Raw genomic sequence first — 56,480 nt, 5'->3', positions numbered from 1 at the left:
TTTCACGTCATCGCCAGATTCATCGTCGTCGTGTTTGTGCGGATGCTTATCGTGTTCGAGCGGCCCTTCCAGGACGTAACGCCGGAGCAGATAGAACCAGACGACCGCGAGCGCGCCGTACACCAGCGTGAAGGTGATGAGCGAGGCAAGCACCAACCCGGCGGAGTGGTTCGACACCGCGTCAGCCGTCATGAGACGGACCTGGTCGACACCTGTCAGGTTGGGCACCACAACCCAGGGCTGTCGTCCCATTTCCGTGAAGATCCAGCCGAAGCTGTTCGCGAGGAACGGTGTCGGGATCGCGAAGATCGCCAGCTTGCCGAACCACTCCTGGTCCGGGACGCGTCCACGGCGCGTCACCCACAGGCCTGCGAGAGCGAGTGCCGCCGAACCAAACGCGAGACCGATCATCAGCCGGAATGACCAGTAGGTGATGAACAGGTTGGGCTGATAATTGGCCTCCCCGTAACGCTCCGAGTACATCTCCTGCAGCTCGACCACACCCATGAGTTCTGCGTTGAAGTCATTTGTCGCCAAGAAGGAGGTCAACCCAGGCACGGCGAGGATATGCCGCACGTTTTCGCAGTCATTGTTGTGGTCGCCGATAGTGAGGAGCGAGAACTCCGCGCCACGTTCGGTGTGGCACAGTGCCTCAGCTGAGGCCATCTTCATCGGCTGCTGCTCGAACATGAGCTTGGCCTGGATGTCCCCCGTGACAGCGAGCGCGAAGCCCGAGGCGATCATCACCCCAAGAGCGAGACGAGTAACCGGCCGCCACATCGTGCGGGCTTCTTCTTCGTACTCCGCCGCTTCCTCGGGTGCCGCAGTCTTCGCCTGGCGCATCCTGCGTACCATCCACCAGCCACCGACACCGGCGACAAACGTCGCGGCGGTGAGGAAGCTGCCGGCGATGGTGTGCGGGAAGGCCGCGAGTGCCGTGGGATTCGTCAGAAGCTCCCAGATGCTGGTGAGTTCTGCGCGTCCCGTTTCCTCGTTGAACACGGCACCGACGGGGTGCTGCATGAACGAGTTGGCAACGATGATGAAGTACGCCGACGCGTTGACCCCGATCGCTACCATCCAGATCGTCGCGAGGTGCACGAGTCGTGGCAATCTCCCCCAGCCGAAGATCCACAACCCGAGAAACGTCGATTCGATGAAGAAGGCAGCGAGTCCTTCGAGCGCGAGCGGCGCACCGAATACATCACCGATGAACCGTGAGTACTCGCTCCAGTTCATGCCGAACTGGAACTCCTGGACGATGCCGGTCACGATACCGAGTGCGAAGTTGATCAGGAAAAGCTTGCCGAAGAACTTCGTTAGCCGGTACCAGTGGTCTTTGCCGGTGACCATCCACATCGTCTGCATCACGGCGACGAGTGGCGCCAGGCCAATCGTCAGCGGGACGAAGATGAAGTGGTAGACGGTTGTGATCCCGAATTGCCACCGAGCGACATCCAGCGCTTCCAGGCTGTTCACGGCGTACTCCAAACTAGGGCGGACCAGCCCTGGCGGTTGGAAGGTGCGACCGAGAACTACCGGCACTACTCGGCCATGCAAAAGACGGTACTACTACTAGAGGTAGTAGTCACTACACGCTGTAGTAGACGTTGGTCACACCCACGCCGCGCCTTCCCGGAACGGGACGACGCCAATTCTTCCCTCGGCTCGGCGCCGCCAGGCAGAGCCGTTCGGCACGTAATGCAAGGGACTGAAGTCCTCATCCTGGGCGCTGGCTCGGACAATTTTCCATTGGCCCCCTCCCCTGTGTCGGGGACAATGGGGCAGTGAGCGAAACAACCCCGCTACAGGGCGTCCGCATCCTCGAAATGGGCCAGCTCATCGCAGGCCCGTTCACTGGTAGCCGTCTCGCCGACTTCGGCGCCGAAGTGATCAAGATCGAACCGCCCGGCCGTGGGGACCCCATGCGCGACTGGGGCAAGAAAGTAGACGGCACCAGCTTGTGGTGGGCCGTGATAGCCCGCAACAAGAAGTCGGTTACCGTCGACCTGAGCACCAGCGAAGGCCGCGACGTGCTTCGTGAACTCGTCAAGGATGCTGACGCGATCGTGGAGAACTTCCGGCCAGGGACCCTCGAACGCTGGGGCATCGGACCTGAGGAACTACACAAGATCAACCCTGGGCTGATCATCGTGCGTATCTCCGGCTTCGGCCAGACCGGACCCTACGCATCGCGGCCAGGCTTCGCGAGCGTCGGCGAAGCGATGGGCGGCCTGCGCTACATCAACGGTTTCCCGGGTGGAGTCCCGCCGCGCTGCGGAATCTCACTCGGGGACACCTTGGCGGCACTGTTCGCCTTCGAGGGACTTCTGATGGCGCTGTACTGGCGTGACGCGCGCGGTGGCACAGGGCAGGTCGTGGACGCGTCAATCCTCGAAAGCTGCTTCGCGATGCTCGAATCCACACTTCCGGACTACGACAAGCTCGGCATTGTCCGTGAGCCGACGGGCACGAGCCTGAAGAGCCTCGCGCCGAGCAACGTCTATCCGACGAAGGAGGGACGCCACATCGTGATCGCGGCGAATGCCGATCCGATGTTCACGCGGCTAACTCGCGCGATGAACATGCCCGAACTTGCTGCCGACCCTCGGTTCGCCACACACATACCGCGTGGAGAGAACGGCGAGGAGATCGACCGGATCATCGCGGAATGGTCGTCGCAACTGACGTACGACGAGCTCACCAGCGCGCTCGATGCGCAGGCTGTCGTTTGGGGCCCCATCAACTCGATCGCCGACATCGTCGAAGACCCGCACGTTCAAGAACGGGGCATGATTGTGCGGCAACCCGACGATCGGTTCGGTGACCTTGCCATCCCCGGCGTCGTCCCGAGGCTTTCAGTGACACCCGGCAAGGTCAACTGGCTCGGACGCGCAACACCCGGCACGGACAACGAGGCAATCCTGGGAAGCGATCATGCCTGACGTGCGCATAGCCGAGGTGGGCCCCCGCGACGGTCTGCAAAACCTGGCACACGAATTCTCCGTCGCCGAGCGCATCGATCTGATCAACCGGCTGCTCGGCGCCAACCCGGCGCTGGTGGAGGCAGTCAGTTTCGTCAACGAGCGTCGGGTACCCCGAATGGCCGGGGCGGAGCAGATCCTGCGCGAGATCGAACGTCCAGGTGACGTCGCGATCGCTGGCCTCGTCCTCAACGGCCGGGGTGTGCATCGCGCGCTCGAATGTGAACTCGACGAGATCCGTTTCGCGGTGTCCGCGACCGACGCGTTTAACATCCGCAACGTCAATGCAACCGTCGAAGCCACCGTCGCCGAGTTTGCAGCTGCGGTTGACCCGTTGCACGCCAGCGGCAAGAAGCTCACGGCCGTTGTGGCCGTGGCCTTCGGATGCCCTTTCGCAGGGCCTGTTCCGGCTGCGGCGGTCCAGGCGGTGGCTGCCCAGCTCGTGAACGCCGGGGCAGACGAACTGATCCTCGCTGACACGATCGGATGCGCGGTGCCGACCCAGATCCGGTCGCTGATCAGCGCGCTGCGCGAGAATTGGCCCGAACTTCCCCTCGGACTGCACCTTCACAACACTCGTAACACGGGGTACCTCAACGCGATCGTGGGCGTTGAGTCCGGAGCCACCACTCTCGATGCGTCAGTGGGCGGCCTTGGTGGCTGCCCATTCGCGCCCAACGCCACGGGCAACATCGCTACCGAAGATCTCGCGTACATATTGCGCAACATGGGTGTCAGCACGGGCGTCGATCTCGAATCCCTGATCGGTACGTCGAAGTGGCTCGGCAGCGTCATCCCTCAGGAAATCAGCGGCCAGGTCGCACGAGCGGGCCTTTTCCCCGAAATTGCTAGCCACGCCCCCGAGCAGCGAGCGTGACAGCAACGAGGAGCGTCGCCGCAGCGGTGATCGCAGCACCAACGCCCGCGTAAACCTGCATTCCGGCCGTGAAAGCTTCACGTACCGCATCGACGAGGCCGTGGCCGCGCGCCCCTAGCCGTTCCGCGGCAGCCACACCCTCATGGATACCGGACCGAGCGGCGGCCGCCGCGGTCTCTGGCGTGCCCGGTGGGATCGCGTCAATCAGCGTAATTCGGTATGCGAGCACACCGATCGCGCCCCCGGCTGCGATGCCGGCGGCCGTGCCAAGCTCGCCACTGACCTCTTGGGCTGCGGCCGCCGAGCCAGCCCGCTCAGCTGGGGCACCCGAGATGATGAGGTCACTGACCAGCGCCATCGCGACACCGTGCCCGAACCCGGTTACGGCGATCGCAGCAACAACAACGCCGAGTGGGCTGCTCCCGGCAATCGCGACGAACACTAGGCCGAGTGCGGTGATCGACAGTCCCGCCGTGACCACGAGAGCCTGGCGAAAGCGCGCGACCAGACCGGGCGCGAGCATCGCACCAGCGATATTGACCACGATGTACGGCAGCGTCCACAGCCCCGCGTGAAGTGGCGAAAGCCCAGCAACCCACTGGAGGTACTGGGTGAAGAGATAGAAGACGCCAACCACACCGATGCCCGTTAGCAGCAGGGCGGCCAGCGGGATTGCCGTGCGTCGCCGCGTTAGCAGGACAAGGTCGAAAAGCGGCTCGCGCAGGCTGCGCTGGCGGCGGATGAAGAGACCGAAAAGACCTGCACCTCCACCCGCGATCAGCAAGTTCAGCCAGGCGGGATGACTTGAAGCCACGTCATAGCCGGCGGCGAGATCCTGCAATCCGTAGACGATGGCGAGCATCGCAACAACCGATAGCGCGACGCTGACTAAATCGAGCGGGGCGGGGTTCTCCTCACGCTGTTCCGGTAGCAGCCGTGGGCCCAGGACAACGAGGAGAAAAAGCGCAGGAACGTTGATCAGGAAGACAGACCCCCACCAGAAGAACTCCAGCAAAGCTCCCCCCATAAGAGGGCCAATCGCTCCGCCTCCCGCGAACGCACTGAAAATCACGGCGATCGCGAACCGGCGCTGATCGTCGTTCGGGAACATCGTTCGCAGCAGCGAGAACAGAGACGGCATCAGTGTCGCACCCGCAATCCCTAGCAGCGCACGGGCTGCGATGAGCATCTCAGGACTAGTGGAATACGCGGCAACGACAGAAAGTACGGCGAACGCTGCACCACCGGTCAGCAAGAGTTTGCGACGCCCGATCCGGTCACCGAGACGTCCCATCGTGATAAGGAACCCGGCAATGAGGAATCCGTACACATGCACGATCCACAGGCCCTGCGCAGCGGACGGACTTAGGTCTGCGGTGATGGTGGGGAGCGCGAAGAACAAGACGGTTATGTCGGTAGCCAACGCAAGCATGGGGAGCAGGAGCAGCGCGAGGCCCGCCCACTCCTTCATGGTCGCGCGGTCTCCGGACTGCGCGGTTTCCGATGCGGTACGCGGATTCGTCATCACGCGGCCTCCCACCGTGCAGAACGCAGGGCGCGGGCCCACCACAGCAGCTGATCAAAAAACGCTGTCGCCGCCGCTCGAGCGGAATCAGCGTTGACCGGCTGACCCCCGTTGTCGAAGCGTTCCCAGAAGTTCGCGAAGCTCAGCACGTTGCGGATCGTCATAGTTCGTAGTTCGGCGAACACGCCCCGAAGTTGCTCGACAGCTTCGATTCCACCGCTCATGCCCCCGTACGACACGAATCCCACTGGAGTCGCGGCCCACTCGTCGTGGAACCAGTCGATCGCGTTCTTCAGCGACGCTGGATAACCCCGGTTGTACACGGGCGTGACGATGACGACCGCGTCCGCGGCCTGGATGCGCTTCCCGAGCATGGCGACTTCGTTTGCCACCGGTGCATGCTCGTCGTCACCAGGAAGAACAACCGGCAGCCTGATGTCAGCGAGGTCAGCGACATCAAGAGCAATGTCGTTGCGTTCACGCGCGCGCTCCGCTGCCCATGCTGCGGGAACGTGCCCGAAGCGGCCTGCCCGGATGCTGCCCACCAGTAGCAGGACCCGCAGTGGAACTGCAGTGCTGGCCCTAGCCGACATTTCTCCACTTCCTTTCGCACAGTTTCATTACGATACGACTCGTAACGTTACGATACCCTTTAAAACATGTCCACCCCGCGCCACCATTCCGGCGAGACCGCCGTCGGCCGCCCCCGCGATCCGCAACTAGATGACGCGATACTCAGGGCCGCGCTCGCGGTCCTCGACGAAACGGGATACGCCAAGCTCTCACTGGAAGAGGTGGCTCGGCGGGCGGGCACGACCAGGCCCGCGATTTACCGCCGCTGGCCCGGCCGGGTGCCTCTGGTACTGGCAGCAATCGCCATGCGGCTAGCCGTCCCGACGCCGCCGGACACGGGTTGCACTCTGTGTGACTTAGGTGAAGGGCTCAACGTTTTCCTTGCCGCCTACCGCACCATCAGGCCCGACGTACTCATCGCGCTCTACGCCGACTGCGCGACGGACCCAGAACTTCGTGGCCGCTACATGGCGACCGTCGTCGAGCCGCCCCGCGGGGCGGTCGGGTGCACCATCGACCGCGCAATCGGGCGCGGGGACCTCCGCCCTGACGTGGACCGCGAGATGCTGCTCGACATGATCAGCTCACTTGTCCACTACAGGGCCCTATTTGGCCGCCTCCACCTCACTGATTCAGAAGCCGAAGAAGCGATCGAAACGCTACTCCGCGGAGCTGCCGTCGATTACGACGCACTTGTCGAACACAGCGAAGCTTTGGAGCTTGAACACACCTCACCGGGCGGTAGCCATGCCCCCACCAGCTAATCCGCTTTCTCGACAGCCCGGTCGACCAGACGCGCCACCTCGACCGCCGCAGCAGGCTCGGGCATACGAATCCCATTGAGGGAGGTGATCCGCGCTCCCAGCGCGACACTCGACACCAGCCACGCACCGTCGGCGTTGAGCAGGTCAACGACCGTGAGCGCGGCGTAAGCAGCCGTAAAGCCGTACTCCTCAGCCATGGCGAACACGGCTTGCTGGGTCGTGCCCGGAAGAACGCCATAATCGAGCGGTGGCGTCAGAAGTTCGCGTCCACGCAGAATCATGACGGTGGATCGCGGGCCTTCGAGAACGTAGCCGTCGGAGCTGACGAACACAGCGTCGTCGGCACCGTTGCGGAGGGCGTACCGGATCGCGGCCATGTTCACCGCGTAGGACAATGTTTTCGCGCCCAGGAGCAGCCAGGGTGCGAACTCTTTGAGATCACTCGCGTACCCACGCTCCAATGTGATCACGGTTACGCCACTAGATCGTGCCTGATGCACCCGCTGGTTCAGCGGGCTCACCAGCACATAGGCCGTGATCGCACTACCTGCGTTCTCACGGCCCCGGCTGTACACAAGACGAAGGGCACCTTCGCGCCGGTCACCCCAGCGCTGGACAGCCATCGCCACCGCGTCACGCCAGTCGCTAGGTGCAGTTTCAGGAAGATCGAGCAACTCCGCGGAGTGCGCGAGCCGCGTCAGGTGAGCCTCCAGGTTGAGCGCTTTCCCCCGCCGGACAAGAAGAGTTTCGAAAACCCCATCTCCGCGCAGCGCAGCCATATCGTCCGCGTGCAACAGAGGCTCATCCGCGTCACGAAGCTCGCAATCGAGCGTCACCAGAACCTGCTCAGCCATGAACAAAAGCGTATTCGGCGGCGCGCCCGTAGGATCGTTGACGTGGCCGATCCCGATGCACGCGAACGAGGCAACGCTCCCGACGACACCAGCACATCTACCGCAGCGACATATTCGAGTCCGCTCCTTGCCGTACCAGGTGCTGTACCAGCACCGGAAGAATGGCCTGATCAGGGGGTTGCCTGGCATTGTGGTGATCCACTGGTCGAGCAGCGCGAAGCAACAGCCGGCCTAGTTGTGATCGATCGATCACACCGAAGTGTGATCTCCGTGACAGGTGCCGACCGCCTCACCTGGCTGCACTCCCTGACGAGCCAGAGCTTCACTGACTTACCCGACGGGGCGACGGCCGAGAGTTTGATCCTCGACATAAACGGGCGCATCGAACACCATTTCGTCGCTACGCACTTCGATGGCACCGTCTGGCTGGACACTGAGCGCGAGTACGCGGCGGCACTCCTGAGTTATTTGCAGAAGATGGTCTTCTGGTCGAAGGTCGAGGTCCGCGAAGCGGACATGGCGGTTCTCACCCTGATCGGCCCAGCACTAGCGAAAGCCATACCCGACACAACAAAGGCCGTCGCTCTCCCCGACGGCGGGTTCACCCGACCCCTGGGATGGCCGGCAGAGGGCCGTGCGGACGCGGTGGTCCCCCGGCCGCAACTAACTCGCTGGTGGGCGGAATACACGCAAGCGGGAGCGCGCCCAGCAGGCACGTGGGCACTCGAAGCGCTCCGCGTCACGTCGCTGCGCCCCAGAGTTGGCGTTGACACGGACGAGCGCACCATCCCCCACGAGGCTCGCTGGATCGGGACAGCTGAGCAGCACGGCGCCGTCCATCTTGAGAAAGGCTGCTATCGCGGGCAGGAGACGGTGGCCCGCGTGCACAACCTCGGCAAACCGCCTCGGCACCTGGTCTTGTTACATCTTGACGGCTCGGATGAACATCGCCCGATGACCGGCGACCCGGTAACGGCCGGGGGCCGGACTGTTGGCCGTGTGGGCACCGTCATCGATCACTTCGAGTTCGGACCCGTTGCGCTGGCCTTGATGAAGAGAACTATCAAACCTGAAACCGAACTCACGGCGGGGGCGCCTGGCCGTGAGGTTGCTGCTTCCATCGACCCCGATTCTCTGCCCCAATACGAGGAAGTGCAGCCTGGGCGGGCGGCAGTCGATAGGCTCCGCGGACGCTGAAGGGCCTCACCACTCATGCACTACGTACCGCTCGTTGAAGTCGTCCGGTCCGGGTTCGTGGAGGGCGTCCACCACGGGGCGCTCGTCATCCTGACGCCCGCAGGCCAAGTACTCCATTTGCGCGGGAGTATCGATGCGCCGATCTATCCGCGGTCGACCAACAAGCCTTTACAGGCTGTGGGCCTGCTCCGTGCCGGTTACAAGCCCGCCGACGATGAACACATGGCACTCGCCACCGCGTCCCACGAAGGTGAACCCGACCATGTGGCCATTGTCACAGGCATGCTCGACGGGATTGGCGCGGCTGAGGAGATGCTGCAGTGCCCACCCGATCTCCCCCTTAACGAAGCGGCGCGAGCCCGGGTGATCCACCGGGGCGAAGGGCCCCGGAAGATTTACATGAACTGCTCGGGTAAGCACGCGGCGATGCTTGCCGCGTGCATCGAGCGGGACTGGCCGACGGAAAGTTATATGGATCCTGCCCATCCCCTGCAAGTTCAGTTGGCCGCTACCGTGCGCGAAATCGCCGAGGAGCCGGAACACCCATTCGGTGTCGATGGGTGCGGACTGCCGATCATCCCTGTCACGCTGACGGGACTCGCCCGGGCGTTCCAAAAGCTTGCAACAGCGACTGGTGGCACTTTTGAGCACCAGGTCACGAGCGCAATTTCCACTCATCCGTACTTGATGTCCGGCACTGGGAAGCCAGATGTCATCTTGATGCGTACGGTACCTGGCCTCATCTGTAAATCAGGCGCCGACGGTGTGTTCGCAGGGGGACTGCCGGATGGCACAGCTTTCGCATTTAAGTTCGCCGACGGCCATGAGCGGCCCCGTTTACCCCTGGCCGCTGCTGTCCTCCGCGCCCTTGACGCCCCGGGTGCCGACAAGTTGCCCGCGACGCCAGTACTGGGCGGCGGGCAGCAAGTCGGCGAAGTACGTGCTGCGACAGACGCCGTCTCCATCTGAGAATTCTGAGCCAGCAAGCATAGCCGTACGGCAAATGCGGTAGGGTTCACATCGCTTGCGTACGCAATCGGAGACGTCATTGCGGCGCAAGTCCGCGTCTCGCGGTAGAGTGTTTGCCAGGAAGAACATCAGACACGAACGGGGTCGCCAAATCCCCAGGCCACCCCGACATCGCGCGAGGGGGTCAGCCATGGGCCGCGGCCGGGCTAAGGCGAAGCAGACCAAGGTTGCACGGGCACTGAAATACAGCTCACCGAATACGGACTTCGACCGGCTTCAGCGAGAGCTGTCGGGAACGCCATCGAGCCCCTCGCGGGACGATACGTTCTCCGACGACGCGTACGAGAAGGAATACTCGCGCTGGGTCGATGACGATGACGCGAGCTGGAGCCGCGGAGCTTCCTAGCTTCCCTAACGTCGCAACGGGCGGGGTGCCTCGTAAGGCACCCCGCCCGTTGTGCAGCACTGCGCATTTAGAAGCGTGGATGCTCCCCCACGAGGATTGCACGCACGTCATCTCCAGCGTGGACTTCATTTGCTTTGCGGACCGTGCCGATCGTCCAGCAACTCATATGGCGAGCAGTCAGCACCGCTAGAGTACGGTCAACGTCGTCAGGCGCCACCACAGCGACCATTCCGACACCCATATTGAAGGTGCGTTCCATTTCGGCGGTTTCTACCCTGCCACGCTGCGAAATCATCCGGAAAATTGGTGCCGGGCTCCACGTGCCACGGTCGAGTTCAGCGACAAGCCCCCTCGGCATCACCCGTGAAAGATTTTCTCCAAGCCCGCCGCCGGTGACATGAGCGAACGTCCGGACGTCCGTCTCCGCGATCACAGCGAGACAGTCACGGGCGTAGATGCGCGTCGGTTCGAGCAGCTCCTCGCCGAGGGTGCGCCCGAATTCCTCCACGTGCCCCGTCAGCGACATCCGGTTGATTTCGAGCAGTACCCGCCGTGCGAGCGAGTACCCGTTCGAGTGGAGTCCAGAGGATGCCATCGCGATCACCACGTCACCCGGGCGTACACGATCCGGCCCGAGCACAGAATCCGCCTCGACAACCCCTACACCTGTTGCGGACAAGTCGTAGTCCGAGTCCCCCATCAGCCCGGGATGTTCGGCTGTCTCGCCCCCAAGGAGCGCACAGCCTGCCTGCACACAGCCTTCAGCGATACCAGATACGATCTGCGCGACTTTCTCGGGGACTACCTTGCCCACGGCGATGTAATCCTGCAGGAACAACGGTTCAGCGCCGCAGACGACGAGGTCGTCGACCACCATGGCCACCAGGTCAAGACCAACGGTGTCATGTTTGTCCATCGCCTGCGCGACGGCGATCTTCGTGCCAACACCATCGGTCGACGCCGCGAGCAGGGGCTCACGGTACTTGTCCTTGAGTGCGAACAGACCGGCGAACCCACCGAGACCACCGACGACTTCCGGCCGCGTCGCCTTCTTCGCAAGTGGCTTGAACAGTTCCACCGCACGCTCTCCGGCGTCGATATCGACACCGGAGGCCGCGTAGGAGGCTCCAGCTGTTGTGGTGTTGTCGTCGGTCATGAGGTTCGTGTGCTCCGCCCCTGGTATGTCACAGTTACGGTGTAACGCTACCGGACGACGTGACAGGGCGGAGCGGCCCTCTATCGCTCGAGTTCGGAGTAGTCGACTCCAGTCAGCGCGATCGACTTATCCCACAGCGCGAGAGCTAATTGATGATCGTCGGCATCTTTACTTCTCGGACATCTACTTACCGGCCCCTTCACCCCGCCGAACTCGGAGGGACCGAGGAAGTCGTTGTTTCGCACGTCGGGCATGGCCGCAGCGTAGAGCGTGCTGTAAGCACCTTCTTCCGCGGATTTCGCGCTCATCGCGACGATCTGTCGCACCATTCTGCGCAGTCCCAGCGTCGGGACGACCGGATCGAAAAGATCTGTCGCCGCGGCGCCTGGATGCGCACCGACGGAAATGAGCGACAGGTTCGCTGATTCCGTACGCCTGGCCATTTCGGCTGTGAACAGCAGATTGGCAAGCTTCGACTGCACGTACGCGTTGATGCGGAAGTACTTGCGCCGCTTGTAGTTGAGATCCTCAACATCGAGTTTGCCTTGGTTGTGCATGATCGACGTCACCGTGACGACCCGGCCCGCGTCGGCCGCAAGCAACTCAGGCAGGAGTCGTCCTGTCAGCGCGAAGTGACCGAGATGATTGATGCCGATTTGCGATTCGAAGCCGTCTTTCGTCTCCCTGTACGGCACCGCCATGAGGCCAGCGTTGTTCACCAGCACATCAATAGTGCTCGTGTGATCTCTGATTTCAGCTGCGCAGTCGCGCACCGAAGCGAGATCACCGAGGTCGAGGTGAACAAGTATCGGCTGATCAGCGGCTGCGACCGAACTGATCTCATCGAGGGCGGCTTTAGCACGTTCGAGGTTGCGGCAAGCGATGATCACCTTGGCACTTGCGGCCGCGAGGGCTTTCGCCGACTGTTTACCAAGACCGCCATCACCGCCGGTAATAACAATGGTCTTCCCCGCTTGCGAGGGGACGTCGGCCGGGGTGAAGTCGGGTGTGGCTAGAGGATCATGATCAGTGCCAGATTTTGATGCCGTCTGGTTTGCAGACATTGTTCTCACTCCCTGTGATCTGCCCCACACTACTGATCTTAGTCAGTTAAAGCGGACACGGCAGGGCCAGATCTGAAGGATCTTGGCGGCGGGAGGAAAACTGCCGCTACGGAGTGGTGAGCGCTGTGTAAGTGCCCGAGGTACCAGCATGCCGCGCCGCGCCGTCAGTGAGTGCTGCTGCTTTTTTCTCGGTAGCCTCTGTCGAGTCGAACATCGCTTCCAGAACGTTCTTGCCGATCCTGCTGTCCTGTGACAGTTCGATTGGATAGACACCGTCGAAACACGCCCGGCACATTCGCGATGCGTCCTGCGCGGTCGCCTCAGTCATACCTTCGATCGAAATGTACCCGAGCGAGTCTGCGCCGATGGATGAGCGCACCGCTTCGAGCATTTCTTCAGTTGAATCCGCCCCATTAGCAATGAGCTCGGCGGGTGAAGCGAAGTCGATCCCGTAGAAGCACGGCCATTTGACCGGCGGGGACGCGATTCGGACGTGGATTTCCGTGGCGCCCGCCTCGCGCAGCATCCGCACAAGCGCTCGCTGAGTATTTCCGCGCACAATTGAATCGTCAACGACGACTAGTCGCTTTCCCTTGATCATCTCGCGCAGCGGATTCAGCTTGAGCCTGATACCGAGCTGACGAATGGTCTGGGAAGGCTGAATGAAGGTGCGGCCTACGTACGCGTTCTTCATCAGGCCCTGACCGTAGGGGATCCCCGATCCCTGTGCGTATCCTGTTGCCGCAGGCGTCCCCGATTCCGGAACCGGAATCACTAGGTCGGCTTCCGCCGGGCACTCGCCTGCGAGACGACGGCCAATCTCTACGCGAACACCGTGCACGGAGCGACCCGAGATATAGCTATCAGGCCGGGCAAGGTAGACGTACTCGAAAACGCAGCCTTTCGGTTCCGGCGTCGCGAATTTCATCGAGCGCACGCCGTCCGCATCGATAGCGAGCAGCTCACCTGGTTCGATCTCACGGACGAAGGAGGCGCCGACGATGTCCAGGGCGGACGTCTCACTGGCCACAACCCAGCCGCGATCAAGCCGACCTAGGCACAGCGGGCGCACACCATGCGGGTCCCGTGCCGCGTACAGCGTGTTCTCATCCATAAAGGTCAGGCAAAAAGCGCCCTTGAGCTGAGGGAAAAGCTCCATTGCCGCTTGCTCGACACTAGTGTCTGCGGCAGCGTGTGCGAGGAGAGCACCGACAATATCTGAGTCCGATGTCGCGGCCTTGCGCCTGCGACCCGTGAGGAGGCCCGCTTCGCGCGCTTTCGCCGCTAGCTCGGCGGTGTTCACAAGGTTGCCGTTGTGTCCCAGCGCAATCCCGGTACCCGCACTAGTCGTCCTGAAAATCGGTTGGGCGTTTTCCCACGTCGTCGCGCCAGTTGTGGAATAGCGGCAGTGTCCCACTGCGACGTGGCCGCGCATCGCGACCAGAGTCTGTTCGTCGAAAACCTGACTGACGAGCCCGAGATCCTTGAATACGAGAACCTGCCTGCCATCCCCGACAGCGATACCAGCGGCTTCCTGGCCACGGTGCTGCAGTGCATACAGGCCGTAGTAGGTCAGCTTCGCGACGTCTTCACCGGGTGCCCATACGCCGAACACGCCACATTCTTCGCGGGGCTCGTTCTCGGTGGCTTCCTCGTACTGGTCGATAGTTGTATCGGTCACAGAGTTCTCACGGATCGAGTCACTGCTCACTACGAGACGCTCCCTTAATGCCGGGATCGGGGGTCAGCCCAGTCTACGGTGCCGACGTGATCGCGGGCGAACCCGCGTCATAACCGGACCAGTGGGAGCCACCTCTCGATCTCTCGCGCGCGCGTCCCCGAAACGCTGACATGTCCCGCTTTGACCGCTTCGTCGAGGGTGGTGAGTCCCGCTGCGATCAGTAGCCACGTACGTGCGTCCGTTTCCATCACATTCGGCGGAGTTCCCCTCGTATGGCGAGGACCCTCGATGCACTGCACAGCAACGAAAAGCGGTATCCGAACCTCAACGCTCGAACCGGGCGCAACCTGCGCCAGTGCTTGAGCCGTCAGCCGGACCGCAGCGGCAAGCTGCGCTTTTGGCGGTTCTTGTGCAGGTTCCGGGTCCTTCAGCCACGCCTCAACACCATGGATGGCGGAGCGGACGGCTGCCGGATCAGCTGACTTGCGCCGCGAGGATGAACTCGTCACGGGAGACCACCGTTGGGTGGCGCGCCGCGTAAAGGCGCTCTCCGCGTCGCAACAAGAGCTCCGCCCATATTTACCGCCGCATGCAAGATCATCGGAGCAGCAACGCTTCCGCTGCGTTGGGCGAGTCTGTCGAAAACCAGGCCTGCCGCTGTGGTGAACAACACTGTGGCGACGACCGGATCACCGGCCGCACGCGCTGGCGCGATGTGCCAAAGACCGAAGGTGATCGCGCCCGCTAGTTGCGCGGGTGAAGTCGCGCGGCGATCGCGGTCACCGAGCGCTCGCGCCCACAGAGCGGAAAGCGCCGACCGAAAGGCAAGTTCCTCGCACAGCACGGTTCCCATAGGAATGTGAAAGACAACCCACCCCATGATCTCGCGACGTGATTTCACGTCGCGGGTCACTTTCTTACGCAACCAAGGAGTTGCGCCGATTACGACATACGCGACAGTGGGCGCAGCCGAAGCCACCAGGCCCATACGCACGCCTGCTGGCAGGCTGCGGGCCTCAAGCCGCAATTCTGCGCGCTCCACACCCATCAGTCGGCACGCACCCACCGCGGCGACGCCCACCACGACATTTGCGGCCGCCCGCTGGTGTGGTGACCATCGCCGCGCCGGAAGTACGCCATTGCTCCACAGGAGCAGCAGCCCGCTCAGCGCGTATGCAGGCAAGCCGCGTCTCATTGTCCCGCCTCGCCCGTGACTATGGGGCTCTGCCGCGGCGTGCGGTATTGCCAGATAGATCCGAGTATGTCGCGTGCCTGCTCGGTGTCGGCGTCAGTCCATCCGTCCGGCGTCCCGATAGCAAGCCAGCCGTCGAGAATCGATGAGCTGTACAGGTGGCCGTGACCGTGCGGAATGCGGGCGGCGTTCGCCAGGTCGGCCGACACCTGCCAGAACGTCACGATTGGCCGCCACTGCATAGAGGGAGACACGTCATATCCCGGTGGTTCACGAAGCCAGTCCGGACGCTGGAACAGCAGCTCAGGAGACCACCACACGACAGGATCCGTGGGGTGCTGCAGATAGAGCACACGGGGCTCGAGCCACGGTGCGCCTTCATCGATGGCCTCGAGGTCTTCGACCCGATTCGCGAAGCGCACCACAAGTCCGCCCGCGTAGGTGGGCTGGATCGCGGGGGAACCGGGGTCTCGACGCTCGGTGAGCGATCGCCAGAGTGAGTTCGAATTCACCGGCCCGACCCACAGCGCGCCAGACACCTTTTCACGCAAGTCCGCGAGCCCGTCGAAGGCAGCTTCTGACCCGAATGATCCGAGACTTTCACCGAAAACGTAGAGGCGTGGCCGCGCCTCGGGGTCGTGCCGCAGCCATTCTTCGTGCACGGCGTCGAAGAGTTCCTTGCCAGTGTCAGCGGCGACGTCCCGGTCAACGAGAAATGAGAGCGCGCTCGGCAGGAAAGAGTACTGAACGCCCACGATCGCCGTGTCACCACCGTAGATCAGTTCGAGAGACTGCATGGCGCTCGGGTTGATCCACCCAGTGCCCGTGGTTGACGCGACAACGAGGACTTCACGTTCGAAAGCCCCGGTCCGGACCAATTCACGCACGGCCAGATCGGCCTGGGCTGCGCGGGAGTCCGCGGAGTCGAGGCCCACGTACGCGCGGATCGGCTCGATCGCGGGACGGCCCGTCGCAGTTTCGAGTTCCGCAGCGCGCAGTCCACCGGAGACCATACTCCGGCCCTGCCTGCCAAGTGTGTCCCACGGCACCAGTGAATCCGGACTTCCTGATCGCTCAGGCTCAGTCGGCTGGATGACCCGCGCGTCCATCGTTTCGTTCTGGACAGAGAAAGCCGAGTTCGCGAAGGTGACCATCCCACGGACAAGAACACCGTCGACAAGTGTGATAACAACAGCTGCCACCACAACGATTCCTACCGCGTTGACCAGCGGCTCTGGCAAATGGAGCAGTCGCCGTATCCCGCCGCCGACCACTCGGACGCACACTCGCAGGGCCCGCGCAGTCAGTATGATCGCCGCGGCAATGGCCAGTGAGAGCGCGCCCGTTCGCAGGTAACCCGTTGTTGTCGTGCCTTCCATACCGAGCAGGCTGGTGATCTCGTTCTGCCAGCCAGCGGCCGCGATCAGCGCGCTCACCATCAGGATCAGGGTTGCGCCGCCGACAAGTCCGCGCAGCCACCACACGACCTTGCGTGAGGGGGCTGGCCACTCGAGCAGCGGAAAGATCACTGACCGCGAAAACCAGCTCAGAAGTACTCCCGCCGCATACCCTGCGGCGAGGCTGATACCGGAGACGAGCCCCTGGTACTGCCACTCGCGTGGCAGTAGTGACGGAGTCAGCGACCATGCAAAGAACAATCCGGCCATGGCGAGACCGGTGAGGTCGAGGCGCAGCGAGTACCAGAAGCCGTGCGCTGCGCGCCGGAGGCTGGACGAGGGAGGCGACGCCACGTTTCACTCACCTCCCCCGTGCTCACTCCCCTGGCTGCTTCGCTGACTTCAGGCTGTAGTGTGCCCGAAAAGCTCCGGCAGTGCGCCTTCAAAACGCTCGCGCAGGGTATCCAGTGTGAAGGTGAACTGTCCCTGGACTTCGACGGTGTCTGACCCGTCGACAACAACGCCGACCCGCGCCCAGGGCATCCCGCGCATCGTGCACATTGACGTGAATCGAGGTTCCTCGGTTCGCGGAACAGCAACCAGCACACGCCCCGCTGACTCCGAGAAGAGCTGGACGAACGGGTCTGTGCCCTCGGGCAGGACGATGCGGCAGCCTGTCTCTGATGCGAGAGCCATCTCCACAACCGTTTGCGCGAGACCGCCCTCAGAGAGGTCATGCGCGCCGTTGATGAGGCCGTCACGGCTTGCGGCAACCAGAATCTCGCCGAGCAGACGCTCGTGCTCGAGATCGACGCGTGGCGGCACTCCTCCTATATGGCCATGCTCAACCTGAGCCCACACCGATCCGTCGAACTCGTCCCGGGTTTCGCCGAGCAGAATCAGGCTTTCCCCTTCATCAAGCCCAAATGTTTGCGGTGTACGGCGCTGCACATCGTCGAGCACGCCAAGGACGCCCACGACCGGCGTAGGCAGGATCGGCGTTGTACCTGTCTGATTGTAGAAACTGACGTTTCCGCCGGTCACCGGAATGCCCAGGACCGCGCACGCATCGGCAAGCCCGCGCACGGCCTGCTGGAATTGCCACATCACAGCGGGATCTTCGGGAGAGCCGAAATTCAGGCAGTTCGTCACCGCTTTCGGCACGGCGCCAGTTGTTGTGACGTTGCGGTACGCCTCGGCGAGAGCGAGCTGCGCACCTGCGTACGGATCGAGCAGGGTGTAATGCCCGTTGCAGTCAGTCGCGAGCGCGATCCCCCGGCCCGACTCCTCATCGATCCGGATCACACCGGCGTCCGCGTCTTCCGCTAGAACTGTGTTGCCGCGTACGTAGCGGTCGTACTGCTCCGTGATCCACGCCCGGCTACACAGCTGCGGCGACGAGATCATCCTCAGCAGGGTCTCACCCATTTCCTCAGGTGAGGACGGCCGACTCAGCCCGGCGGACGTGTTCGCGATGAGCTCGTCCTGCGTCTCCGAACGCTGCACAGGGCGCTCGTAGACCGGTCCGTCATGGGCGAGACTGCGCGGCGGGACATCCACCACGGTTTCGCCATGCCAGGTGATTTCCAGCCGGTCGCCGTCAGTAACCTCGCCGATGACGGTGGCGATGACGTCCCACTTGCGACACACCTCCATGAATGCATCAACGTTCTCGGGTGTCACCACAGCGCACATGCGTTCCTGTGACTCCGACGAGAGAATTTCCGCCGGAGTCATATTCTCGGCCCGGAGCGGCACTTGAGCGAGGTCGATGTGCATGCCACCGTCACCCGCAGCCGCGAGTTCGGATGTGGCACAGGACAGCCCTGCGCCGCCGAGGTCCTGGATACCGACGACAAGCCCCCGGTGGTAGAGCTCAAGCGAACACTCAATCAGGACTTTCTCGGTGAAAGGGTCCCCCACCTGAACTGACGGCAGCTTTTTGCGCCCCGACCCGGTTTCGTCCCCGTCAAACGTCTCCGAGGCGAGGACGGAGACGCCTCCGATGCCATCGAGCCCGGTGCGCGCGCCATAGAGAATGATCTTGTTGCCAGTGCCGGATGCATGCGCGAGATGCAGATCTTCAACCCGCATAACCCCAGCGCAAAGCGCATTGACCAGCGGGTTGCCCTGATAGGACGCGTCGAAAACCGTTTCGCCACCGATGTTCGGCAAACCGAGTGAGTTGCCATAACCGCCGACACCACGGACGACGCCATCGATGACACGGCGAGTGTCAGGGTGGTCCGCCGCACCAAAGCGCAGCTGATCCATCACCGCGATCGGGCGCGCGCCCATAGCCAGGATGTCACGGACAATGCCGCCGACTCCCGTCGCGGCGCCCTGATACGGCTCGACATACGACGGGTGGTTGTGGCTTTCGACCTTGAACGTCACCGCCCAGCCGTCACCGATGTCCACGACGCCCGCGTTCTCCCCGATTCCGGCGAGCATCGACGCACGCATCGCTTCGGTAGTCGTCTCACCGAAGTAACGCAGGTGAACCTTCGACGACTTGTAGGAGCAGTGTTCGCTCCACATCACCGAATACATCGCGAGTTCCGCGTCTGTGGGACGCCGGCCAAGTATTTCTCTGATCTGGGCGTACTCGTCGTCCTTGAGGCCGAGTTCGCGGTACGGCTGGGGAACATCGGGTGTGGACACGGCGTGAGAAACCGAATCAACCCGGGCAATAGTGGGGCCAGTTGCGGACTGAGCTGGTGACGACACGGAAACCTTGGTCCTTTCGACGTGGCAGATCGCCGAGCAGCAGTCTACCGCCACTCACCGACACTCCAATCCGCACGAACTTCTGCCGGACCAATTCTGGGCGTTCACCAGCGATCTTGCAGGCGGGATTCCGATTCATCCCGGTGTTCCGGGCATTCGTGCAACGATGACGAAATGCCGGGACAGCGCGGCCACCGCGCTCAGACTCGCACAGCCCAGCACCGCCCGAACCTGCCTGGTCCGGTGCTGCTGACTGCTGCCCTGCTGTGGGGCCTCGCAGTATCGCTTGGCAGTGAACCACCTGCCGGTGACCCATTGTTACCCGGTCAATGGGGGCATATCGCTGTTATCGCGGTTGTGATACTCGCGATCCTCCTCACCGCGACGGCCGTGTACGTGGTGTGGCGGTATCCGCGTTCCCGGGTCCTCCGGCCTCTGACACCGCTGCCGCGGCGGAGCAGAGGTGGCCAGGCACGTGATCGTGACTGGCGCGCCATCGTCCTGTTCCTGCTGTACTTTGCGGCTATCACCGTGCTCTTCGTGTGGATCAACCGATTCTTCGGCCCACGTGAGATGGCCATCGAAAACGGCGACGACAAACTCGACGAGGGCGAGCCGCTGGAGACCCTGCCTCCGGCTCCTGACGGACCGGACATAAGCCCCTTCCTCCTGACGAGCCTGCTCATCCTGGTCGTGCTTCTCACAGTCGGCGCGATCTTGTCGATGCGAGGCAGGCGATCCAGGCAAACAACGACATTCACGCTCGAGAGACCGGCCCAGCACCGCCATGCTGCTGACCTCGCCGATGCTGCGGAACGGGCTCTCGATGCGATCAGTAAACCCGCGCACGATCCACGCGCAGCGATCATTGCGTGCTACGCCGAGATGGAAGAGGCGCTAACCGAAGCAGACGAACCCGCACCACTTGAATCCGACACTCCCTCAGAAGTTCTGGCACGCGCCGTCGCACTGGGGTACGTCACCCGAGGTCCCGCCGAGGAACTTGTTGGGTTATTCGCGGAAGCTCGGTACAGCTCCCACACAATGACGGCCGGCCAGCAGCGCACGGCGGCCGAATTGCTGCGAAGCCTGCTGGACGACGTGAGGAGGGCACCATCCGCACCGTTGCTGTAGCAGGAATATGCGTCATCATCGCGCTAGAAGTGCTGCTCCTCGCCCTGGGCGAATACGCGCTGCTCGCCACCGTCACGGGCTTCGCGGTAGCTGTCGTCCTGGCACTTTTGATGTATCGCACTCGCCGGTCCATCGAGGCGCCCACTGACACCGAAGACCCGCGCGGGGTCCGTGCGGAACAATCGCAGCAGGAACTGCTCGATCGCTGGCGGTCGCGCGCCGAGTTCACGATCAGCTGGGCCGATGGGAGCCGAGGTGACTGGGACCTGCACCTCCGGCCCGTCCTTGCCCGAGAGTTCGAGCAGGTCACCAAAGTCCGTGCGCGCGGCAACCGCGCCCAATACCAGGCGGCGGGTGAACTGTTATTCGGCCCCGTCCTGTGGAAATGGGTCGATGCCTCACAAACCTCCCGGGCGCACCGCGATGATCCCGGGCCTGGCCGCACTGTCCTCGCCGACATCCTCGCCCGATTGGAGCACGCCTAATGGGTTCCGAGCCGCCACACAATCCCAGCGCTACCGAGACAACGCGGCGCGCCAACGCCGTTCTGGCGGAGATTGAACACGCCGTTGTCGGTAAGCGCGAGGCGCTGACGAACATCCTGCTTGCCGTGCTCGCGGGCGGCCACGTGCTGATTGAAGACTTGCCCGGCCTCGGCAAAACACTTATCGCGCGGTCCTTCGCCGCGGCGTTCGGCCTCAAGTTCAGCCGCATTCAGTTCACGCCTGATTTGCTGCCATCTGATTTGCTCGGCGCCACCGTCTACGACATGCGTTCGGGTGCTTTCGAGTTCCGGGAAGGCCCGGCATTCACCAACCTCCTTCTCGCCGACGAGATCAATCGCACTCCGCCCAAAACGCAGTCCGCGCTGCTCGAAGCAATGGCCGAAGGCCAGATCACCATCGACGGTCTGACCCACACCCTGCCCAGCCCATTCATCGTCTTAGCGACCGACAACCCGATCGAATACGAAGGAACGTACCCGCTGCCCGAGGCCCAGCTGGACCGCTTCTCGATGCGGCTGAGCCTGGGATACCTCGATCCCGAAAATGAGCAAGCGATGCTGCAGCGGCGCCTCGATCGGGGCTCAAAACCTGCCGTGGTGAGCCAGGTCCTCAGCGCCAGCGACCTGTTGGACATGCGTGAATCGCTTGAACAGGTCGTGGTGCATCCGGACGTCCTGAAATATGTCATCTCGATCGCGAATGCCACGCGCCACCATTCTCAGATCGAGGTTGGGGCGAGTCCCCGCGCCGAACTCGATCTCGTTCAACTCGCCCGCGGACATGCTCTCCTGCATGGCCGCGATTTCGTCACCCCGGAGGACGTGAAGGAACTCGCGGTAGCGACGATCGCGCACCGCATCACTCTGCGCCCAGAAATGTGGGTGCGGCGCGTAAGCGGAGCGCAGATCGTGAGCGAACTGCTCAATCGGCTGCCAGCGCCCCGGATCGACGCCGGAACCAAGTCAGGGAATACGGCGTGACCACCGAATTGCAATGGCGGCCGTCACGCCTGGCCATCCTCCTGGCGCTGTGCGCAGGCAGCGCCCTTATCGCCGCTCTTATCGCGCACGATCCGCAGCTTGTTCTCTTCGCCTCGCCCTTCTTAGGGGCGCTGAGCGCCGGCGCGTGGGCAGCTCAGCGCACCCGCTGGCAACCTCCGGCCTCGGCCACCATCGCGGCTGAACCAGCCCTCAGCCGCACGTTTGAAAATGAATCGACCACCTTGTCGTGCTATGGAACCCTGGCCGGCGGGGCCGCGATCTACACGCTAAAACCAGTCGCTGCGCCGGGGCTCGATCTCGGGCAGCTGCGCAAAGACGGCACGTTCGATGCGTCTGCCACTCGCTGGGGAAACTACCCCGTACAGGTCGAGGTTGATGCGACGGCGCTTGGCGGCCTTCTCTCCGCGAAAGCGGCAGTGACTGCCGCTCGGATCCACGCTTATCCTCTCGCGCCGCCGTATCAGACCCCAATCCCGCGCACCCGGCTCCCAGACCGGATCGGCACCCATCTCACGCGCCGGCACGGTTCGGGCGTGGAATACGCCGACACGCGCACCTACCTTGCGGGCGATCCGCTCCACACCATCAATTGGAAGGTCAGCGCCAGGACGGGCCGCCTCCATATCACCGAGCGTTTCACCGACCGTGCGGCAGATGTTGTCGCGATCATTGACACCTATCCACATGCCCCGGGGCCGGCCAGCGACAGCCTTGATCGCGCCGTTCGTGGTGCCGCGCAGGTCACGCAGGCTGCGTTGCAGCGCGGTGACCGGGCGGGCGTCATCGCACTGGGCTCGCGAGCACGTTGGCTCGGCGCCGAATTGGGTCGCAGGCAGTTCTACCGGATACTCGATGCTGTCCTCGCTGCGGGCGACGACCACCACTTGATTCGCGGCACACTCGCCCCCGTCGATGCCGTGCCGCGAGGAGCAATCGTCATCGGCTTCTCACCGTTGCTGGAAACGCAATTTTCACTCGCGATGATCGACCTGCGCAGGCATGGGCACGCCGTGGTGCTCGTCGATGTCCTCGGGGAGGTTCCGCCCTTCTCCGAGACACTCGACGACATCAGCGAGCGCATGTGGCGAGTTGAACGGCGCAACCAGGCCCGCGACTTGAGGACGATCGGGATCGACGTGCTCGAGTGGCGGCACGCAGAGCAGGCGGACATGGGACTCGAACACGCGTTCCGGCTGCTCGCGAGGCGTCCGATGCGGCCGCGGCGGCGGGTATGAGCGGACTGCTCCTGCGCGCCGCGCTGGTACTACTTTCAGGCTGGGCTGCGGCAGTTGCGCTGTTGCTCGGTATCACCGCGAATGGCAACGAAGCACTCCTCGCCGCACCATCCGTCACCGCGGTCGCGGCCGCGCTGGCCTTTGTCATTACTCCGGTCGGGCTGCACCGGCGATCTGGTGGTGTCGCATCCGTCATCACCATCCACTGTCTGATCGTGATGATTCTCAGCGTCGAGGTGCCGACCGTGTCCGTCCTGGTTGCTGCGGCCGCCGCTCTCGTTCACGTCACCTCGGTGTGGGTCGTTCGCGAACCGAAGCTCGGCCCGTCCGTCCTCGGCGCCATCTTTCCCTGGGCGCTGGGCATAACCCTGGTCGCTGGAACAGCACTTGCCGCGCCATGGGACCTGCCTTGGCTCACCCTCGCAGCCCCAGTTCTCGCGATTCTCGTGTTCACCCTCGCGCTCACCGGCACAGTACGGCCTCGTGTCAGCGAGCGCCCACCGCAGCGGGTGTCGCCGGTCGCGCGCTCTCAGCGGGAATGAATTGCATGGACGCGGGCAGGCTGAACAGCCATTTCAGTCCGCCACCGACCAGGAGACGGTGCACTAGCAGCGCGCCGACGATTCCGGTAGCGGCGATGGCCGCCGGCCCGAACCCGCGAACGACCTCGGGTGTGGGGAGAACGCCCTGTGAGATGAGCCCATACGCCAACGTGCCCATCACGATTTCGTGCATCAGGTACACAGGCAGCGTCAATGCGCCGAGCCGGGACAAGGCGCGGACACCGGGCCCCCATCTCAGCCGCGCTGCAGCGAGCACGCCTACCGCCAATCCAAGCAGGGTGATTACGATCGCGGTGATTGCATACTCGCCAAGTCCTGTCTCGCGCGCGAAATGCACGGCACCGGCATAGGCGGCGCCAGCGATGAGAACCGTTGGCAGCGATGTCCGTGCGGCCAGCGCAAACAAGAGTTCCTTAGCGTGCAGTCCGAGCACGAAGAACATGAAATAGCCGGCCATGTTTTCCCACGTCCACGAAAACTCCACGACGTCAGCGAGTGAGCGCACGATAATCGCGAGGACAACTGCCGCAGCCACCTGGTAACGGGGATCAAAGCGCTGAATGAGTTTCGCGCCAGCGAAATACAGCCCCAGGGCGTACACGAACCACAGGCCGTTGTGCGGCACGACCAGACCTACCAGGATATTCAACGGGGACGATTCTTCCCCCGTGAGACTCGCACCCGGAACCAGGGTGAAATATCCGTACCTCAGCAGGAGCCACAGGAGATACAAGTAGAACATCAGCGCGACGCGGTTGCGGAGGACGAAATTCCAGCTTCGTTGAAGGGCTTTGCCCGCGAAAAGCCCTGCCGCAAGAAAAAATAGCGGCATACGAACTGGCTCAAGAAATTGATTGAATTCGACCCACGCTTGCGAGCCGTAACCTCGGGTGATCCAGAAGTTCGTCGCATGAAAAAGGACAACCAGGGCAATACAGGCGCCTTTTGCCACGTCAACCCACTCAACACGAGAATCTCGTGCTGCTGCTGGCGCCGTCACTGCCCACTCCTCCCGCTGTTGAACTTCGATCAACGGTACGCATACGACAGCGCTATGTGGACCCCTGTGTGATTACGGACACATGACAATGTTTCAGCCGATTGGTATCGTGAGCACTTAAGTCAAGGCGGCATTTCTGTCAGTAAAGCATTTCGGCAGCGAGGACGATTACTTTAATGCAGCTCCGTGACACCGAAGCCACGCCTGGATTAAGCGCGCGCACTGTCCGTTTTGTGTCCATAGTGGGCCTTGTTATCACAGTTGGCGCAATCGCCTACCTGTTTAAGCGAACCCTGGAGACAAGCCCCATTGACCTCGCGGTCTTTCAGGCAGCGGGCCAGGCCTTCGTCGACGGAACGCCGCTCTACAATAATGAGTTCGAACGCCCGCACGGTTTGCGATTTATTTACGCTCCCTTTGCCGCCATGTTGTTCGCGCCCATGGCCGCACTCCCTCTCAGCGCCCTCGAATTACTGTGGACTGCCGCGAATATCGGACTCGTATGGTGGATTCTCACGGCACTGCTGCGCAGGGCGGGTGTTGCCCGCAACGTGCGGTTCATCGCAACAGCAATACTGGGTCTGGCGTTGTTGCTAGAGCCGATCCGGACGTCCTTCTTCTTCGGGCAAATCAACGTCACTTTGATGGCTCTTGTTGTCGCCGACTGTGCAGGTGTCATCCCGCGCCGCTATCGGGGCATCGCAACGGGCATCGCCGCCGCTATCAAAGTCACCCCCGCGGCATTCGGGCTCGTTTTCCTTCTCCGCCGCGACTACCGATCGCTCTTCCAAGCTATCGCTACGGGAATCGGCACCATCATCGTCGGGTTCCTCGTCGCCCCGCAGGCATCGGTCTTCTACTGGACTGAAGAGTTCTTCCGTACCGACCGGGCGGGCGGACACGACTACCGCCCCAACCAGGCCTTAACTGGGGTGCTCGCGCGACTCGGGCTTGATGACGGCCTCGAAGATATTCTCTGGGTTTTCGGTGCGCTGGCGATCATCGCCGCTGCGACCTGGGCGGCATATCGTTTCACCCGTGCCGGTGACCACTACGTCGCATTCGGCCTGGTAGCGCTCGCATCCCTCGGTGCCGCGCCCTTCGCCGTTTCGCACCACTGGGTGTACGTCCTCATGCTCGTACCCATGCTCGTCGCGCCCCGCTACGCGAAGTGGCGGCTGTTAACTGGGGCGGCCACTCTCGTCTACCTTGTGGGACCGTACAAACTTGTCGCAGCCGACACCGGACCGAACCTGGCGACGTTCACGGTGCAGAACGGTCACTTCTGGGCAGCTATGGCGCTCCTTGTCGGCGCAGTTGTCGCCGCACGGCGCCTGCCCAGGCAGGCTGCCGCCACGGAGACTGGCCGAAATCCCGCAGAACCCGCGATGGTTCACTGACCGCTTTATCCGGCCGTGAGCACACCGTCTAGCACCGATAGGAACAACCCGAGACCGTCATCGCTAGGCCCCGTCAGCGGTTCCGTTGCGTGCTCCGGGTGCGGCATGAGGCCGACGACCCGTCCGTTCGGCGATGAAATTCCGGCGATGCCGCGTTGCGATCCGTTCGGGTTTCCCCCGGCGTACCGGAAGACCACGCGTCCTTCACCCTCGAGTTCGTCGAGCACCTCATCGGAAGCTTGGAACCGGCCTTCACCGGACTTGAGCGGAATCAGGATCTCAGCGCCCTGCTCGTACCGGGTTGTCCAGGCTGTCGCGTTGTTCTCGACACGCAACCATTCGTCACGGCAGATGAAATGCAGCCCCTCGTTACGCGTCAAGGCACCGGGCAGGAGACCCGACTCGCACAAGATCTGGAAGCCGTTGCAAATGCCCAGCACAGGCATGCCCTGCTCAGCAGCTCGAATCACCTCACCCATCACCGGGGCAAACCGCGCGATGGCCCCCGCACGCAGGTAGTCACCATAGGAGAAGCCACCGGGAACAACGATCGCGTCGACATTCTTCAGGTCGGCATCGGCATGCCAGAGGGCCACGTCCTCAGCACCCGCAATGCGGACCGCGCGCGCCGCGTCAATATCGTCAAGCGTTCCCGGGAAAGTGATGACGCCGATCCGTGCGCTCACTCGCCACCGTCCACACGCGTGACGGTCCACTCCTCGATGACCGTGTTGGCCAGGAAGGACTCCGCGATCTTGGCGAGGGTCGCGTCGTCGATCGCGTCGTCGACCTCTAGCTCGAAACGCTTACCCTGACGTACTTCGGTTACCCCGTCGAATCCAAGGCGGGGAAGCGCCCGCACGATCGCCTGGCCCTGGGGGTCCAGAATTTCCGCCTTAGGCATCACACTGACAACAACCCGGGCCACCCGGCACTCCTAAAAGTAATGGTGCAGAAACTCGCTTGGACAGCTTACAAGGCAACCAGCGTCGGACGCATACTGTCCCTATGCGCCTCACCCACTTCGGACACTCTTGCCTACTTGCCGAGATGGACGGAACCCGCATTCTGTTCGACCCCGGCAACTTTTCGCATGGCTTCGAAGGCATCACCGGCCTCGACGCCATCCTTGTGACACACCAGCACCCCGATCATGCTGACGTCACCCGCCTGCCGTCACTCGTCGAAGCGAACCCGCAGGCCGCGCTGTACGCAGATCCCCAGACCGCAGGTCAGCTCGGCGGCGCGTGGCAAGCGGTCCGTCCGGGAGAACATTTCACTGTGGGGTCTGTCGATGCAGCCGTGGGCGGCGGCAGACACGCGGTGATTCACCCTGACATTCCGGTGATCGACAATGTCGCGTACATCCTCGGCACCGCTGGGGCACCTGGACAGCTGTTGCATCCGGGCGATTCTTTGTTTGTCCCGTGGCAACCAGTGGAGGTGCTCGCCATTCCCGCTGCGGCGCCGTGGATGAAGATTTCCGAGGCTGTCGACTTTCTGCGCTCCGTGCAACCGCGTGTCGCGGTACCCATCCACCAGGGCATTCTCTCGGACAATGGGCTCGGCATCTACTACGGGCGGCTGAAGGAGATGTCGCACGACGACACCGAATTCCGGACTCTGCCCGCGGAAGACGCGGTGGAAATCTAGGCCTTGGGGATCGTGAAGGAAATTCCCTCCTGAGAAGGGTAAATCCTTCACGATCTGGCCCACTTCATTCACATGTCCGCGATCGCCTCCAGCGGCTTTGTCCGGGCTGCCCGGCCGGCCGGCCATAGCGCCGCGAGCACGCCGACGATCGCCGAACCGACCAGCATCGCCACCACCTGCACCCATGGCACCGCAACGATCGTGAGGCCTTCATCCCGGAGGGTCCGCACGAATCCCCAGCCGAACAATAAGCCCATCGAGAGACCAAGCACCGCACCGAACACCGCGATGAGCGCCGACTCGATGTAGATGGTGCGCCGGACCTGCTGCCGGAACATGCCGACCGCGCGGAGCATGCCGATCTCCCGCTTTCGTTCCACCACCGACAGCGCCAGCGTGTTGACGATGCCGAGAATCGCGATGACCACCGCGAGGGCGAGCAGCGCGTAGAGCAACGCGAGAATCATGTCGACCTGCGCGGACTGTGCGCTCTTGTACTCCTCCAGATCCTGGACCTGCACGACCACGAATTGCTCGGTCGCATCCTCGAGCGCGGTCCGGACCGTCCCGGGATCAGCCGCCGAGTCCGCGCGGACCATCACCGCAGCCGTCACCTGGACGAATCGTGGTATCAGCGAGTTCAGCGCGCCATCGGACAGCACCATCGAGCCCACGAGCTGATTGACCGTGTAGATGCCCTCGACGGTCACATTGACCGTCCCGTCGCGTGATGGCCTCGTCAACTCGACTTCGTCGCCTGGGCTCCAGCCAAATTTTTCAGCTGTCGCCTCATCGACGAGCATCGATGAGTCGCCGAGCGTGGCCGAGCCCTCGACCATGTCGAAGGAGAGAATTCCGCCAACACCGCCCAGCACACCGGCACCAACGATTCGTTCTTCGTCCTCGCCCACCAGCGCGGTAGCGAAGTTGACCGCGGCGGCCCGCTCGACACCTTCGGCCCGCTCCGCCGACTGGGTGACACCGGCAGGCACACCCGTCTGCATGGGGCCGCTCAGGATGAAGTCCGCCTCGATACCCTGGTCAATCAGCGCATCAATGCTGACCTTGGCTGAGGTACCGAGAACGCTGATCATCGTCACCAGCATTAGCCCCAGCGTGAGAGCGAAGGCGGTCGCTGCTGTTCTGCGTGGGTTCCGCACCGCGTTTGTCCGGGCGAGCTTGCCGATCGAGCCAAACGGCTTGGCTGTGAAACCCAGCAGCCGGATCGCCGGTTGCGCCAGGCCTGGGGTCGCGAACAGCACGGCGAGAATCAACAATCCAACACCGAGTCCCACGATTATGGCGCCTTGCTGTCCGGTGTACTGCATGCCCCAGAACAGCGCGACAAGACCGGGCACACCCAGCAGGGCACCAATTATCGTGCGCGTGCGAACCGATTCGGCTGATCCGCTGAACTCCTCGCGCATCGCCGCAACGGGAGGTACTCGGGACGCGCGCCGGGCGGGTGCATATGCACTGAGGACCGTGACAAGGATGCCCACGGTGAACGCCGCGATCACGGTGCGAGGCTCCAGCGCCAGTGTGCCACTGGGCAGCCCCAGATCGAATGCGTCCATCACGACGCGCAGCGTGTATGCCAGCGCGACACCACATCCCAGGCCAATTGCGCTGCCAATCACACCAACGATCAGCGCTTCGAAAATCACTGAACGGCTGATCTGCCTTCGACTTGCGCCAATAGCTCTCAGCAGCGCCATCTCCCGCAGCCGCTGCGCGACGATCATCGCGAACGTGTTGTAGATGATGAAGGTGCCCACCACCAAGGCGATGGCACCGAATGCAAGGAGGAAGTAGTTGATGAAGGAGAGGTTTTCCTCGAGCTCGCTCTGCTGCTGCGCACGGGCCTCCTCGCCGGTCTCGACCGTGTAGCCGTCGGGGACTGCAGCGGCAACTTCGTCACGCAACTGTTCCTGGCTCACACCGTCCACGGCTGCCAAGTCCAGCCTTGACACATGCTCGCCGTCGGTGAACAGTTCACGAGCCTGCTCGGCCGTGAACTGCACGCCGACGAAGCCGCCAACGTCCACCGGCAGCGAATAGGTGCCCGTAACGGTCACGTCGAACGACCCCACATTGGGGACGAGAACCTCTAGTGCATCGCCCACGGCGATATCGCCGCGCTCCGCGCCTGACTGGTTGACGATAATGTCACCAGCCTGCTCCGGAACGGTGCCCTCCACGATCTCGATCGGCTGGCCGATGCCGCTGTTCGGAGGCAGGTAGGTTTGCCCAATGCTCGGTGCGCCACCCGTCTGAACCGCGGAGCCGTCCTTGATGAGGATGACCTGCCCACTCGCGGCCTGCACCGAAGCACGGACATTAGGCAGATCGGCGAGCCGGTCCGCTTCCTCGATCGGTATGCCTAGCGACCCCTCCTGCGCTGGTGTCACTCGCACATCAACACCGATGGTGTCGCCAGAGAAGATTTCATCGAAAGTCTTCTTCAGCGTGTCCGTGAACACGAACGAGCCCGTCACAAACGCTGTTCCGAGAACCACGGCGAGAACGGTCAGGAACAAGCGGAGCTTGTGCGCCATGAGATTGCGTGTGGACACTTTGCGCATGGGCGCGCCTGACGGCTTCAGCGACACCGCCATCAGATCTTCTCCAGGGTCTTCATCTTATCCATGATGGAATCTGCGTCGGGGTTGCGAAGTTCGTCGACGATCTTGCCGTCGGACAGGAAGACCACGCGATCCGCGAAACTCGCGGCTTTGGGATCGTGCGTAACGATGACGACGGTCTGCCCGAACTCGTCGACGGCAGCGCGCAGGATATTGAGAACTTCATTCCCCGACCGGGAGTCAAGGTTACCGGTGGGCTCGTCACCGAAAACGATCTCGGGCTGCCCGACGAGAGCCCGCGCACACGCGACCCGCTGCTGCTGCCCGCCCGACAGTTCGCTCGGCCGGTGGTCGAGCCTGTCCTCGAGACCGAGCCGGTCCACAACCGTGTTCAGCCACTCCTCGTTCGGCGCACGTCCGGCAATGTCGAGCGGCAGGGTGATGTTTTCGAGTGCTGTGAGGGTGGGAACGAGGTTGAAGGCCTGGAACACGAAGCCGATGCGGTCCCGCCGCAGCTGCGTCATCTGCTTGTCGCTCAACGCTGTCAACTCCGTGCCACCGATATCGACCGACCCTGACGACGCCGAATCCAGGCCAGCAAGGCAGTGCATCAGTGTTGACTTCCCAGAACCTGAGGGGCCCATGATGGCAGTGAACTCAGCGCGACGGAACTCAACGTCGACCTCGTCGAGCGCCCTCACCTGGGTATTCCCGGTGCCGTATATCTTCGAGAGGTTCGCGGCGCGCGCGGCGATCCCGTCATTTGCAGGGGTTGTCGATTCGACCATAGGGCCCATCATTCCAATGCGGCCGTGACCGCGCTATCGGGGCACACCCTGATCTTGATTTTCGGGGTGCCACTGTCAGCCGACGAGATCAAATCACAGCCGCCGCTGCGGCACGGCCCGCCGCCCGGCCGGAGAAGATGCAGCCGCCGAGAAAACTGCCCTCGAGCGCGCGATAGCCGTGCACTCCTCCCCCGCCGAATCCAGCGACCTCACCTGCGGCGAACAGTCCGGGGAATGGGTCTCCACCAGGTGTTATTACCTGTGAATCCAGGTTGGTTTCGAGACCACCCAAGGTCTTCCGTGTCAGCAAGTGCAACCGGACGGCAATAAGCGGGCCGGCGTCCGGGTCAAGCAGCGCATGCGGAGCAACGACCCGTGACAGCTTGTCCGGTTTGTAACCGCGCGCGGAACGAATCGCCATGATCTGCATATCTTTTCCAAACGGATTCCGCACGTCACGATCGCGCGCCTCGATGACCCGGCGTATCTCCACTGGATCGAGCAGTGCGTCGCCGGTCAGGTCGTTCATCGCGTCAACAAGATCCTCGACGTTGTGCCGGACGATGAAATCGACGCCTTGCTGCTTGAACGCCTCGACAGGGCTTGGCGCTCCGGGACGCACCCGCTCCATCACCTTTCGCACGCTGCGCCCGGTGAGGTCCGGATTCTGCTCCGAACCGGACAGCCCGAATTCCTTCTCGATGATGCGCTGGTTGAGAACAAACCAGGTATAGCTATGTCCGGTCTTCGTGATGTGCGCAAGTGTTCCTAGCGTGTCGAATCCGGGAAAAAGCGGTGGTGGGAGGCGCTGTCCCGTCGCATCGAGCCACAGCGACGACGGTCCCGGCAAGATCCGGATTCCATGGTGAGGCCAGATGGGGTCGAAGTTCGTGATGCCTTCGGTGTAATGCCACATTCGGTCGCGATTGACCAGGCTCGCGCCAGCCGTTTCCGCAATCTGCAGCATGCGGCCATCGACATGCGCAGGCACGCCGGAGAGCATCTGCGCTGGCGGCTCGCCAAGCCGCTGCGGCCAGTTCTTCCGGATCAATTCGGCATTCCCGCCGATCCCGCCGCTCGTGACAATGACGGCCTGTGCCGAGAATTCAAACTCCCCCACAGCCGTCCGGGACGACTGGACGCCGCGCGGCTCATCCGACGGTTCCAGAACAGTCCCGCGCACCCCGGTAACCGCACCTGCTGTCGTCACCAGTTTGTCCACGCGATGCCGATGGGCGAACGACACGAACCCGCGAGTCGCCGCGGCCCGCACGCGCGAGGCAAACATGTCGACTAGTGCAGGGCCAGTCCCCCATGTGATGTGGAAGCGAGGCACCGAGTTCCCCGGTCCGTCTGCGTAGTAGCCTCCGCGTTCAGCCCAGCCGACAACGGGGAAGATCTTGAGGCCACGGTCTGCCAGCCAGTGGTATTTCTCGCCGGCGGCGAAACCGACGTACGCCTCGGCCCATTTGCGTGGCCAGTAGTCTTCGCGTTCACGATCGAACCCGGCCGTCGCCATCCAGTCGCTGAGCGCGAGGTCGTACGAATCGTGAATGCCTACGCGACGCTGATGCGGTGAATCGACGAGGAAAAGCCCGCCGAACGACCAGAATGCTTGCCCACCAAGGTTCTGTGGCCCTTCCTGATCAAGCAGCAGGACCTTCCGGCCCCGCTCCACCAGTTCGGCCGTCGCCACGAGACCAGCGAGTCCAGCACCAACAACGATCACATCCGCGCGCTCACCCATAGCACCTGACGCTAGTTCATGCGATTACGCTGCGGTGGATTGTTGCCGATCGTAGGGCCACCGGTATGTCGCAGGGCGTGCGCCGTGGTGCTGGCTGAGATCGATCGCATCGAGGAAGGCCTGGCGTGGCCCGGTCCGTTCAAGGTGGTTCGCCTTGATGGCAAGCCGGACGGTGCCATTGCGCCGCGCGACACGCTCAGCACTCATGACCAGCGCCCGGCACCACCAGGGTTCAGCCAGGAAACCTTCGCCCACACCGAGGACGCGGGCGCGAACGGACGTCCCTCGTTCCAGGTCCCGGATGGACGTCAGGTCCGCGCAGAGCCGGAAACCCACGCGGGGCAGCATCAGCAGTGCCCCTTCGGAGGCAATCCAGCGTGGCGGCGCGAAAAGCCGCGTTCGCAGACCGGCCTCTTCCATTACCCGATCGGCTGCGATCAGGCGGAGCATCGCCTCGTGCGCTGGCAGCGCGGCGAACTCAGCGCGGCGCTTCTTCGTGGCCGCCTGGTCATAACCGTGCAGCAGGATGGCGTCACCACGCGCATGCCGGGCACGAAGCCACTCCTGCGTGGCCTCGTCCCGCACAAGCCGATACTTGCCCTTCAGCCGCGGTGCCACGAGGAGGGATACGGGGATCCCCCGCTTGTCGAGTTCCGCCGCGAATCCGTCTGCCAGTTCGACGGTCGTATCACGGATCCCGGATATCGAAACCAGCAGTTCAGCGTTCATACTCCACACCGTCACATACGCGGGTGTACAGGTCCTTTACTGAGGGTTTCGCGGACGAGAACGTTGTAAACGTTCAGTTCGGCAAAATCCCCTCGATCGCCTCGATTACTTCCGGCGCGTCAGGTGAGGTGCGCGGACGGAACCGGCGCACCGTCGTGCCGTCAGGAGCCACGAGGAACTTCTCGAAATTCCACTGAACGTCACCGGCTTCTCCAGCATCATCAGGTGTTTGGGTGAGCTCGGCGTACAAGGGATGCCTTCCGCTGCCGTTAACCTCGACCTTCTCCATCATGGGGAAGGTCACGCCATAGGTCGTCGAACAGAACGTGGCGATCTCGTCCGCCGTGCCAGGCTCCTGCCCGCCGAACTGGTTGCACGGTAGGCCAATCACGGTCAGGCCACGGTCCGCGTACTCGGTCGCAAGCTTCTCGAGTTCCCGGTACTGGGGGGTCAGCCCGCAGCGTGAGGCAACGTTGACGATGAGGAGTGCCCGGCCACCAAAGTCAGCAAGACTGGCCGGGGCACCGTTAAGAGTCGTGAGCGGAATGTTCTGCAGCGTCGTAGTTGGCATGCCCACCAACTTAGCGCGGATCAGAGCAGCCCTGCCCGATCAGCCCTGCCCGGTCGAGTACCCAGGCGTACTCGAACGCGACTTCCTTCCACTTTTCGTAGCGTCCACTGACTCCGCCGTGACCAGCACTCATTTCGGTTTTCAGCAGTACGTCGTGGGCGCCCGCGTCCCGCAGCCTTGCCACCCACTTCGCCGGTTCGACATACAGGACGCGCGTGTCGTTGATGCTGGTGATCGCAAGGATCGGCGGGTAGTTCCGGGCCTCGACGTTTTCATAGGGCGAGTACGACTTCATATAGTCGTAGACCGACTTGTCTTCCAGAGGGTTGCCCCACTCGTCCCACTCGATCACAGTCAGCGGCAAGGACGGGTCGAGAATCGACGTAAGCGGATCCACGAACGGCACATTCGCGAGGATCGCGTCGAACTGCTCCGGCGCCATGTTGGCCACCGCTCCCATCAGCAAGCCGCCCGCGCTGCCACCATCAGCGATGACGATCGATGCCAGGCCCGACTCGCGAAGATGACGCGCACACGCAATGAAGTCGGTGAACGTGTTCTTCTTGGCGAGCGTTTTACCGTCCTCGTACCATCGGCGCCCCATCTCACCGCCACCGCGAATGTGCGCTACGACGAACACCATGCCGCGATCGAGCAGCGAAAGACGCGATACCGAAAATGTCGGGTCGACACTGGATTCGTAGGAGCCATAGCCGTAAAGCAAACTTGGTGCGGGGGTGCTGACGTCCTTGCGCCGAATCACCGAGATCGGGATACGCGTCCCGTCTTCGGCCACCGCCCAGTCACGGTGCTGCTCGTACTCGTCAGCCGAATAGCCACCCAGAACGGGCTGTTCCTTGCGCAGGTGCAGGGCACCGCTCGCGAAGTCGTAATCGAACACCCGGCCCGGTGTGATGAAGGAGGTAAAGACCAGCCGCAAGTACGGTGACGACCATTCCGGGTTGGCAGCCGTGCCCGCCGTATACAGCTCCTCACCGAAATCGATCTCGCTGAGTTCACCGTATCCGTCGGCCCCGATCGGCCAGATAGCAAGCCGGGAGATCGCATCGCGCCGGTATGCGACGACGAGATGGTCACGAAAGACCTCAACACCTTCGAGGCGAACCTGGTCACGGTGTTCGATGAGAACGCGCTGGCGTTCAGGGCTGGCAACGGGCGCTTCGCAGAGTTCGAAGTTCTCGGCGCCGTCGTTATGCAGGATCAGGAAGCGATCCTCACCGCCGACCACGACATGGTCGATCCCATATTCGACGCCTTCGCGTCGTGGCAAGACGACCGAGAATTCACCTGTCGGGTCGGAAGCGTCGAGCACGCGGGCTTCACTCGTGATCTTCGAGCCCACCTCGATTACGAGGTATTTCCGGCTGCGTGTCAGCCCCATGCCCACCCAGTAGCGTTCATCCTCCTCACGGAAGATCACCACATCATCGCTCGCAGAGGTGCCGAGCGTATGGCGCCACACAGTGTCTGGACGCCACGCTTCGTCGACCGTCTGATAGTAGAGAAACTCTCCGCTCGGATCCCACAAGGCGCCCGGGAAGGTGTTGGGGATTTCGTCACCGAGCATCTCGCCCGTGCGCAAGTCCTTGATACGCAGCAGGTACCGCTCGTCTCCTGTGGTGTCAACGGCGTAGGCGAGCAGGTTGCCGTCCTCCGTGACGGCGAAGCTGCCCAGCGAGAAGAAGTCGTGGCCCTCAGCTGCGACATTCGCGTCGAGGAGGATCTGCTCTCCAGGGACGTCGGTGCCGGGCTCGAGTACTGGCGGTTCCCAGTCGTCCAGCGACTGCACCGCACACCGGCAGTTCAGGCCGTACTGCTGGCCCTCGATGGTGCGGCCGTAGTACCACCACTCCCCCCGCCGCACCGGCACAGACAAGTCTGTCTCCAGTGTGCGGCTCTTGATCTCTGAGAAGATCGTCTGCCGCATCTCCGCGAGGTGAGCGGTGCGCGCCTCCGTGTAGGCATTTTCAGCCTCGAGGTGCGCAATGACCTCCGGGTCTGTTTTGTCGCGCAGCCACTCGAAATTGTCGACGACGAGATCACCATGGTGGACGCGTTCGTGCGGAACCTTCTTCGCTACGGGCGGGGCTGCCTCGGCCGTAACGGTGAGTCGGTCAGTGCTCATGCGTTATGCCACGCGGACTCGCCCAGCCACTCATCGAACTGCAGGCCAGAGATTCGCTCGTACGCCTCGATATACCGCTTGCGGGTGGCGTCGACGACGTCCTCCGGCAACGGCGGCGGCGGACTGTCGGAGGCACGATCCCAGCCCGATTCGCTACTTGTCAGCCAATCGCGGACGAATTGCTTGTCGAAGCTCGGCTGCGGTTTGCCCGGTTCATAGTCTCCCACCGTCCAGAAACGGGAGGAGTCCGGGGTAAGCACCTCGTCGGCGAGGATCAGGTTGCCAGCAGCGTCTAGACCGAACTCGAATTTCGTATCGGCGAGGAGCAGCCCACGCGCTTCCGTCAGCGATGAAGCACGCAGATAGATGTCGAGTGTCTCCTCACGGACCTTGTGGGCAAACTCCTCACCAAGGCGGTCCACCACGGCGCTGAATGGAATGTTCTCGTCGTGATCACCGATATCGGCCTTGGTCGCCGGAGTGAATACCGCTTCTTCGAGCTTGCTTGCCTCAGTCAGGCCTTCGGGAAGTCTGATGCCGCATACCGTGCCGGTTTCGCGATAGTCCTTGAGCGCTGAGCCAGTGAGGTAACCGCGGGCAACGCATTCGAACGGGATCATGTCCAGTTTGCGGACAATAAGTGCTCGCCCGAGGACTTCCTCGGGGATACGCTCATCATCCGGTGAAGCAGCTAGGTGATGTGGAATACCGAGTTCACTGAAGAAATACACGCTCATCGCTGTGAGCACGCGTCCCTTATCTGGAATCGGGGTTTCCAGAACATGGTCGTACGCTGAGATCCGGTCGCTAGCGACCATGAGCAGGTTGTGCTCATCGATGTCGTAGAGGTCTCGGACCTTGCCGGACATGAGGTGTGTGTAATCAGCCAAAGTAGGACGCACGGCGTACACCCTAGTTGGTGAAGCGGCCGAATAGGGTGCCGATGGCGCTGCATTGCGCATTTTGGGACATCGATTGGTACGGAAGAGTGCATCCGGGAATTACGAGGTCAACGGTGTTGCGCGAGCGCCGCGGAGTTTCCTCAAGCGGAAGGCGCAACCCCTCCCTCGGCGTGAAAAACCTCACGTCACAAGCGCGGCTCGAATCTGTACGGCCTGCGCATCCAGCGCCATGCGGTGCGGCCAGCTGAACGAGCCGCGCAAACCGAAGCCATCCCCCACTAGCCGCGGGAGCACATGCAGGTGCACATGGAAAACTTCCTGGCCTGCGGCGGCCCCATCCGCGAGAAACAGATTGACTCCCTCAGGCTGCAAAGGTGAGCGCCGCACCGCGGCGGCGAGCCGCTGGGCAGTCGCGAAAATCGGCCCAGCGAGCTCGGGATCCAGTTCAGCGAGGTTCGTGGCATGCGTTTTCGGGATGACGAGCAGGTGACCGCGTGTCATCGGCCGAATATCCATGAAAGCGAGCACCTTGTCGTCCTCATAGACGCGACTCGCCTCCGCGCGTCCTGCCACGATGTCACAAAAGATGCACGCCCTCATGACGTCTTAGAGTATGGGAGCCGGAGCGTACGCGGCTGAATACTGAACTCCCTAGCCTCCTGACGAAACGAGGAATCCCAGCAGGTCGATTGAGCCGAGAGATCCCGAACCGAAGTCCAAACCTAAGTCAGAACCAAAGTCGGCTATTGAGCCATTGTTACCGTCGGGTTCGTCAGGCACATCGCACCCCTGGACGTAGATGGTATTCCAGCCCACGCGATGGTCCGCTTCAGGCCCAAGGAACAGGCGGTAGTCGACCTTGTACGTCTCAGTGGGAGGCTTCGCTTCGAACCCGCGGTCTTCGAGGTTCTCTGTTCGGCTCGACTCAGCTGGTTCATTGTTAGTGGTAAATGGGACTCCACCATTCTGTGTCCACTGCGTTTGCCCCACAGGAATGGCCGTTGCCACGCTCGTGTTCCAGTAGCCCTGACTATTGGCAGGTTCATCATCTACTCGAAAATCTACGACGTAACGCCCATTCGTCCTGTTCACCGTCGAGAAGGTCACCTCGCAGGGAGCGTCTGAAACTGCATACACCTCTAGCTGCCCGGTGGGCCCGACGTTGCTAGCAAATGCTGGCGGAGCACACAGAACAAAAACTGCGACTCCAACGAAGGAACCGCTTGTCACAACCGAACGGCGCGTGGGCATTGTGCCTCCTCAAAGGATGTACAGGTACTCGAACCCTAGTTGGCAACCGCAACCTCCGCGTCAGTTTGCCGCAATGACTGCGAGTTGGCGTCGACTTCTCCTCGGGTTCAGGCCCTAATGAACTCCCGCCGTGGCATTACAAGATGGGAGCCGGAGCGTACGCGGCTGCTTCCGGGTGCTGCTTTGCGAGCGCCTCGACGGCCTCGACGACGCGGGCGACCTGCGCCTGCGCACTTCCGGCGAACGCTGCTTTGTCCGCAAGCGCATTGTCGAGCGCACCCCGATCCAGGGGCAGTCGCTCGTCAGCCGCGAGCCGGTCAAGCAGGTCCTGTCCAGCGCCTTGCTCCCGCATTGCCAGTGCTACGGCCACCGCATGCTCTTTGATCACTTCATGCGCCGTCTCGCGGCCCACACCCGCACGGACTGCCGCCATCAGCACCTTGGTCGTTGCCAGGAACGGCAGGTAGCGCTCAAGTTCCCGCTCAATGACCGCCGGATATGCACCGAACTCGCCAAGCACCGTCAGGAATGTCTCAAACAGGCCATCGATCGCGAAGAACGCGTCGGGCAGCGCGACCCGGCGCACCACGGAGCAGAAGACGTCACCTTCGTTCCACTGTGCGCCAGCAAGCTCCGCGGCCATCGACGCATAGCCCCGCAGCACTACCTGCAGGCCGTTGACGCGCTCGCATGACCGGGTATTCATCTTGTGCGGCATCGCAGACGACCCCACCTGCCCCGGCTGAAAACCCTCCGTGACGAGCTCATGACCCGCCATGAGGCGGATCGTGTGCGCGAAGGACGACGGCCCCGCAGCAAGCTGCACGAGTGCGGACACCACGTCGTGATCCAGCGAGCGCGGATACACCTGTCCAACGCTGGTGAACACGTTGGCGAAGCCGAGGTGCCCGGCGATTTGCACCTCGAGCTGAGCGAGCTTCTCCTCGTCGCCGCCGAGGAGATCCAGCATGTCCTGCGCGGTCCCCATGGGGCCTTTGATTCCGCGCAGCGGATACCGGTCGATCAACTCCCGGATTCTGGTGAGCGCAACAAGCACTTCTTCGGCTGCTGACGCGAACCGCTTTCCCAGCGTGGTCGCCTGAGCTGCGACGTTATGACTGCGACCGGCCATGACCAGGCCCGAATACTGGGTTGCACGTTCCGTGAGCCGCACCGCCACGGCCACTCCACGTTCGTGGACGAGTTCGAGCGCGCGCCGAATCTGGAGTTGTTCCACATTCTCGGTCAGGTCACGGCTGGTCATGCCCTTGTGAATGTGTTCATGCCCAGCGAGGGCGCTGAACTCCTCGATGCGAGCTTTCACATCGTGGCGAGTGACGCGCTCACGCGCGGCGATCGAGTTCAGATCAACGGTGCTGATGACTCGCTCATAGTCTTCGATGACCCCTTCGGGAACTTCAATGCCGAGGTCACGCTGGGCACGCAGGACCGCCAGCCACAACTCCCGCTCAAGAACGATCTTGTTTTGTGGGGACCAGAGGTGCGCCATTTCGCGGCTGGAATATCGGGTTGCAAGAACGTTCGGCACGCGCGGGGCAGCCTGAGCGGTGTTGTCAGCGGTCACGCTTGTGCAGTCTAGTTCGGGCGAAAGATGGCAGACTCGGGAGGCATGAGCGACGGGGCCCCGAACCAAGCGACCACAGCCGACGCGAGTCCCGAGAATGGCCGGAACAGCGAAGCGCTTGCCGAACTCGCGGAGATCCGGTCGCAATTCACCCGATTCATGATGACGTACCAGTTCGGTCTCGCGGAAATCGTAACCAAGATCAACATACTCAAGGATGAGTTCACGCACATCCATCAGTACAGTCCGATCGAACACGTGTCGTCCCGGCTCAAAACGCCCGCCAGCATCCTTCAGAAGGCGGCACGCCGCGGCATCCCGCTGAAGATCGACGCGATCCGCGAGAACATCCTGGACATCGCTGGGGTCCGCATCAGCTGCAGCTTCATATCGGATACCTACCGCATCGCCGAAATGCTGGGTGGGCAGGCCGACGTCACCGTCCTGGAGACCAAGGACTACATCGCCAATCCCAAACCGAACGGCTACAAAAGCCTGCACTTGCTGGTGGAAATTCCGGTGTTCCTCAGCGACCGCGTCCAGCCTGCCTGCGTCGAGCTGCAAATACGCACCATCGCAATGGACTTCTGGGCGGCGCTCGAACACAAGATCTACTACAAGTATGAACGCGAGATACCAGAAGCATTGCTACGAGAGTTGACCGAGGCGGCCGAAGCCGCGAGTCGGCTCGACATCAAGATGGAGCGGCTGCATGACGAGATAGACCGGATAAAATCTGCGCCCACAACCGCGGAGGAAGTGCCCGGCTTCCCACTGCCCAGAGATCTTCTCGAGATGCTGCGCCATTTTCGAACCAGCTAGCCAGGCTCCAAATCCAAGACAAACAAGACATCCAGCCGACAACGTCAGCCCGGCGGCGCCAGCTGATCGATCACGTCGCACAGCAGCGACCGTACCGTGCCAGCGAGGTCGGGCGGCTCATCGAGAACCGCGCTCAGGACGGCACCCGCCACCATCGCTTCCAGGGCTCGCGCGCGAGATTCGCGCACAGGCCGTCCGCTTCTGGCGAGAATCTCGCTGATCGCCGCGATCGTGTGGGCGCGCATCCGGACCTGAATCTCGCGAAGCTCAGGATGCCGCGCAATCGCAAGGTTCTGCTCGTACCGCGATGCCAGCGCGTCTGAGCCAACTCCGCGGCCAACCAAAACGTCAACGAGCAAATCTACCAATGTGTGTATCGATCGGGCCCGCTTCGGCACACCGGCGACCAGCTCGTCGACGCGATTCATCGCGTCAGCCGCCTCAAACTCGGCCGCGCTCACAACCAGGTCATCGAGGGAGGAGAAATAATAGGTCGTCGATGCCAGCGGCAGACCGGCACGCTGCGCAACACCCCGGTGCCGCACCGCCTCCAACCCACCCTCGCGCATGAGTTCCGCTGCCGCTGCTATTAGCGCTTGCCGGCGGCGCTCTCCTTTACGCGTGGATGTCACTGCGTAATCTTGTCAGCCCCACCGATGATTTTCTGGTACTTCAGTATCAATTCGCTAAAAGTCCCGGAGCATTGGCGCCAACCTTTCGAGCGCCTCATGCATTGTTGCCGTCGCCCCCGCAAAACAAAGTCGAATTGTCCGGTTCCCATTCGAGGTATCGAAATCAATGCCTGGCGCCATTGCAACGCCAGTTTCCGCGAGCACCCGCGCGCACCAAGCGGTCGAGTCTGAGGTCAAATGCGAAACGTCCGCGTAGAGATAGAAGGCTCCATCAGCAGGCGCGAACTTCGAAATTGCCTGCTCTCCGAGCCCCTCGAGCAGAATGTCACGGTTGCGCCGGTATCGCTGCACGTGCCCGTCCAGTTCGGTGAGCGACTCGTCGCAAAAAGCAGCCATCGCCGCGTACTGCGAAACTGCGGGCGGACACACCGTCAGGTTGGACGCGAGCCGATTTACCGCATCGCGATAGCGCGAGGGGACGAGCATCCACCCCAGTCGCCAGCCCGTCATCGAAAAGTATTTGGAGACCGAGCCGACAACGGCGGCTTCCCGCGACGCTTGCCAGGCGCACAATTGCGAGAGGTCACCGAAACTGATGCCGTGGTAAATCTCGTCCGAAATCAGCAGAACTCCGTGCTCGGCGCACCACCGGGCGATCGCCGCGAATTCCGCTGGATCAATAATCGTCCCAGTTGGGTTCGCTGGGCTGGCGATAATTAGTCCTGCTGGAGGTACAGGCAGTTCCTCGAGCATCGCGAGGGTTGGCTGGAAACGCTCGTCGGGACCGCAAGCAAGCTCGTGAACTCGGCAGCCAAGCGCTTGAAGAACATTCCGGTACGCCGGGTAACCCGGCCGCGCCATGACGACCGTGTCCCCTACATCGAATGCAGCAAGGAACAAGATCGTGAAGGCTCCGGACGACCCGGTCGTGATGACGACTTCGGACGGGTCGACGTCGACGCCTTCACGGCGTCCGTAATAGTCAGCGATCGTTTCCTTCAGTGGAAGAATCCCCGTCGACTCGGTGTAGCCGAGTACCTGCTCAACTATCGCTTTCTGCGCAGCCGCAACGACAGGTTGTGGCGCCGGAGTCGACGGCTGTCCCGCAGCAAGAGCCAGGACATCACCGTGGATGCGCTGTCGATCAGCCGCGGCCTTCCACACGTCCATGACGTAGAAGGGCGCGATCGCGGAGCGGTCTGAGATACGCACCCTTCGACCGTAACGCGTTTCGGGGGCGTCAGGACGGGATCGAGATACGGCCCTCGGCCGCACCCAGGCCGATGTCGGTGCGGTGGTGGCTCCCCGGTAGATGAATCTGGTTCACCTTCGAGTAGGCGTCTTCGCGGGCAGTCGCAAGATCAGCTCCGTAACCGACGACACTGAGCACCCGCCCCCCGGCCGACACGAGCTCCCCATCGTCGCGCCGGGCCGTTCCGGCGTGCAGAACGCCCGGAGCGTCAGACCCAGCGATGACATCACCCGTCCGGGGTGGTCCAGGGTAGTTCTCGGCAGCGATCACAACCGTGACGGCACTGCCGTCCTTCCACGTCAGCGGACCCGCCTCGGCGAGCGTCCCGGTGGCGGTGGCGAGCAGATGGCCCGCGAGCGGAGTCTCGAGCATTTCGAGGACACACTGAGTTTCCGGGTCCCCGAAGCGACAATTGAACTCGACCACCGCGGGCCCTTCCTTGCCGATCGCGAGACCGGCATAGAGCAACCCGCTGAACGGACAGCCTCGCTCGACCATTTCCCGCGCGACCGGCTTGACGACCTCGTCGACGATCTGGCTTACCATTCCGTCGGGCAGCCACGGCAGCGGCGTGTACGCGCCCATTCCGCCTGTGTTGGGCCCTGTGTCGTCGTCACCGACGCGTTTGTGATCCTGCGCAGGCAGCAAGGGAACGACATCCTCGCCGTCCACCAAGCAGAAGAGCGACACCTCTGGGCCGTCAAGGAAGGATTCCAGTAGTACTGGATGACCTTTCTCCAGCAGCTCAGCTGCGTGATCCCGTGCCACTAGCCGGTCCGCGCTGACGACGACACCCTTGCCGCCAGCAAGGCGATCGTCCTTGACGACCCACGTCGGGCCGAACCGATCCAGTGCCGCATCGAGATTCGCCGGAGTGTCCACGATCTCGGCATGCGCGGTGCGCACACCCGCCGCAGCCATGACGTCTTTCGCGAATGCTTTAGAACCCTCGATCTGCGCGGCAGCGGCAGACGGCCCGAAACACGGCACGCCGACTTTCCGGACAGCATCGGCGACCCCGAGCACGAGGGGAACCTCGGGACCAATCACGACCAGGTCGGGTTCGAGTTCCCGGACCAGGGCGACAACCGCTTCAGTCGAGGCGGCGTCGACGTCATGCTGCTCGGCTACGGCAGCGGTACCCGCGTTACCGGGCGCGCACATCAGCGCGGTCACTGCCGGGTCGCGGCTCAAAGCAAGCAACAGGGCATGTTCACGGGCACCAGATCCGATAACGAGAACTCGCACGGTACGACAGCCTACGGCGTCCTTCCGGCAGAAGAGACTCCCGGGTTCCTCATTGGGTGAATCCAGTGGCGAAATTGGTGTGTATACGCTGGCGGATCACTCCATTTTCAAGGATGCTCGGTGCCATGGCTTCCATCTTCAGCAAGATCATCGCCGGGGAGATCCCCGGTCGTTTCGTCTGGGAGGACGAGGACGTCGTCGCTTTCCTCACGATTGCTCCGGTTGCGCCCGGGCACACACTCGTGGTGCCCCGCAAGGAGGTGGACCAGTGGCAGGAGGTCGACCCGGCCCTTTTCACCAAGTGCACCGACGTCGCCCAAAAGATCGGCCAGGCGGTTCGACAGGGCTGGGACGCACCGCGTGCTGGTCTGCTGATTGCGGGCATCGAGGTACCCCATCTGCACCTGCACGTGTTTCCGGCATGGTCGATCGAGGGTTTCGATCTGTCGATGGCGAAACCAGGGGATGCTGACGAACTTGACGCCGCCGCGGACAGACTACGGGCCACGCTTCGCGAACTCGGCTTTGGCGAACGGGTGCCAGACTAGAAACGCGGCTGGCGACGCCCCGGCACTTAGCGATCTGGGCCGGAATGGCGCAAGCGTGCTTGCGGCGTCTGAGGTATGCCCAGACGTCGCTAAAACAAGCTCCTTCCCTTGATTCCGGCATGATGCGCCGACTCTTGGGCATATCACCGACCTTTCGGCATATCACTTGCACGGAGCACGCCCATGACTTTGCCCACACCGAGACCTCTACTACAGAAGTTGTCGTACCGGGCAAATAGGCTTTCCCTATGAATCTGCTCGCTGTTGTGGCCCTCCCCGCGCGCGCTGGCGCCGCCGCGACCGGGGCTGCTCTTGAGCTGGCTGCGGATACCGCTTCCGGGGTGCTCAACGAAGCAGGCAACGTCGTGAGATTATTCGATCCCCGCGGACCTCTCGATCTCTTGCAGCGGGTCTCAGACAGCGCCGGAGCGGACCGGGCGCTGGGCCGCGCTCTCGACCCCGAAGGCCCCATTGACCGACTGATGGCACGGGATGGCGTGCTCGACCGGCTCACTGAGAGAGGCGGGCTTCTTGAGCGCCTTCTGGAACGAGACGGGCTTGTTGATCGCCTCCTTGAGAAGGAGGGGCCGATTGAGCGGTTGCTGGAGAAAGAGGGGCTCGTCGAGAGACTTATCGAGAAGGACGGGTTACTCGACCGCCTGCTTGAAAAGGACGGCGCACTCGATCGCCTGACCGCGTCCGACGGCCCCCTCGACAATCTTCTCCGGAAAAATGGCCTGCTCGAAAGCCTACTGTCAGATAACAGCTCGGTGGAGCGAATGATCAAGCGCGGCGGCACGCTTGATCAGTTGATCTCACTCTCTGACAGTCTGGACCGTTTGGCACCCAGCCTCGATCTGCTCGCTAGCAGCGTAGGCGCTTTGCAGGACGCACTCGGCGCGGTGAACGGCGCGGTGGGTCCGGTCGGCGATCTCGTCTCGATGCTCCCCCGCAGGCGCCGCAAACCGCGCGCAATCACAGTCGAACCCCATCATGCTGCGGCTGCCGCCGAACTCTCCTAAGTCTCTGTCCGACGGATGTGCGGAGATCTAAGATCAAGAAGTATCCGCTCCAGGTCGGAAGACTGTTCTAGGGAGACCCACAATGAAAACGATCATGCCCAGGGCCGCAGCCCGGGCAGCAATCGCGGCGGCGGCGATCGCACCGATGATGCTCGCTGCCCCCACCCTCGCGTCAGCAGCACCTTCTGCGGACGCCCGCAGCGCGGGTGAGACAACGGCAGAAGTGACTTTCCACAATGACCGCGCGACCACAGCCACATGCGGGTCAATTTTGCACTTCTTCGGCTCACCGCTCTCCTGGTTCGGGCTGCCGCCCGCCGTGGCGGTGCCACCAGGCGGTTCCGCTTCGCAACAGATCCCCTTCATCACACCGGGCATCCACACGCTGTCGTGGTGGTGCGACGTCCCAGGAGACCAGGTCTACACCGGCAACGAAGGGCCCGTCCCGGTTGGGGGCATCTCCGTGGCAATCGTTGAGGGCATCAATCAGCTGACCGGGAACTAACGCACACCGTCACACCTTCAGGTGCTCGCCGAAGAAGGCGAACACGCGGTGCCACGCATCTTCGGTCGCAGCGTCGTTGTAGGCGAACCCCGTCACCCTGAGCAGCGGCGTTGCGGGACCAAGATCAATCTTATTGGCGAAGCTATGCCCCACTTTCGGGTACGTCTTAACGTCATGCTCGACACCGTTCTTTTCCAGCGCGCGCACAAGCTTCTTTTCACCACCGATAAGGAGCGGATCACGGCCGCCGAAGCTGGCAACCATGGGACACGAACCTTCGAGCGCTTCGGTGAGGTGCCGCGGCAACACGCCATAGAAGGGTGCGCTTGCATCAAAGCCCTTGGGTGCCATAAGGATCGCGAACCCACCACCCATACAGAACCCGATGATACCCACAGCCCCCGTACAGTCGGCGCGCTCCACGAGGTGCTCCCGCGCGGCGAGCAGATCGTCGACAGTGCGGCCCCGGTGCAGCAGAAGGTCCTTCATCACAAGAGGCACACACCTGGCCTTCCCGCCCCGTGAATACAGGTCAGGCGCGAGGACTACATATCCTTTGTCCGCTATCCGCTGGCAACTCTCTAGCGTGTCATCAGTCATCCCAATTGCGTCGTGTACCACAACGACGCCGGGATACGGGGTGGCACCGTCCGCCTGCGAAGGAAGGAAAAGATGCCCTTGCATCGGGCCTGCCGGCGCGGCGAACTGAATGTCGGTCATGTGTGCTCCTTCGCGTCGACCCCATCCTGCCCGAAGAGGAGATCGGCGGACAGCAGGGGGCCGGCGCGTCAGAGCGTGTTGAGCTAGTCCGTCCGGGCCGCGTCACGCAGGAATGCGCGGTGCGCTGCGGTCTGGCTAGCGTCGCGCGCATTCGCTTGCGCTCCATAGCAGGGAAACAGCCAGCGCCGCGCGATCTCCGCACGGGATAGACGCCGCACTGGACGGTCAGGATCAGTCCAAAGATCAGCGGCTTCAGCGACAGACGGCGAACCTCCCCTTATTTTGAAGGGACGCTGGGACAGCCTGGCGGCTCGTGGCGCTGTGGCCTCGTCGGTCAGGCGGATAGCAATAGAGGTTCCGCGCACTACGGCGGTCGCGGGAGTACTAAGGACGGCAGCTAGAGATGAACGCATGTTTGACTCGCTTTCGTGGCGTGAGCACTGCTTCGATGCGAGTCCAGCCTCATCATTGAGCACCAGACGAGAAGCCACCAGCATAGCCTCGCAACGGTTGTGTGTCGACGCCAAATCTCAGCGCCCGAACCTGCCGTTCCAGGATCCGAACAAAGTCTCTATTCTTTGTCTTTGTCCTGTTCGCATCAACCTGCGAGTTGCGCTGTTCGCGAAGGAGACGCGATATGAGCGTCGAGCCGTCCGGCCCGGCTGGAAACACCGAGAACGCCGCACCTGACCGGGCCGCTCCAGAAGTCACGCCGCAAGCGGCGTCGCAAGACCCTGTGACGCAACGCCGTGAAGCACGCGAGCGCGGCGACCGAAATGCGATAGTCGTAGCATCACGAGCACTGTGGCAACGGCTGATGCGCAGCAGTGACAGCGGTGACGATGGCGCCACCAGCGTTCTGATCGCTGACCTACGCGCCGAGCGCACCGTTGGCGGCGCCGAAGGTGACGTAAGCTACCAGGCCCTGTGCGATTCCACCCTCGGACTCGTCCACACGAGGCGCGGAAATTTTGAAGCGGGCGAAGACGCCTACCGAAGTGCGGTGCGCGGCTACCGCTCGCTGGAGAACGACGCCGAGATCGCCGGCGTGCGCTACCACCTCGGTTGCCTGTACGCGCAGTCTGGACGGACCGCAGATGCGCGCCGGCAGTTCCAGGCGGCGCTGTCCACCTTCCGCGAGAAGAAGATGGGCGCCTGGTTCGCCCAGGCAAACCTCCGCCTCGCAGAGACATTGGCACCCGGCGATGCACAGCACATCCGCCATCTCAAGGACGCTCTTGGTGTTTTCGTCGGCGCTAAGCGCGATCGCGAAGCGGCAGACTGCGCAACGAAGCTTGCGGACTCATACGCTCACGCGGGCAACAAGAAGGTCGCTGAACAGCTTTACCACGAAGCAAGCAACCTCTACGAGAAAGTAGCCGCCCCCGCAGCGCATGCCGATGTTCTGGTCCGAACCGCGTTCTTCCTGTCGCACCACCAGCGTGATAGGGAAGCAGAGTTCTACTTTTCGCTCGCTCTCGACGCCGGTCTCAGCGCCGGTGCGATACCACTCGTGGCGCTATGCGACGCTGGCACAGCTCTCGCTTGGGACCGGATATCGCTGATGAGCTACTCTCGCGACAGCATCCTCACTCACAGCGTCGCGCTGATGCTCCCGTCACTGCTCTACTTCGACGCCGTGTCGCCCGCACTTGATACTCCCGGTGAGAATCCCGAAGCAAGCTGGCACGGCATTCTTTCCGACTTGCTGTCGTGGTGTGCGGCTGCCTTACCGCGAAATGAACATACGGAACCGCTGCACAATGAGATCGCTAAGTTCGCAGCGGACCGCGGGTATATGACAAGCCCGGCCGAGCCGCCGCGGCGCAGGCTCAGGAGGTATCGCATCGCGACTCCCGATGTCATGCCCCGTTTGGCCGAACTGCACCGCCTCCTACGCACGTCGACAGTTCCAGCTGCGCAGAACTGGCCGGCCGAGTCCGCGAGTGAAGACCTGCGGCAATACGCCCGTGTCGCGCGGTGTCGCTACTCCCCCGCTGTCTCCGACGGCAACCGCGGCGGCGACTCGCTATAGTGCGCTCCGAATTTCTTCCACGGCCACGTCATCAGTGCCCAGGTTGCGAATACGAGCGCAGTCGCGGCGATTAAATACCACGGCCACGGGCCCATGTAGTCGAGCAGCGAAGCGGTTTGCGGTTTAGCGTTCAGGAAACCGTAATTCGTGTCGGCGATGCGGTTGAACGTAAAGGTGAATGCCGCCCACGCGAGAGTCACTGCCACCGTGATCCGATAGCTCCTCCACGTCGGTCGAGTCCGCAGCCCCCACGTAAGGTAAATCGCTGCCCAGACAACCAAAAGGTGCATTGCCCAGAAAGCGATGAACTCATGGTGCGGGAAATCTGGCGACTGCAACGCCGGTGACACCAAAGCTTGCGTGCTGAGAACAAGGCACCAGTAGTAGGTCAGGGCAAAGGCCCACGGCTTCCGTGACCACAGTGCGTACGCCGCGGTGACAGCCGCGAGGTCAGATAATTGCAACGGCACCGAGCGTCCCACGCTGGGTGGAATCATCGAGTAGATGAAAATCCCCGCGTACAGAACAATTGCAATGATCCCCAACACCCTGCTGAACCGCACTGCTGCGGCAGTGTCTTTATGGGAACGGCCGATTTTGACGAAAGCAAACGCACCTACCGCGAATACAGCGACGACAGCCCAGTGCGATACGCCGTACGCGGAGAATTCATCTTGCGCAATCAGCATGTCCACATCATCCAACGTACCGAAGCAATCAAATGGGTGTTCCCGCTAGAAACTAGAGGCTGCGCCGGGAGAAGCGCAGCCTCACAGCGATCAAGAGCTGGCGAGGGGACTTGAACCCCTAACCGCCCGATTACAAGTCGGGTGCGCTACCAATTGCGCCACGCCAGCATCGGCCCTACTGAAGCCTGAACCATCTTAACGGCATTCGCTGATTCCGCCCAATCGCCCTCTCTCAGCGCACGATTGCCTGAGCAGGATGGGGCTTCGCCGAACAACGGCTCACCAAACCCGCTAGCGTGTAGCTATGAGCACGTCTGAGATCGCCACGGTACTGGCTTGGCATGAGGCGCTGAATACCCGGGAAATTGCCACTCTCATCCAGCTTTCGAGTGAGGACATCGAAATCGCTGCGCCCGACCACGCGAGTCAGGGCATCGCCGCGCTGTGCGACTGGGCCGAGTCCGTGGACACTGGCTTCGTCCCAGGGCGGATGTACTACCGCGGCGGCGTAGTCGTAGTCGAGGAGGAGTTGCACCATTCAGCGTCTGAACGCGATCTTGACGTTCAGGCGTCAGCCTTCCGCGTGGTCGACGATCAGGTTGTTTCGATGTTTCGCCATGCATCACTGGACGAGGCTTTCGAGGCCACCGGGCTACGAGCCGCGGATCGAGTCGACGACAAGTAGCTCGAGCACACAAATCGGGTCCTAGCCGAAAGCTAGGACCCGATTTGAGAGCTCAGTTGAGTGCTGCTGCGTTACTCGTCGTCGTCGTCAGCGTCCGCGGCCATCGCGTCACGCAAGCTCTTGGGACGCAAGTCGGTCCAGTTCTTCTCGACGTACTCGAGGCACGCGGCACGGCTCTCTTCGCCGAAGACGACGCGCCACCCTGCTGGTACGTCTGCGAAAGCAGGCCACAGTGAGTGCTGCTCTTCGTCATTGATCAGCACGTAGAAGCGGCCGTTCTCGTCATCGAAGGGGTTGGTGCTCATCAATCCTCACTCTGCATTCTGCAACACGACCGTTCGGTCTCCGGCTGATACACCCGTACAGCGCAACCGCCATACCGTACAAGGCGCGCCGTCACTTCGTCCATTCACCCGTCGTAGTGAATGCCAATACGCCACTTCCGCTGACATGTGCCGCGTGACGCCGCCTTGCACTTTGTGGCAGCTTAACCGGTGATCGCGGCGAGCGGCGGCGCAACTTCGAAACGTAGCGCGATATTGATCACGGCTGGCGGACCGCCGAGACTATGCGGGGCTTCGGCCCTCCCATGCTTCCCACAGTTCGGCGTACCGTCCACCCCGCTGCAGCAGTTCCTTGTGCGGGCCTTCCTCGACGACCCGGCCCTCTTCAAGCACCACTACGCGATCTGCCCGGGCAGCCTGCGTGAGACGGTGCGCGACGATCAGCGCGGTCCGCCCCTTCATCACTTCGTACGCATAGTGTTCGAGCTCACGCGCGCCGGCACTCCCCGCTTCTGCGGTCGCTTCGTCCAGAATCGCGACCGGCGCGTCTGCGAGCACAAGCCGGGCGAGCGCAATTTGCTGTGCCTGCGCAGCCGACAACTGGTAGCCGCCTTCACCGACCATTGTCGCGATACCTTCAGGCAGGGCTTCTACCCAGCCGAGCGCTCCTACTTGACGCAACGCGGCATACAACGCGTCGTGGTCGGCGAACCGGTTCGCGAGTCTCAGGTCTTCAAACAGGGGGCCGGAGAACACGTGCACTTCCTGACTGATGATGACGACGTGCCTACGCAGGTCGTACACGCCGAGGTCCCCGAGGTTTACGCCACCGATCCGGGCCGTTCCCGAGTTTGGCGTGATCGAGCCCGCGGCAATCGCCGCTACGGTTGTCTTGCCCGCCCCCGTTGAGCCAACGAGGGCAACCCGCTCCCCGGGCTCGAGAGTGATCGTCACGCCGTGGAGCACCGGCTTGACACCGTCATAACTGAACTCGAGGTTCCGGAGTTCGAGGCGTGAATCCTCGGGGAGCGCGGAGGTTCCGGATTCGCGCACCATTTCGCTGTTGATCAGCCCGACTAGCCGCCGCAGGCTTTCGCCCGCAGCCTGAATGTCGTTGAAAGAGAACAATAAGCCTTGCATTGGCAGGAATAGCCGGTGGAAAAGCAGCGCAGCGATCGTTGCTTCACCGACGGAGATCTGCTGTCCATCCCGGACGAGCAGGAAGCTGACCCCCAGCACTGCCGCGAGTCCGATGTACTGAACGAGCTTTCCGCGGGCGACGAACCTAGTCAATTCGCGGAAACTCGTCGTCATCTGGTCACGCGCCTCGCTCGACGCATCGCTGATGTAGCTGATCTGGTCCTTTTCGAGCCCGTAGGCGTGGACTGTGGGCAGACCCTGCATTCCGGAGACCAGCGCTTGCGACCGCGCCGACAGCGCGACGCGCTCGGCCGTGAACATCGGCCCCGACCGCGGAAGGTACCAGAGGAGCACTGCCAAGCCCAGCGGCACCGAGACCAGCGCACCGAGCCCCAGACGATAGTCGATCGAGAAGATGGCGACGAAGCTGAGCCCGGCCAGTGTGAGCGACGAAAAGCTCGCTGGGACGGCATTACCCACCACGCGAGCGATTGCAGCAACGTCATCGTTAACGCGCGACAGCAGGTCACCTTTACCGGCCCGCTCGACGGTGCGCACAGGCAGCAGCAGCGCATGCTCGAGCGCGCGTTCCCGCAGATTTGCCAGGACGGTTTCACCGACGTGGCACATCAGGTAGGTCGCGGCACCCGATAGCAAGCCCGCGGCGATGGCGGCGATACCGATTTGCACTATGACCATCACGATGCGGGACGTCGGCGCCCCTGCGAGTACGTCGTCAACAAGTCGTCCGAGTACGTACACAGGCACGATGATCGCTGCCGCGGCGACGACCGCGAAAAGCGTCGCGAATGCCGCCCGCCACGGGTCTCGGCGGAGCACAGACCGCAGCCATACGCCGCACTGCCGCGACGTTGCCACAGGGAGCGCCGGGCGAGGGGCGCGTGGGCGCGTATCGGTCCCCGCCGTCATCGCAGCACCACCCGCCGGTAGCTTTCATCCGTCGCGGCGAGATGCTCGTGCGTAGACACCCTCGCAACCTGCCCGTTCTCAAGGACGACGACGTGATCGCAGAATGAGAGCAACGCCGGGCTGCTCGTCACGATGATCGTCGACTGGATGCGCGGGCCGCTACGGTGGCGCAGTTCAGCGATGCCCTGCGCGATTGTTTGCTCAGTCACCGCGTCCACCGCAGTGGTCGGGTCGTGCAGAACGAGGACTGACGGTGCAGCGACAAGCGCCCGCGCGAGTGCGACGCGCTGACGCTGCCCACCGGACAGACTCTCACCCCGGTCGGTCACGGGATGGTCGAGGCCCTCCTCATGCATCGTCACCACATCGCGCGCCGCAGAGGCGTCAAGTGCGACTTCCACCTGCTCGTCGAGTGCGTCCGGACGCCCCGCTCTGACGTTGCTCCCAATCGTGCCGGTGAACAGGTCCGTCCGGTGCGGCTCGACGAGGAGGGCCCGCTGCGCGTGTTCCGGCGCTACCTCGGCGATGGGGACGCCCCCGACAAGCACTCTGCCCCGGTACTCGTCAACGGGAAGTCGTCCGGAAAGTACCGCCACAAGCGCGTCTGCATCATTCGGGTCATAACTCAGCACCCCGATCAGCTCACCGGCCTCTACCTTGAGGGAGACGCCGTTGAGGGACTTGTAGGACAGGCTGGCGATCTCCAGATCTCGCCTTCCTTTTGGCAGGGATAGCGGGCCGGGTGTCAAAATGAACTCCGCGCCGAGAATCCGGTCTAGCCGCTGCGACGATGCCCTTCCGATCGCGATTCCGCGTGGCGTGGCTGCTAGGGCACCGAGCGGTCCCGGTAGGAACTGTGAGAGGCCGACCACCGCGATCAACTCTCCGGGGGTGATGTCACCGGCGAGTGCGAGATACCCTCCGTAGCCCGCAACAACGACAGCGAGCACACCGTTCGCCGTATAGGACGCGCTCGTGTAGAGGCCGTTGATCCGGGCCGAGCGGACTGCCGCGCGCAACGCGATCCGGCTTTGGGTGCGGTAACGATGGGCCGCCATGTCCTCGCCGCCGATCCCACGCAGGGGGCGCAGGCCGCTGACGAGGTCGGTCGCGAGCGCAGAGGCCCATCCTGCAGCGGAGTTCTGGGCGCTCGCTCGCTGAGTGATGGTCGGCGAGACACGTTGCAGCCCGCCTAGGATCAGAGGCGTGGCCACGATGACCACGAGTCCAAGTGTCAGATTGATGTAAAGCAGCGCCCCGATCGCCACGACCGCGGCGGCGAGCGCGGCGACTCCCCGGGCGACGACGCTGAGAACACCGGCCGCGTCCTCGGCCCCCTGGGTCGAAACCGTCAGCAACGCACCCACACGACTTCGCAGCCGGACTCCCCTGGGATCAAGGATTCGAGTGGCAACCTCGACCCGTAGTCGGTGCGCCTCGTTCTCAGCGACTCGCTTGACGATTCGCGCACCAAAGCGCCATGTGACGACGATCACAATGAACAAGCCGATCAGAAATGCGCCGTACTGAATAAGGGCGTCCTCATCGGCCGGGCTGATGACGCGGTCAATGATGAGGCCGATCGTGATCGGGATCAGCGTTTCCGCTACCTGATATGCGCACAGCAGCAGCGTGCCCAGCGGGAATAGCCCACGGTTGCGGCGAAAGACGCGCCGCAGCACGCCCTGACCATCGCGCGACCGGCCCGCGCTGGGCGCTCGCGTTGATGACATCTCGCCTCCCGATGACATTCGCTGAAGCCGACACTAACTCAGCATCGAGTGGCATAAAGGCACTTAGCTCTCTTAAAGTCGCAATGGATCGGCAGGTCGCACATATTGCAGGAGGAAGAGCGGATGGCCGCTACGGCCCGGGAGAACGACGTAATCACTGACGACGACATCGAGCCGTTGGCTGATGAAACGGCGCGGCAGGCACAGCGTGTCGTCGCCGCGTACGCACAGGACGCGGATGAGTGCCGCATGTTCCTGTCGATGCTCGGCATCGGCCCGGGCACGGCCGGGCCTACCAAGGCTGAGTGACACCGCACGTAGTAGCGGCGCACCGTGGGCTGCTCCCCAATCTGTGCGACGCTAGCTGTGCGACCTTCGCAGCAACAACACACCGGATGGGGTGACCGGAATGGCAGGTAAATCCGTATCCGCGGGAAGCGACGAGGCACGCGCGGCACAGGAGTCGGCGCCTGAACTCGTTGTCGTAGCGAACCGGCTTCCAGTCGATCTGGAAAAACTGCCAGACGGGTCGACCCGCTGGAAGCGCAGCCCCGGTGGTCTGGTTACCGCTCTCGAGCCAGTACTCCGGAAGAATCACGGCGCCTGGGTGGGCTGGCCCGGAGTTCCTGACGTAGACGTCGACCCCATCGTGGAAGACGGCCTCGCGCTCTATCCGGTCGCCCTTTCGTCCCGCGACGTTACCGAGTACTACGAAGGGTTCTCCAACGGAACGCTCTGGCCCCTCTACCACGATGTTGTCGTCAAGCCCATTTTCGACCGGACCTGGTGGAACACGTACGTCGAAGTGAACCGGCGTTTCGCGGAGGAGACCGCCGCGATCGCGGCCGAGAACGCGACTGTGTGGGTTCAGGATTACCAGCTGCAACTGGTGCCGAAGATGCTGCGCATGCTGAGACCGGACCTGACCATCGGTTTTTTCCAGCACATTCCGTTCCCCCCGATCGAGATCTTCATGCAGCTGCCGTGGCGGACAGAGATAATCGAGGGACTGCTCGGCGCGGATCTGGTCGGCTTCCACCTACCGGGTGGCGCACAGAACTTCGTCTACCTGGCGAACCGCCTCGCCGGTCACCCCGTCAGTCGCGGACAAATCGGCGTGCGCTCCAAGTTCGGCGAGGTCCAGGTCGGTTTCCGGACCGTGCGCGCAGGGGCGTTCCCCATTTCGATCGCCTCGGGGGAACTGGACGAGCTCTCGAAATCACGGTCGGTTCGCCAGCGCGCAAAGCAGATCCGGCAAGAACTGGGGAACCCTCGCCGAATCATGCTGGGCGTGGACCGGCTGGACTACACCAAGGGAATCAATATCCGGATGACGGCGATCCAGGAGCTTCTGGCCGACGGTCGCCTGGACCCCAAGGAGAACATTTTCGTCCAGCTCGCGACTCCGTCCCGTGAACGCGTTGAGCACTACATGCACATGCGTGACGAGATTGAGCGTCAAGTTGGCCGAATTAACGGTGACTTCGGCGAGGTCGGCCACCCAGTTGTGCACTACCTTCACCGCCCGATTCCGCGCAATGAGCTAGTCGCTTTCTTTGTCGCTGCCGACGTCATGCTGGTAACGCCGGTCCGCGACGGAATGAATCTCGTCGCAAAGGAATACGTTGCGTGTCGCAGTGATCTTGGCGGCGCGTTACTTCTGAGTGAATTTACTGGCGCCGCTACGGAATTACGGCAGGCGTATCTGGTTAACCCGCACGACATCGACGGGGTCAAAGATTCCCTGCTTGCCGCACTCGATCAGGCCCCTGAAGAGGGACGAAAGAGGATGCGTGCCCTGCGTCGGCAAGTCCTCACACACGATGTGAATCGCTGGGCCCGCGCATTTCTGAACGCACTTGCCGAAACGCCTCACGCGGGGGAAACTGGAGCCTCGCTGCGCCGCTGAAACTAGCGTTGCGGTCAAAAAGGCGGAAGTGATGCACGTCGCATCATGCCCGCATTCATAGGCTGTATCCGTGGGAACTAAGCTTTTTTTACGTTGTGAATTTCTGAGAAAGGGTTTCGGCGCGTGAGTGCTCAGGATCTGCCCGTCGAACTGCGGCGCGC

The 56,480-nt window shown here is 62.6% G+C and carries 55 protein-coding genes and 1 tRNA gene (2 of these 56 cut by a window edge); 22 read left to right on the top strand and 34 right to left on the bottom strand.

Features of this window, described 5'->3' with window-relative positions:
- Nucleotides 1-1,470: the 5' portion of a cytochrome ubiquinol oxidase subunit I gene (locus AS9A_RS03470; RefSeq protein ID WP_041451466.1), read on the bottom strand. 21 nt of this gene lie to the left of the window's left edge; only the first 1,470 of its 1,491 coding nucleotides appear in the window; it begins with the start codon at nucleotides 1,468-1,470; its stop codon lies beyond the left edge, outside the window.
- 317 nt (nucleotides 1,471-1,787) lie between these two features.
- On the opposite strand from AS9A_RS03470, the gene AS9A_RS03465 reads away from it, so the two are divergent.
- Both AS9A_RS03465 and AS9A_RS03460 read left to right on the top strand, forming a co-directional pair.
- A complete protein-coding gene (locus AS9A_RS03465; protein WP_013805512.1) occupies nucleotides 1,788-2,945 on the top strand; it encodes a CaiB/BaiF CoA transferase family protein in 1,158 nt (385 codons plus the stop codon).
- A complete protein-coding gene (locus AS9A_RS03460) occupies nucleotides 2,938-3,861 on the top strand; it encodes a hydroxymethylglutaryl-CoA lyase (RefSeq protein ID WP_013805511.1) in 924 nt (307 codons plus the stop codon). Before AS9A_RS03465 ends, AS9A_RS03460 begins: the two co-directional genes overlap by 8 nt.
- Here AS9A_RS03460 and AS9A_RS03455 read toward each other — a convergent pair.
- Nucleotides 3,833-5,386, bottom strand: coding sequence for an MFS transporter (locus tag AS9A_RS03455; protein ID WP_041450836.1), 1,554 nt, complete (start codon nucleotides 5,384-5,386; stop codon nucleotides 3,833-3,835). The two genes, AS9A_RS03460 and AS9A_RS03455, sit on opposite strands and share 29 nt — an antisense overlap.
- The gene (locus AS9A_RS03450; protein WP_013805509.1) at nucleotides 5,386-5,979 is read right to left on the bottom strand and encodes an NADPH-dependent FMN reductase; all 594 of its coding nucleotides are present in this window, start codon (nucleotides 5,977-5,979) and stop codon (nucleotides 5,386-5,388) included. Before AS9A_RS03450 ends, AS9A_RS03455 begins: the two co-directional genes overlap by 1 nt.
- 66 nt (nucleotides 5,980-6,045) lie before the next feature.
- On the opposite strand from AS9A_RS03450, the gene AS9A_RS03445 reads away from it, so the two are divergent.
- Nucleotides 6,046-6,723, top strand: a complete 678-nt coding sequence (locus AS9A_RS03445; protein WP_013805508.1) for a TetR/AcrR family transcriptional regulator — start codon at nucleotides 6,046-6,048, stop codon at nucleotides 6,721-6,723.
- Here AS9A_RS03445 and AS9A_RS03440 read toward each other — a convergent pair.
- Nucleotides 6,720-7,577 carry an aminodeoxychorismate lyase gene (locus AS9A_RS03440; RefSeq protein WP_013805507.1) on the bottom strand — a complete coding sequence of 286 codons (858 nt, stop codon included), beginning with the start codon at nucleotides 7,575-7,577 and terminating at the stop codon, nucleotides 6,720-6,722. The genes AS9A_RS03445 and AS9A_RS03440 overlap by 4 nt on opposite strands.
- A gap of 42 nt (nucleotides 7,578-7,619) precedes the next feature.
- Between AS9A_RS03440 and ygfZ the strand changes: the two genes are divergently transcribed.
- From ygfZ to AS9A_RS03425, 3 genes are all read left to right on the top strand, one after another.
- Entirely contained in the window at nucleotides 7,620-8,774 is a 1,155-nt protein-coding gene (gene ygfZ / locus AS9A_RS03435; RefSeq protein ID WP_013805506.1) for a CAF17-like 4Fe-4S cluster assembly/insertion protein YgfZ, read from the top strand.
- Between the two features lie 15 nt (nucleotides 8,775-8,789).
- Nucleotides 8,790-9,743: an asparaginase gene (locus AS9A_RS03430; protein WP_013805505.1), complete on the top strand. Its 954-nt coding sequence runs from the start codon at nucleotides 8,790-8,792 to the stop codon at nucleotides 9,741-9,743.
- A gap of 190 nt (nucleotides 9,744-9,933) precedes the next feature.
- Nucleotides 9,934-10,149 (top strand): DUF3073 domain-containing protein, encoded by a 216-nt coding sequence (locus AS9A_RS03425; RefSeq protein WP_013805504.1) that lies wholly within the window; start codon nucleotides 9,934-9,936, stop codon nucleotides 10,147-10,149.
- A 67-nt stretch (nucleotides 10,150-10,216) separates the two neighbouring features.
- On the opposite strand, the gene purM is transcribed toward AS9A_RS03425, so the two are convergent.
- The 7 genes from purM to purL all read right to left on the bottom strand — a co-directional run bounded on the left by purM (nucleotide 10,217) and on the right by purL (nucleotide 19,333).
- Nucleotides 10,217-11,305: a phosphoribosylformylglycinamidine cyclo-ligase gene (purM, locus tag AS9A_RS03420; RefSeq protein ID WP_013805503.1), complete on the bottom strand. Its 1,089-nt coding sequence runs from the start codon at nucleotides 11,303-11,305 to the stop codon at nucleotides 10,217-10,219.
- A gap of 80 nt (nucleotides 11,306-11,385) precedes the next feature.
- Entirely contained in the window at nucleotides 11,386-12,369 is a 984-nt protein-coding gene (locus AS9A_RS03415) for an oxidoreductase (RefSeq protein WP_013805502.1), read from the bottom strand.
- A gap of 106 nt (nucleotides 12,370-12,475) precedes the next feature.
- On the bottom strand, nucleotides 12,476-14,065 hold the full coding sequence (gene purF, locus AS9A_RS03410; protein WP_049793835.1) for an amidophosphoribosyltransferase: 1,590 nt from the start codon (nucleotides 14,063-14,065) through the stop codon (nucleotides 12,476-12,478).
- Between the two features lie 92 nt (nucleotides 14,066-14,157).
- Nucleotides 14,158-14,559: a sterol carrier family protein gene (locus tag AS9A_RS03405; RefSeq protein WP_013805500.1), complete on the bottom strand. Its 402-nt coding sequence runs from the start codon at nucleotides 14,557-14,559 to the stop codon at nucleotides 14,158-14,160.
- A complete protein-coding gene (locus AS9A_RS03400) occupies nucleotides 14,556-15,245 on the bottom strand; it encodes a CPBP family intramembrane glutamic endopeptidase (RefSeq protein WP_013805499.1) in 690 nt (229 codons plus the stop codon). The genes AS9A_RS03405 and AS9A_RS03400 overlap by 4 nt, the downstream gene beginning before the upstream one ends.
- The gene (locus AS9A_RS03395; RefSeq protein ID WP_013805498.1) at nucleotides 15,242-16,993 is read right to left on the bottom strand and encodes an alpha/beta hydrolase; all 1,752 of its coding nucleotides are present in this window, start codon (nucleotides 16,991-16,993) and stop codon (nucleotides 15,242-15,244) included. Before AS9A_RS03395 ends, AS9A_RS03400 begins: the two co-directional genes overlap by 4 nt.
- A 48-nt stretch (nucleotides 16,994-17,041) precedes the next feature.
- Entirely contained in the window at nucleotides 17,042-19,333 is a 2,292-nt protein-coding gene (gene purL / locus AS9A_RS03390) for a phosphoribosylformylglycinamidine synthase subunit PurL (RefSeq protein ID WP_041451464.1), read from the bottom strand.
- 210 nt (nucleotides 19,334-19,543) lie between these two features.
- On the opposite strand from purL, the gene AS9A_RS22555 reads away from it, so the two are divergent.
- Genes AS9A_RS22555 through AS9A_RS03365 form a run of 5 tightly spaced genes read left to right on the top strand, consistent with a single transcriptional unit; the run spans nucleotide 19,544 to nucleotide 23,787 of the window.
- Entirely contained in the window at nucleotides 19,544-20,503 is a 960-nt protein-coding gene (locus AS9A_RS22555; RefSeq protein WP_013805495.1) for a DUF4129 domain-containing protein, read from the top strand.
- Nucleotides 20,504-20,532: 29 nt separating this feature from the next.
- A complete protein-coding gene (locus AS9A_RS03380) occupies nucleotides 20,533-20,988 on the top strand; it encodes a hypothetical protein (protein WP_013805494.1) in 456 nt (151 codons plus the stop codon).
- Nucleotides 20,988-21,989, top strand: a complete 1,002-nt coding sequence (locus AS9A_RS03375; protein WP_013805493.1) for an AAA family ATPase — start codon at nucleotides 20,988-20,990, stop codon at nucleotides 21,987-21,989. The genes AS9A_RS03380 and AS9A_RS03375 overlap by 1 nt, the downstream gene beginning before the upstream one ends.
- Nucleotides 21,986-23,245, top strand: coding sequence for a DUF58 domain-containing protein (locus AS9A_RS03370; RefSeq protein WP_013805492.1), 1,260 nt, complete (start codon nucleotides 21,986-21,988; stop codon nucleotides 23,243-23,245). The genes AS9A_RS03375 and AS9A_RS03370 overlap by 4 nt, the downstream gene beginning before the upstream one ends.
- Complete coding sequence (locus AS9A_RS03365; RefSeq protein WP_041450834.1) at nucleotides 23,242-23,787, top strand: hypothetical protein; 546 nt, start codon at nucleotides 23,242-23,244, stop codon at nucleotides 23,785-23,787. Before AS9A_RS03370 ends, AS9A_RS03365 begins: the two co-directional genes overlap by 4 nt.
- On the opposite strand, the gene AS9A_RS03360 is transcribed toward AS9A_RS03365, so the two are convergent.
- Complete coding sequence (locus AS9A_RS03360; RefSeq protein WP_013805491.1) at nucleotides 23,732-24,808, bottom strand: acyltransferase family protein; 1,077 nt, start codon at nucleotides 24,806-24,808, stop codon at nucleotides 23,732-23,734. The genes AS9A_RS03365 and AS9A_RS03360 overlap by 56 nt on opposite strands.
- Before the next feature lie 176 nt (nucleotides 24,809-24,984).
- On the opposite strand from AS9A_RS03360, the gene AS9A_RS03355 reads away from it, so the two are divergent.
- On the top strand, nucleotides 24,985-26,208 hold the full coding sequence (locus AS9A_RS03355; RefSeq protein WP_013805490.1) for a glycosyltransferase 87 family protein: 1,224 nt from the start codon (nucleotides 24,985-24,987) through the stop codon (nucleotides 26,206-26,208).
- Nucleotides 26,209-26,213: 5 nt separating this feature from the next.
- Here the strand turns inward: AS9A_RS03355 and purQ are convergent, their stop codons facing one another.
- Nucleotides 26,214-26,894 (bottom strand): phosphoribosylformylglycinamidine synthase subunit PurQ, encoded by a 681-nt coding sequence (purQ, locus tag AS9A_RS03350; RefSeq protein WP_013805489.1) that lies wholly within the window; start codon nucleotides 26,892-26,894, stop codon nucleotides 26,214-26,216.
- On the bottom strand, nucleotides 26,891-27,136 hold the full coding sequence (gene purS / locus AS9A_RS03345) for a phosphoribosylformylglycinamidine synthase subunit PurS (protein WP_013805488.1): 246 nt from the start codon (nucleotides 27,134-27,136) through the stop codon (nucleotides 26,891-26,893). The genes purQ and purS overlap by 4 nt, the downstream gene beginning before the upstream one ends.
- 80 nt (nucleotides 27,137-27,216) lie before the next feature.
- Here purS and AS9A_RS03340 point away from each other — a divergent pair, with 80 nt between their 5' ends.
- Nucleotides 27,217-27,861, top strand: coding sequence for an MBL fold metallo-hydrolase (locus tag AS9A_RS03340; RefSeq protein WP_013805487.1), 645 nt, complete (start codon nucleotides 27,217-27,219; stop codon nucleotides 27,859-27,861).
- Nucleotides 27,862-27,929: 68 nt separating this feature from the next.
- On the opposite strand, the gene AS9A_RS03335 is transcribed toward AS9A_RS03340, so the two are convergent.
- The 10 genes from AS9A_RS03335 to purB all read right to left on the bottom strand — a co-directional run bounded on the left by AS9A_RS03335 (nucleotide 27,930) and on the right by purB (nucleotide 40,165).
- Nucleotides 27,930-30,479, bottom strand: coding sequence for an ABC transporter permease (locus AS9A_RS03335; RefSeq protein ID WP_013805486.1), 2,550 nt, complete (start codon nucleotides 30,477-30,479; stop codon nucleotides 27,930-27,932).
- A complete protein-coding gene (locus AS9A_RS03330; RefSeq protein ID WP_013805485.1) occupies nucleotides 30,479-31,234 on the bottom strand; it encodes an ABC transporter ATP-binding protein in 756 nt (251 codons plus the stop codon). Before AS9A_RS03330 ends, AS9A_RS03335 begins: the two co-directional genes overlap by 1 nt.
- Nucleotides 31,235-31,322: 88 nt before the next feature.
- Complete coding sequence (locus tag AS9A_RS03325) at nucleotides 31,323-32,981, bottom strand: FAD-binding dehydrogenase (protein ID WP_013805484.1); 1,659 nt, start codon at nucleotides 32,979-32,981, stop codon at nucleotides 31,323-31,325.
- Between the two features lie 24 nt (nucleotides 32,982-33,005).
- Nucleotides 33,006-33,710, bottom strand: a complete 705-nt coding sequence (locus AS9A_RS03320; RefSeq protein ID WP_041450832.1) for a DUF2334 domain-containing protein — start codon at nucleotides 33,708-33,710, stop codon at nucleotides 33,006-33,008.
- Nucleotides 33,711-33,783: 73 nt separating this feature from the next.
- Nucleotides 33,784-34,281, bottom strand: coding sequence for a glutathione peroxidase (locus tag AS9A_RS03315; protein ID WP_013805482.1), 498 nt, complete (start codon nucleotides 34,279-34,281; stop codon nucleotides 33,784-33,786).
- A 10-nt stretch (nucleotides 34,282-34,291) separates the two neighbouring features.
- Nucleotides 34,292-36,427 (bottom strand): S9 family peptidase, encoded by a 2,136-nt coding sequence (locus AS9A_RS03310; RefSeq protein WP_013805481.1) that lies wholly within the window; start codon nucleotides 36,425-36,427, stop codon nucleotides 34,292-34,294.
- Nucleotides 36,424-37,329 (bottom strand): phosphoribosylaminoimidazolesuccinocarboxamide synthase, encoded by a 906-nt coding sequence (locus AS9A_RS03305; RefSeq protein WP_041450831.1) that lies wholly within the window; start codon nucleotides 37,327-37,329, stop codon nucleotides 36,424-36,426. Before AS9A_RS03305 ends, AS9A_RS03310 begins: the two co-directional genes overlap by 4 nt.
- 180 nt (nucleotides 37,330-37,509) lie before the next feature.
- Nucleotides 37,510-37,929, bottom strand: coding sequence for an HIT family protein (locus tag AS9A_RS03300; RefSeq protein WP_041450830.1), 420 nt, complete (start codon nucleotides 37,927-37,929; stop codon nucleotides 37,510-37,512).
- A gap of 51 nt (nucleotides 37,930-37,980) precedes the next feature.
- Entirely contained in the window at nucleotides 37,981-38,580 is a 600-nt protein-coding gene (locus tag AS9A_RS03295; protein ID WP_041450829.1) for a hypothetical protein, read from the bottom strand.
- A 136-nt stretch (nucleotides 38,581-38,716) separates the two neighbouring features.
- Complete coding sequence (gene purB / locus AS9A_RS03290) at nucleotides 38,717-40,165, bottom strand: adenylosuccinate lyase (RefSeq protein WP_013805477.1); 1,449 nt, start codon at nucleotides 40,163-40,165, stop codon at nucleotides 38,717-38,719.
- A 159-nt stretch (nucleotides 40,166-40,324) separates the two neighbouring features.
- On the opposite strand from purB, the gene AS9A_RS03285 reads away from it, so the two are divergent.
- On the top strand, nucleotides 40,325-40,987 hold the full coding sequence (locus AS9A_RS03285) for a GTP pyrophosphokinase (RefSeq protein ID WP_237707922.1): 663 nt from the start codon (nucleotides 40,325-40,327) through the stop codon (nucleotides 40,985-40,987).
- 44 nt (nucleotides 40,988-41,031) lie between these two features.
- Here AS9A_RS03285 and AS9A_RS03280 read toward each other — a convergent pair whose 3' ends face one another.
- From AS9A_RS03280 to purD, 3 genes are all read right to left on the bottom strand, one after another.
- Nucleotides 41,032-41,619, bottom strand: coding sequence for a TetR/AcrR family transcriptional regulator (locus AS9A_RS03280; protein WP_041450827.1), 588 nt, complete (start codon nucleotides 41,617-41,619; stop codon nucleotides 41,032-41,034).
- Nucleotides 41,620-41,673: 54 nt separating this feature from the next.
- Nucleotides 41,674-42,789, bottom strand: a complete 1,116-nt coding sequence (locus AS9A_RS03275) for a pyridoxal phosphate-dependent aminotransferase (protein ID WP_407636567.1) — start codon at nucleotides 42,787-42,789, stop codon at nucleotides 41,674-41,676.
- Nucleotides 42,790-42,859: 70 nt separating this feature from the next.
- Nucleotides 42,860-44,119 carry a phosphoribosylamine--glycine ligase gene (purD, locus tag AS9A_RS03270; RefSeq protein ID WP_013805473.1) on the bottom strand — a complete coding sequence of 420 codons (1,260 nt, stop codon included), beginning with the start codon at nucleotides 44,117-44,119 and terminating at the stop codon, nucleotides 42,860-42,862.
- A 125-nt stretch (nucleotides 44,120-44,244) separates the two neighbouring features.
- Here purD and AS9A_RS03265 point away from each other — a divergent pair, with 125 nt between their 5' ends.
- The 3 genes from AS9A_RS03265 to AS9A_RS03255 all read left to right on the top strand — a co-directional run bounded on the left by AS9A_RS03265 (nucleotide 44,245) and on the right by AS9A_RS03255 (nucleotide 46,194).
- The gene (locus AS9A_RS03265) at nucleotides 44,245-44,667 is read left to right on the top strand and encodes an HIT family protein (RefSeq protein ID WP_013805472.1); all 423 of its coding nucleotides are present in this window, start codon (nucleotides 44,245-44,247) and stop codon (nucleotides 44,665-44,667) included.
- Between the two features lie 248 nt (nucleotides 44,668-44,915).
- Nucleotides 44,916-45,689, top strand: a complete 774-nt coding sequence (locus tag AS9A_RS03260; protein WP_013805471.1) for a hypothetical protein — start codon at nucleotides 44,916-44,918, stop codon at nucleotides 45,687-45,689.
- An 82-nt stretch (nucleotides 45,690-45,771) separates the two neighbouring features.
- Nucleotides 45,772-46,194 (top strand): hypothetical protein, encoded by a 423-nt coding sequence (locus AS9A_RS03255; RefSeq protein WP_013805470.1) that lies wholly within the window; start codon nucleotides 45,772-45,774, stop codon nucleotides 46,192-46,194.
- A 9-nt stretch (nucleotides 46,195-46,203) separates the two neighbouring features.
- On the opposite strand, the gene AS9A_RS03250 is transcribed toward AS9A_RS03255, so the two are convergent.
- Both AS9A_RS03250 and AS9A_RS23775 read right to left on the bottom strand, forming a co-directional pair.
- Nucleotides 46,204-46,914, bottom strand: a complete 711-nt coding sequence (locus AS9A_RS03250) for a dienelactone hydrolase family protein (protein ID WP_013805469.1) — start codon at nucleotides 46,912-46,914, stop codon at nucleotides 46,204-46,206.
- An 83-nt stretch (nucleotides 46,915-46,997) separates the two neighbouring features.
- A complete protein-coding gene (locus tag AS9A_RS23775; RefSeq protein ID WP_148262390.1) occupies nucleotides 46,998-47,405 on the bottom strand; it encodes a hypothetical protein in 408 nt (135 codons plus the stop codon).
- 146 nt (nucleotides 47,406-47,551) lie between these two features.
- On the opposite strand from AS9A_RS23775, the gene AS9A_RS03240 reads away from it, so the two are divergent.
- Nucleotides 47,552-48,949, top strand: coding sequence for a tetratricopeptide repeat protein (locus AS9A_RS03240; protein WP_013805467.1), 1,398 nt, complete (start codon nucleotides 47,552-47,554; stop codon nucleotides 48,947-48,949).
- Here AS9A_RS03240 and AS9A_RS03235 read toward each other — a convergent pair.
- Together AS9A_RS03235 and AS9A_RS03230 are read right to left on the bottom strand one after the other, a co-directional pair.
- Nucleotides 48,901-49,638 (bottom strand): YwaF family protein, encoded by a 738-nt coding sequence (locus AS9A_RS03235; protein ID WP_013805466.1) that lies wholly within the window; start codon nucleotides 49,636-49,638, stop codon nucleotides 48,901-48,903. The two genes, AS9A_RS03240 and AS9A_RS03235, sit on opposite strands and share 49 nt — an antisense overlap.
- 95 nt (nucleotides 49,639-49,733) lie before the next feature.
- Nucleotides 49,734-49,806, bottom strand: a tRNA-Thr gene (locus AS9A_RS03230).
- 136 nt (nucleotides 49,807-49,942) lie between these two features.
- On the opposite strand from AS9A_RS03230, the gene AS9A_RS03225 reads away from it, so the two are divergent.
- Nucleotides 49,943-50,323, top strand: coding sequence for a nuclear transport factor 2 family protein (locus AS9A_RS03225; RefSeq protein WP_013805465.1), 381 nt, complete (start codon nucleotides 49,943-49,945; stop codon nucleotides 50,321-50,323).
- A 71-nt stretch (nucleotides 50,324-50,394) separates the two neighbouring features.
- Here the strand turns inward: AS9A_RS03225 and AS9A_RS03220 are convergent, their stop codons facing one another.
- The 3 genes from AS9A_RS03220 to AS9A_RS03210 form a co-directional block, all read right to left on the bottom strand.
- A complete protein-coding gene (locus tag AS9A_RS03220) occupies nucleotides 50,395-50,628 on the bottom strand; it encodes an MbtH family protein (RefSeq protein WP_013805464.1) in 234 nt (77 codons plus the stop codon).
- A 261-nt stretch (nucleotides 50,629-50,889) separates the two neighbouring features.
- Nucleotides 50,890-52,677 (bottom strand): ABC transporter ATP-binding protein, encoded by a 1,788-nt coding sequence (locus tag AS9A_RS03215; protein WP_049793642.1) that lies wholly within the window; start codon nucleotides 52,675-52,677, stop codon nucleotides 50,890-50,892.
- The gene (locus AS9A_RS03210; RefSeq protein ID WP_013805462.1) at nucleotides 52,674-54,410 is read right to left on the bottom strand and encodes an ABC transporter ATP-binding protein; all 1,737 of its coding nucleotides are present in this window, start codon (nucleotides 54,408-54,410) and stop codon (nucleotides 52,674-52,676) included. Before AS9A_RS03210 ends, AS9A_RS03215 begins: the two co-directional genes overlap by 4 nt.
- Nucleotides 54,411-54,533: 123 nt before the next feature.
- On the opposite strand from AS9A_RS03210, the gene AS9A_RS03205 reads away from it, so the two are divergent.
- The 3 genes from AS9A_RS03205 to otsB all read left to right on the top strand — a co-directional run.
- A complete protein-coding gene (locus AS9A_RS03205; protein WP_013805461.1) occupies nucleotides 54,534-54,719 on the top strand; it encodes a hypothetical protein in 186 nt (61 codons plus the stop codon).
- Between the two features lie 100 nt (nucleotides 54,720-54,819).
- Complete coding sequence (locus tag AS9A_RS03200; protein WP_013805460.1) at nucleotides 54,820-56,319, top strand: alpha,alpha-trehalose-phosphate synthase (UDP-forming); 1,500 nt, start codon at nucleotides 54,820-54,822, stop codon at nucleotides 56,317-56,319.
- A gap of 123 nt (nucleotides 56,320-56,442) precedes the next feature.
- Nucleotides 56,443-56,480, top strand: partial view of a trehalose-phosphatase gene (gene otsB, locus AS9A_RS03195; RefSeq protein WP_013805459.1) — the 5' end (the start) only. The gene runs 2,515 nt beyond the window's last position; only the first 38 of its 2,553 coding nucleotides appear in the window; its start codon is at nucleotides 56,443-56,445; the stop codon falls past the right edge of the window.

The sequence above is a fragment of the Hoyosella subflava DQS3-9A1 genome (assembly GCF_000214175.1).
GTDB lineage: Bacteria > Actinomycetota > Actinomycetes > Mycobacteriales > Mycobacteriaceae > Hoyosella > Hoyosella subflava.
The sequence above is the reverse complement of the archived record's forward strand: the minus strand, read 5'-3'. Positions and strand labels throughout refer to the sequence as shown.

What these genes read in the sequence shown, in the direction of transcription:
- AS9A_RS03335 (WP_013805486.1), bottom strand. Translation starts at nt 30,479, where the DNA reads ATGGCGGTGTCGCTGAAGCCGTCAGGCGCGCCCATGCGCAAAGTGTCC.
- AS9A_RS03255 (WP_013805470.1), top strand. Translation starts at nt 45,772, where the DNA reads ATGAAAACGATCATGCCCAGGGCCGCAGCCCGGGCAGCAATCGCGGCG.
- AS9A_RS03375 (WP_013805493.1), top strand. Translation starts at nt 20,988, where the DNA reads ATGGGTTCCGAGCCGCCACACAATCCCAGCGCTACCGAGACAACGCGG.
- AS9A_RS03460 (WP_013805511.1), top strand. Translation starts at nt 2,938, where the DNA reads ATGCCTGACGTGCGCATAGCCGAGGTGGGCCCCCGCGACGGTCTGCAA.
- AS9A_RS03285 (WP_237707922.1), top strand. Translation starts at nt 40,325, where the DNA reads ATGATGACGTACCAGTTCGGTCTCGCGGAAATCGTAACCAAGATCAAC.
- AS9A_RS03315 (WP_013805482.1), bottom strand. Translation starts at nt 34,281, where the DNA reads ATGCCAACTACGACGCTGCAGAACATTCCGCTCACGACTCTTAACGGT.
- AS9A_RS03415 (WP_013805502.1), bottom strand. Translation starts at nt 12,369, where the DNA reads ATGTCTGCAAACCAGACGGCATCAAAATCTGGCACTGATCATGATCCT.
- purM (WP_013805503.1), bottom strand. Translation starts at nt 11,305, where the DNA reads ATGACCGACGACAACACCACAACAGCTGGAGCCTCCTACGCGGCCTCC.
- AS9A_RS03275 (WP_407636567.1), bottom strand. Translation starts at nt 42,789, where the DNA reads ATGGACGTGTGGAAGGCCGCGGCTGATCGACAGCGCATCCACGGTGAT.
- AS9A_RS03340 (WP_013805487.1), top strand. Translation starts at nt 27,217, where the DNA reads ATGCGCCTCACCCACTTCGGACACTCTTGCCTACTTGCCGAGATGGAC.
- AS9A_RS03210 (WP_013805462.1), bottom strand. Translation starts at nt 54,410, where the DNA reads ATGTCATCAACGCGAGCGCCCAGCGCGGGCCGGTCGCGCGATGGTCAG.
- AS9A_RS03300 (WP_041450830.1), bottom strand. Translation starts at nt 37,929, where the DNA reads ATGAGGGCGTGCATCTTTTGTGACATCGTGGCAGGACGCGCGGAGGCG.
- AS9A_RS03205 (WP_013805461.1), top strand. Translation starts at nt 54,534, where the DNA reads ATGGCCGCTACGGCCCGGGAGAACGACGTAATCACTGACGACGACATC.
- AS9A_RS03445 (WP_013805508.1), top strand. Translation starts at nt 6,046, where the DNA reads ATGTCCACCCCGCGCCACCATTCCGGCGAGACCGCCGTCGGCCGCCCC.
- AS9A_RS03265 (WP_013805472.1), top strand. Translation starts at nt 44,245, where the DNA reads ATGGCTTCCATCTTCAGCAAGATCATCGCCGGGGAGATCCCCGGTCGT.
- AS9A_RS03220 (WP_013805464.1), bottom strand. Translation starts at nt 50,628, where the DNA reads ATGAGCACCAACCCCTTCGATGACGAGAACGGCCGCTTCTACGTGCTG.
- AS9A_RS03225 (WP_013805465.1), top strand. Translation starts at nt 49,943, where the DNA reads ATGAGCACGTCTGAGATCGCCACGGTACTGGCTTGGCATGAGGCGCTG.
- AS9A_RS03355 (WP_013805490.1), top strand. Translation starts at nt 24,985, where the DNA reads ATGCAGCTCCGTGACACCGAAGCCACGCCTGGATTAAGCGCGCGCACT.
- AS9A_RS03440 (WP_013805507.1), bottom strand. Translation starts at nt 7,577, where the DNA reads ATGGCTGAGCAGGTTCTGGTGACGCTCGATTGCGAGCTTCGTGACGCG.
- AS9A_RS03430 (WP_013805505.1), top strand. Translation starts at nt 8,790, where the DNA reads ATGCACTACGTACCGCTCGTTGAAGTCGTCCGGTCCGGGTTCGTGGAG.
- AS9A_RS03310 (WP_013805481.1), bottom strand. Translation starts at nt 36,427, where the DNA reads ATGAGCACTGACCGACTCACCGTTACGGCCGAGGCAGCCCCGCCCGTA.
- AS9A_RS03240 (WP_013805467.1), top strand. Translation starts at nt 47,552, where the DNA reads ATGAGCGTCGAGCCGTCCGGCCCGGCTGGAAACACCGAGAACGCCGCA.
- AS9A_RS03455 (WP_041450836.1), bottom strand. Translation starts at nt 5,386, where the DNA reads ATGACGAATCCGCGTACCGCATCGGAAACCGCGCAGTCCGGAGACCGC.
- AS9A_RS03330 (WP_013805485.1), bottom strand. Translation starts at nt 31,234, where the DNA reads ATGGTCGAATCGACAACCCCTGCAAATGACGGGATCGCCGCGCGCGCC.
- AS9A_RS22555 (WP_013805495.1), top strand. Translation starts at nt 19,544, where the DNA reads ATGCCGGGACAGCGCGGCCACCGCGCTCAGACTCGCACAGCCCAGCAC.
- AS9A_RS03295 (WP_041450829.1), bottom strand. Translation starts at nt 38,580, where the DNA reads ATGCCCACGCGCCGTTCGGTTGTGACAAGCGGTTCCTTCGTTGGAGTC.
- AS9A_RS03215 (WP_049793642.1), bottom strand. Translation starts at nt 52,677, where the DNA reads ATGACGGCGGGGACCGATACGCGCCCACGCGCCCCTCGCCCGGCGCTC.
- AS9A_RS03450 (WP_013805509.1), bottom strand. Translation starts at nt 5,979, where the DNA reads ATGTCGGCTAGGGCCAGCACTGCAGTTCCACTGCGGGTCCTGCTACTG.
- AS9A_RS03325 (WP_013805484.1), bottom strand. Translation starts at nt 32,981, where the DNA reads ATGGGTGAGCGCGCGGATGTGATCGTTGTTGGTGCTGGACTCGCTGGT.
- AS9A_RS03260 (WP_013805471.1), top strand. Translation starts at nt 44,916, where the DNA reads ATGAATCTGCTCGCTGTTGTGGCCCTCCCCGCGCGCGCTGGCGCCGCC.
- AS9A_RS03250 (WP_013805469.1), bottom strand. Translation starts at nt 46,914, where the DNA reads ATGACCGACATTCAGTTCGCCGCGCCGGCAGGCCCGATGCAAGGGCAT.
- AS9A_RS03425 (WP_013805504.1), top strand. Translation starts at nt 9,934, where the DNA reads ATGGGCCGCGGCCGGGCTAAGGCGAAGCAGACCAAGGTTGCACGGGCA.
- AS9A_RS03320 (WP_041450832.1), bottom strand. Translation starts at nt 33,710, where the DNA reads ATGAACGCTGAACTGCTGGTTTCGATATCCGGGATCCGTGATACGACC.
- AS9A_RS03365 (WP_041450834.1), top strand. Translation starts at nt 23,242, where the DNA reads ATGAGCGGACTGCTCCTGCGCGCCGCGCTGGTACTACTTTCAGGCTGG.
- AS9A_RS03235 (WP_013805466.1), bottom strand. Translation starts at nt 49,638, where the DNA reads ATGCTGATTGCGCAAGATGAATTCTCCGCGTACGGCGTATCGCACTGG.
- AS9A_RS03400 (WP_013805499.1), bottom strand. Translation starts at nt 15,245, where the DNA reads ATGAGACGCGGCTTGCCTGCATACGCGCTGAGCGGGCTGCTGCTCCTG.
- AS9A_RS03200 (WP_013805460.1), top strand. Translation starts at nt 54,820, where the DNA reads ATGGCAGGTAAATCCGTATCCGCGGGAAGCGACGAGGCACGCGCGGCA.